Below are 55,484 nucleotides of genomic sequence, written 5' to 3'. Positions count from 1 at the left end.
TAATCGAAATCGAACGAAGAGGGAGAATCACGGGCCCGACCCTTGGGTCGTTCGCTAAGAAGAGTGCTCCGAGGAGCCTTCCCATTGAGGAAGGCATTTTTGTCTGTAGACATTATGGAATAATGTGTTATGATTAATTAAATAAAATCGAAGGAGGCAGAAATGAGAGAAAGCGTGGAGAAGGCGTTGGAAAAGATCCGGCCGGCCCTGCAGGCGGATGGGGGAGATATTGAATTGATCGATGTGGTCGACGGGGTGGTCAAGGTGAGATTAACGGGCGCCTGCGGAGGATGCCCGATGTCCCAGATGACCTTGAAGATGGGAGTCGAAAGGGCGCTGAAGCAACAGGTCCCTGAGGTCAAAAGCGTCGAAACCGCATAACCCTCCCTCTCCCCGAAACGATCGAGGTAAAGAAAGAGAAGACGCTTCTTATCGTTTTCGAGAAGGCATTCCTTGAAAGGGGATCGGTACGGCCCACCCGACACCTACGATGGCAGGGCAATCTATTTCCTGTCCCGATCTTCCTCTGGCATTTTAAACCCAATCGTTTAGAGCGGTTCGATCCTCGTCCTTGCCGAGACCGCTATCTTCCGTTCATCCCCCTTTAAAAAAGGAACCAAGCCCGAATTTCCTACTCTTGAAAAAAAGAGAGGCCTCTTCTATCATTGGAGAAAAATTGGAGGAGGGATGGGAAGATGAGAAGATGGAGAGGATGGATCTTCAGGGGGTTAGCCCTCACCCTTTTTTTAGGGCTTTTCGGGTGCGGCGATCTCTACTCTTACAGGATGCGCCAGGAGAGGGAGCCCGAAAAACAGCCGGCCCTTGCGACCTCCTATCGATTTGACGATATCCCCCTGCCTCCGGGGATGACCCTCAGTCGAAAAGAGTCTTTCGTCTATGAGACCCGGGCCACCCGGACTGGACTTCTGGTCTATGAGGGCAAAGGGGAGATGGAGCGGCTTGCCAATTTCTTCAAGGAACAGATGCCCAACTACCAGTGGAGAATGGTGAGCAATTTTGAATTCCACAACGTGATGCTCACCTTTATCAAGGAGGGGTGGAGCAGTATCATCTATATCCAGCCTCAACCCGACGAGACGAAGCGGATCGAAATTCGTGTTGGGCCCATTGATCTCAAGTTTCTCCCTGCAGCCAAATAGGCGATTCTCCCTTCGCCCCCCATTCAATCCCGTGTACAGGTGATGGAAACTTTTGAAGGAGATCGGCCGGAAGGACTCCAGGATCCCAAATACGAAAAGGTGGAAAGGACCCTCTTCGTTTTGGCGCCCGCCAAGGTCAATCTAAGGCTCGAGGTTTTGAGGAAGAGGCCAGATGGATACCATGAGATCAGGACCATCTTTCAGAAGATCAGCCTCTTCGATTCCCTTCGGTTCTCCCTCAGGCCAGGCAGGGGGATCCGGATCACGACCGACCATCCCACCCTCCCAACGGGAGAACGAAACTTGGTTTACCGTGCGGTGAAGGCCTTTCTGAAAGAGACCCGTCACAGCCTGAGCGTCGAGATTCATATAAAAAAGGGGATTCCCATCGGGGCAGGGCTCGGAGGGGGAAGCAGCGATGCGGCAGCCGGACTGGATGCGTTAAATAGACTCTTGAAGACCCCGATATCCCGGAAGAGATTGATGGAGATGGGGAGGGAGATAGGAGCCGATGTCCCTTTCTTCTTATTTAACGGATCGGCGATCGGCAGGGGAGTCGGCGATAGATTGAGAAAAATTGAACTACCTCGTTATTTCTATGTCCTCATCTATCCCAATTTCGAGGTCTCGACAAGGTGGGCCTACGAAAATTTCATATTGACAAAAAGAAGAAATCATTTTAATCTTCAGTGGTTATTAAGGTCGAAAAAGAGGATCCCAAAGCTCCTTCGGAACGACTTAGAAGGGGTCGTCTCTCAGAGATATCCCGAGATCAGCCTCATGAAAGAGATGCTTCTGGCCGAGGGGGCGAAGGGTGCGCTGATGAGCGGCAGCGGGCCGACCGTCTTCGGCCTGTTTAATGAGGAGGGGGAGGCCCAAGAGGCCTTCGAAGGATTGAGTAGACGGGTCAGGGCCAGAGGATGGAGGATATTCATGGCCCGTGGTCTCCCTTAGCCTTTTGCATGGGGGGCGATTTCCTGCCCCGAAGAAGGATCGCGGTTCTTCACCTCTTTCTTAAAAGGTTTTCGAATCACCAGGAAAAAAACGACTGGGGTGTCGTCAAGCGGTAAGACACAGGTCTTTGGAACCTGCATTCGGAGGTTCGAATCCTCCCACCCCAGCCATTTTTCTGTCGATTGAAGGGATGGGGGAGGTCCATTCCCCCTCCCTGTTTCATCCCATCCGGAGCCAAAGGTGAGGAGGAGGCTTGTTTTAGAAAAGGACCAAAATCTGACCTGGTTGAGGATTTTCACTGGAAACTCAAACCCTCCCTTGGTGGAGGAGATCACCCAGGCCCTTGGGACGAAGATGGGGAGGTCCCAGGTCAAGAACTTCAGCGATGGCGAGATCCACGTGGAGATCGAGGAGAGCGTCCGGGGGATGGACGTCTTCGTCATCCAGTCGATCTGCCACCCGGTGAATAACAATCTGATGGAACTCCTCATCTTGATCGACGCCCTGAAGAGGGCCTCTGCCGAGAGAATCACGGCGGTCATGCCCTACTATGGTTATGCCCGTCAGGACCGAAAGGTCTCCCCCCGAGCCCCCATCTCGGCCAAGCTCATCGCGGACCTCATCACCACCGCGGGAGCCTCTCGCATCCTGACGATCGATCTCCACGCCGGTCAGATCCAGGGCTTTTTCAATATCCCGGTGGACCATCTCTTTGCGGCCCCAGTCCTCTTGGAATATTTGAAAAGGATGAAGAACGATCTGGTGATCGTCTCTCCGGATGCCGGGGGCGTCGAACGGGCCCGAGCCTATGCGAAGCGGTTAGAATCCGCCCTGGCCATCATCGATAAGAGGAGAGAGGGGCCCAATATTTCCCAGGTGATGAATATCATCGGCGATGTCCAGGGGATGACGGCCATCCTCGTGGATGACATGGTGGACACGGGCGGGACCCTGGTCCGGGCCGCTTATGCCCTGATGGAGAAAGGAGCCAAAAAGGTCTATGCCTGCTGTACCCACCCCGTCCTTTCAGGAAGGGCGGTGGAGCTGATCAACGAATCCCCAATTTCGGAGTTGATCGTGACGAATACGATTCCATTGAGGGAGGAGGCCAAGGCCTGTCAGAAGATCAAGGTCCTATCGGTTTCGGGCCTCCTGGCGGATGCCATCCGGAGGATCTACGAAGACGAATCGGTCAGCTCCCTCTTTGTATAAATCTCGACGTCGAACGACCCAACGATAAGACGCGTAAGGGAAAGGATGAGACATGACGGAACGGCCACTTTTGAAAGCGGAGCTTAGAGAAGGCACGGGAAAAGGCCCGGCCAGAAAGGTGAGGGCGAAAGGCATGGTCCCTGCCATCTTCTACGGCCCAAAAACTCAGAGCCTTCCTCTGATCGTCGATCCGAGGGCCCTGTCCATTGCCCTTCAAACAGAGGCGGGCGGAAATGTCCTGATCGACCTCGAAATCCAAAACGGGGAGGAACGGTCTCGGAGGGTCGTGATGGTCAAAGACCTCCAATACGATCACTTCGGCCGGAAATTGCTCCATGTCGATTTTTACGAGGTGGCGATGGATGTGATGATCACCGTGGAGGTTCCCATCCATCTCGTGGGCCGGCCCGAAGGGACGAAGATGGGGGGAGTCTTGGAGCAGGTTCGGAGGACCCTTGAGATTCAGTGCCTACCCGGAGATATCCCAAAGGACATCGAGATTGACGTAAGCCCGTTGAAGATCGGCGATTCGATCCACGTCCGGGATGTTCAGCTGGCCAAGGGGAGGATCCTCTCGGACCCCAACCTCACGATCGCGACGGTGGTTCCGCCCGTCACCGAGGAGAAGAAGGCGGAAGAGGGGGTTCCGGAGGCTGGGGCCGCTGCAGAGGTAAAGGAAAAGGAGGCCAAGGAGAAGAAAGAGTAGTCGGCGGTGAAGCTGATTGTGGGATTGGGGAACCCGGGTGTTCAATATGAAGGAAGTCGACACAACATCGGATTCTTCATCGTCGACCGACTCGCCGCATTAGCCCATATTCCCATCACCACAAAGCGATTCCAAGCCCTCATCGGAAAGGGGAAGATCGACTCTCAGGAGATCCTCCTTCTCAAGCCTATGACCTTTATGAACCGCAGCGGGGAAGCGGTCAAACGGGCCATCCTCTTTTTTCACTTGGAACCCAAAGATTTGACGGTCGTCCATGACGATCTGGACCTCCCTTTCGGGAGGCTCCGATTTAAGAGGCAGGGCGGCGATGGAGGCCATCTCGGCGTTCGTTCCATCGTTGAAACGATCGGGACGGAACGCTTCTTGAGATTGAAAGTGGGCATTGGAAGGCCTCCCCCCCATCTGGATCCCGCCGACTACGTCCTCGGCCAGTTCGATGAGGCTGAGCGAGGCTCCTTAGAGAAGGTCATCGATCTGGCTGCCGAGGCCTTAAAGGTGATGGTTCTCGAGGGTCTTCAAACGGCGATGAACCGGTACCATAAAATCAGAACAGAGGAGGGTTGATTATGGGCTGGATTGGAGTCGCTTCACTCACGGGGATTGTCGCTTTGCTCTTTGTTCTCTTGACCGCCCGGAGGGTCATGAGGCAGGACCCTGGGAACGAAAGGATGGTGGCCATTTCCGAGGCGGTCCACGAGGGGGCCATGGCCTTCCTGAAAAGGGAGTATAAGGCGATCAGCCTCTTCGCCCTGATCGTCGCCGTCCTCCTGGCCATCGGTTTGAAAGGTCAGGGATGGCATTTCTCGCTCCTGACGGCGATCTCCTATCTCCTCGGAGCGGCCTGCTCCCTGGTCGCAGGCTACGTTGGGTTGAGCATCGCCACCCGGGCCAATACCCGGACCGCGCAGGGCGCCACGAAAGGATATAATTACGCCCTCTCGATCGCCTTTCCTGGCGGAGCCGTGATGGGGCTCACCGTCGTGGGGTTGGGCCTCCTGGTCTTCTCTCTCCTTTTCCTCCTTCTCGGCCAACTGGCTTCGGGAGGGCTGGTGGAGAGGATGACCGAGGCGGCCAATATCATCGCCGGCTTCAGCATGGGTGCCAGTTCCGTGGCCCTCTTTGCAAGGGTAGGGGGCGGCATCTATACGAAGGCAGCCGATGTCGGTGCGGACCTGGTCGGAAAGGTCGAAGCCGGGATCCCCGAGGATGACCCCCGAAACCCTGCTGTGATCGCTGACAACGTCGGCGACAATGTGGGCGATGTGGCCGGGATGGGCGCAGATCTGTATGAGTCTTATATCGGCTCCCTTCTTTCCGGGGTGATCATCGCTGTCTCCACCCTCGAAACCCCCGAACTCAAGATCAAGGGGGTGATCCTCTCCTTCCTTCTCTACGCCATCGGGGTCATCGCCTCCATCCTCGGGGTCTACTTCGTCCGAACCGATGAGAAGTCCGACCCGAGAAAGGCCCTCAACAACGGGACCCTGGCCAGTTCGGTCCTCTATTCGATCGGGGCCCTTGTCCTGGTCTGGGTGATGTTCGATGGGGACCTCTCCTACTTCCTGGCCACCTTTTCAGGCATCGTCTCCGGGATGGTGATCGGCTACACCGCCTATTACTATACCTCAGGGAGGTCGGTCCAGGGCCTGGCCAAGGCGAGCGTCACGGGATCGGCCACGACGATCATCCACGGGTTTGCCCTGAGCTGCCGGAGCACGGTCGTCCCTCTCGTGATCATCGGGTTGGCCATCATCATCTCCTTCAAGCTCGGTGGCTTCTTCGGAATCGCCCTGGCCGCCATCGGGATGTTGGCCATCACCGGCATGGTCGTTTCCGTGGACGCCTATGGACCCATCGCCGACAACTCCGGTGGCATCGCGGAGATGGCCCATATGGGGAAGGAGATCCGGAAGATCACCGATTCCCTCGATGCGGCGGGCAATACGACGGCGGCCATCGGGAAGGGCTTCGCCATCGGTTCCGCTGCGTTGACCGCCTTGGCCCTCTTTCTCTCCTACACGCAGGTGATGGGGCTTTCGGCCATCGACATCATGAGCGCGACAGGAGGCTATAAGATTGTGGCAGGCGTCTTCATCGGGGCCATCATCCCGTATTACTTCGCGGGGGCGACGATGATGGCCGTGGGAAGGGCCGCCTTCCGGGTGGTGGAGGAGGTCCGAAGACAGTTCAGGGAGATCAAGGGGTTGATGGAGGGCACGGCCCGGGCCGAATACGCCCGATGCGTGGATATTACGACCGCAGGGGCCCTCAAAGAGATGGTGGCCCCTGGGATATCGGCCGTCGTCATTCCGATCGTGCTGGGAAGCCTTCTGGGCCCGGAGGCCTTGGCCGGGATGTTGTTAGGGTCACTGGCGACCGGAGTCCCCCTCGCCCTTCAGATGGCCAACGCAGGCGGGGCCTGGGATAATGCGAAGAAGTGGATCGAAGAAGGAAACCTCGGCGGCAAAGGTTCGGACACCCATAAGGCCGCGGTGGTGGGGGATACGGTGGGCGATCCCTTCAAGGACACCTCCGGACCTTCGCTGAACATCCTCCTGAAGCTCATGACCGTGGTGTCGCTGGTCTTCGGCCCGATGATCCTCGCCATCCACCACTGGATCGTCTCCCTCTTCTGACTTTCCTCCGGACGGAAGGGGAGGTCCCCTTCCGTCCGGGACCTATTCTCCCTTTCCGATCTCCAGAAGGATCTTTCCGCGATGGAAGATCCGGATGCTGCCCGTCTCCTCTGAGATGACGATGGCAAGGGCCTCGGTCAATCGCGTGATCCCGGCCGCGGCCCGGTGGCGGCTTCCCAAACCAAGGGGGATCTCGAGGTCCTCCCCTGAGGCGTCGAGGTGCCGACCCGCGGCAAGGATCACCCCGTCTTCGCGAAAGATGAACGCCCCATCGATGGTGGCGAACTCTTTAACCGTCTCCTTCAAGCGGTGATCGAGCACATTTCTCTCTTCCTCAGGGTAACCCTGAAAGGGATTGATCACCATCGGGTGAGAGAACTTGAGGGTCTCCTCGTGTTTGCCCAGGACGAAGATGGTCCCGATCGGTTTCCGGCCCTCCTTGCCCTCGTTCGATATTTCGAGGGCGAGGTTCAAGATCGCCTCGAAGACCTCCGGCCGGACGATTTCGGAGATGATCGGTAGGTCGGGGGAGGAGAGGATCTCGAACTCCTTTCCGAGGTCGAGGATCAGGAGGTTGTCAAGGGCTTTGGACTTGGGCATGCCGGAGAGGCAAACCCACCTGTCTCCTTTTTGGACGAGCCCTTTGGAGAGGGCCTGGATGATTGCCATTTTGATCTGATTGGTCCGGCCCAGAGGGAAATTCGGGATCCGGAGCACGTTTTTGAAGAAGGCGCAGGCCTCCTGGAAGGAGTTTTCGTCCTGGATCGCCAGCATGAGGTCGACCTTCCTCTCCTGTCCGATCTTGGCGAGGCCTTCGTAGTCCTCGATCAGGTCTCCGTAGAGCAGGATGCCTTTCGATTTGGTCTTGTTCACCGCCGTGCAGGCGATCTCCACCATCAGTCGGTTCTGCTGTTTCACGTGATCCTCCCTCTTTTTTGCTTCCCCCGATGAGAACCCTTTATTTTCCCGCCCAATTATTATACAAATATTGCTGGAGAATGCCACAGGAAAGTTCCCTTCGATCGTCGGGGGTAGCGCGGAGAGAGGCGGATGGGATTTCGTTGCGGGATCGTGGGGCTCCCCAATGCCGGCAAGTCGACCATCTTCAACAGTCTGACCGCGGCCAGGGCGGAGGTGGCCAGTTACCGCTTCTGTACCATCCAACCCAACTTGGGCATCGTTCCCGTCCCCGACCCGAGGCTGGAAGAGCTCGCTCGGAGGATCCGGCCCAAAAAGGTGACCCCGACGACGCTCGAATTCTTCGATATTGCCGGCCTGGTCAAAGGGGCCAGCAAGGGCGAAGGGCTCGGGAATCAGTTTCTCGATCACATCCGGAACGTGGATGCCATCGCCCATACGGTCCGGTGCTTTGAAAATTCCCAGGTCCTCCATGATTTCGGATCCCTCGATCCGGTCAGGGATATCGAGGTGGTGAACACGGAGCTGATCCTGGCCGATCTCCAAACCCTTGAGAAGAGGATGGCCAAGGTGGAGAAGCTCCACCGGATCGGAGGGAAGGAGTCCGGCCTGGCCTTGGAGGTCTACCGGGAGGTCCATGCCCTCCTGAACGGGGGACAGATGGCAAGACGGCTCTCCGTGACCGAGGAGAAGAGGGCGATCCTCGAGGACCTCCACCTGCTCACCTCGAAGCCTGTCTTCTATGTGGCCAATGTGGACCCGAAAGAGCTCAGAGGGGAGGGGCCCCACCTCAAACGCCTGATGGAATGGGCCGAGGAGAGAGGAGAGAGGGTGGTCGTCATCTGCGGGGACCTCGAGGCCGAGCTCGCCGAGTTGAGGGAGGACGAACGGGAGGACTTCCGGAAGGAACTCGGATTGGAAGGGTCGAGCCTGGAAAGGTTGATCCGGGTAGGTTATGACATTCTCGATCTGGTGACCTTTTATACGACCGTCCATTCCGAGCTCAGGGCATGGACGGTTCCGAAGGGGACCCCAGCGCCCAAAGCCGCAGGAAAGATCCACACCGACATGGAACGGGGATTTATCCGGGCGGAGGTCATTTCCTACGACCATTTCATTGCTTGTGGATCGGAACATCAGGCCAGGGAGAAGGGCCTGGTCCGGTCTGAGGGGAAGGAGTATCGAATCCAGGATGGGGACATCGTCCATTTTCGGTTCCATCCCTGATCCTTTTCTCCAGGGGCATCCTTTATGAGGTGGATCCGCTTCCTCTACTTTATGATTCCGGTCCTCGGTTCTGTTCTTAAAGATCTCTTCCTCCGTCCCCAATCGGGGAAGGAGAACCGCCTCCACTATCTCCTGGGCCAGGCCGATGCCTATGATCGAGCGGGCCTGACAGACCGCTCGATCCGGATCTATGAACGTCTCCTCAAGAAATCCCCTGATTCCATCCCAATCTATATGAACCTCGGCGGCGCCTATCTGCGGAAGGGACGGTTTGACAAGGCGATCCCCTTTTACGAACAGGTGGTCCGGTTGAACCCGAGGCATTATCAGGGCCACTATTGGCTGGCGGTGTGCTACTACCGAATGGAAAGGTATTTCGCCGCCATCCATACCCTCGAGGAGGTCCTCGAATTCCTTCCCACCTTCAAGGATGCCCTCAATCTCCTCGGGGAGTGTTATGAAAGGATCGGGGAGGGAGCGAAGGCGGAGCACTATTATTTAAAAGCGATCAGCGCAGAGGCCCAGGGACGGGTCATCCAGGCGGGGCTGCTCCACCCGCCGGGTCAGGACAAGAAAAGGGCGGAGAGGATCCGGCACTGAAAGGATGGCTTTCCTCTAAGGTTCTTCGAAGGGAGGCTTCCGGAGTCGCTTCTTTTCAGCCAACCTCCTCTTCGCTTCAAGGCGCTTCTCCTTAGCCCTCCGAGGGACCGGGGTGGGCACCCGTTCGCCGGCCGGCTGCTCCCGTTTGAGCAGACGTTGCCTTAAACGCTCCCAGGCCCGCTTCAGGTTTTGAGATCGGAGGCGGAAATCCGAGGCCTTGACGGTGATACCGGAGGGAAGATGTCTCAGTCGGATGGCGGTCTCGGTCTTATTCCTCCGCTGGCCTCCAGGGCCCCGGGATCGGTAGGATTCGACGATCACCTGCCTTTTTAAGGCGTCCAGATCGGCCTGAACCGCCCTCTTCAACGTATCGACCCTATGCCCCTCTTTCTTTGGCATCGGCGTGGTGTTTGATCACCTTGGCGTCGACCATGAAGATGACGTCCTCGGCGATGTTGGTGGCGTGGTCCGCGATCCGCTCCAGACAGCGGGCCACGATCATGAGGTGGACCGCCCGGGTGATGGTTTTGGGGTCGGACATCATGTAGGTGAGGAGCTCTCGCACGACCTGGTCGTTCAGCCCGTCCACCAGATCGTCCCTTTCACAGACCGAGCGGGCCAGCTTCACGTCACGGTTGACAAAGGCATCCAGGACGTCCTTCACCATCGACTGGGCGATCTCCGCCATCCGGGGAAGGTCGATGTAGGGTTTGAGCTGGGGCTCCTGGTTGAGGGAGAGGGCGCGCTCCGCAATGTTGACCGCCTGATCGCCCATCCGTTCGAGGTCGGTGGTGATCTTCATCGCCGAGGTGATGAAGCGGAGGTCGACCGCCATGGGCTGCCTCAGGGCGAGGAGTTTCAAGCACATATCGTCGATCACCAGTTCCATCTCGTTGATCTGTTTTTCCCGTTCGAAGATCTGGTGGGCGAGGTCCGAGTCCCGCTTGACGAGGGATTGGACCGCATCGTGGATGGTGACCTCGACCAGGGTGGCCATCTTGAGCAGCTGCTGCTTCAGTTCCTGGAGTTCTTTCTGGAATTGGGTTTCGGTGATCATACGCTCTCCCTCTTAGGCCTCGTCTAACCGAACCGACCGGTGATATAGTCCTCGGTCAATTTTTGGGAAGGGTGGGTGAAGATCTTCTCGGTCTTATCGTATTCGATGATCTCCCCCAAATACATGAAGGCGGTGTAATCGGAGACCCGTGCCGCTTGTTGCATGTTATGGGTGACGATGATGATGGTGACGTCTTTCTTGAGCTGGATGATCAGCTCCTCGATCTTGGAGGTGGCGGTCGGGTCGAGGGCGGAGGTCGGTTCGTCAAAGAGGAGGATCTCCGGATCCGTCGCCAAAGCCCGGGCGATGCAAAGCCTCTGCTGCTGCCCCCCGGAGAGGTTGAAGGCCAGGTCGTGAACCCGGTCCTTGACCTCCTCCCAAAGGGCGGCCTGCTTCAGGGCCTTGACGACCTTCTCTTCGAGATAGGATTTCCGGTTCTCCCCTCGGACCCTCAACCCATAGGCGACATTTTCGAAGATCGTCTTGGGAAAGGGATTCGGCTTCTGAAAGACCATGCTGATCCGCATGCGCACCTCGATCGGGTCGATCTTCGGGCTGAGGATATTCAGCCGGTCCGGGTAAAGGAGGATCTCTCCCTCGTAGCGATTGTTCGGGTAGAGATCGTGCATCCGGTTGAAGCAACGGAGGTAGGTCGTCTTGCCGCAACCCGAGGGGCCGATCAGGGCGGTGATCTTCTTTTCGGCGATGGAGAGGTGGATGTTTTTGAGGGCCTGGAGGTGATTATAGAAAAAATTCAAGTTTTTTACCTCGGCCTTCAGCGGTTCGGATGTCATGGTGGCTTCCCCCCTGTTTTTCACCATTTGATTCGCTTGCGGAAGCGGTGCCTCAAATAAATGGCCAATCCATTCATGGCCAGCGTCATGAGAAGGAGGATGATCCCGGCGGCCGCTGCATTGAGGTGAAACTCCTTCTGCGGCCGGGACACCCAGTTGAACATCTGGATGGGCATGACCGTGAAGGGGTCGAATAGCCATTTGAAGGAGAGAAACGGGAAGTCTGACGTGACTGGAGAGGAAGGTAAGAAGGCGATGAAGGTGAGGGCGCCCACGGTGATGATGGGAGCGGTCTCCCCGATGGCCCGGGAGAGGCCGATGATGATCCCCGTGAGGATCCCTCCCATGGAGTAAGGGAGGATGTGATCCTTGACGGTCTGCCATTTCGTGGCGCCTAAAGCATAGGAGGCCTCCCGGATGGAGTTGGGGATCGCCCGGATCGACTCCCGGGTGGCGATCACCACCAACGGCAGAATCAGAAGGCCCAGGGTCAATCCGCCGGTCAGAATGCTCTCCCCAAATTTTAAAAAATAGACGAAGAGTCCCAACGCCAAGAGGCCGTAGATGATCGAAGGGACGCCCGCAAGGTTATTCATGTTGATCTCGATCAGGTGGGTGAACCAGTTCTTTCGGCCATATTCTTCGAGATAGATGCCCGTGGCGATCCCCAGAGGGACGGCCGTGGCCGCCGTCACGACCATCACCAGGGTGGTGCCGACCCAGGCCGAGAGGATCCCCGCCTTCTCGGGGAATCGCGAGGGGTAGGAGGTGAAAAAAGACCAGCTCAGTCTCGGGAGGCCATCGAGGAAGAGATCGATGATCAACGTGAAGAGGAGGACAAAACCGATCAGGGTGCAGAGGAGCCCGACGATCGCGAAGACATAGTCCCGGAATTTATTATAGGCGATTGTTCTCCGGATCTGTTCGACGTCCTGGGTTTGAGGGGTCATCCTGATCTGACCTCAGTAGGCTTCCCGGATCCTTCTTCGGAACCAGAAGCCCAAAATGTTGAGGAAAAGGGTCATGAAAAAGAGCGTGATCCCCGCCGCGAAGATCGTCTTGTATTCGAGCGTCCCGTGGGGAACGTCTCCGAGGCTGACGCCGACGATGTAAGCCGTGAGGGTCTGGATGGGTTCGAGGGGGTTGAACGTCAAATTGGGCATCATGCCTGCGGCGATGGCCACGACCATGGTCTCCCCGATCGCCCTCGAGATGCCGATGATGAACGCGGCCGCGATCCCCGAAAAGGCGGAAGGGATGACGACACGGAAGGCGGTCTGAAATTTGGTTGCGCCCATCGCATAGGAACCTTCCCGGATATGCATGGGGACGGCCTTCATGGCGTCTTCGCTTACGGAGCTTACGTAAGGGATGATCATGATCCCCATGATGATGCCGGGGCTGAGGGCATTGAACCCAGAGAGGTTGGGGATGAACTCTTGGAGAATGGGCGTGAGGAAGAGCAGGGCAAAATACCCGTAGACGACCGTTGGGACGGCCGCAAGGATTTCGAGGATGGGCTTGGCGATCTCCCGGACCCTGAATGGAGCGTATTCGCTTAGGTAGACGGCCACGATCAGGCCGATGGGCAAGGCCACGGAGACCGCGATGGAGGTGACCAGCAGGGTCCCCGTCACAAGGGGGAGGATGCCGAATTTGGGCTGGGCGAAGAGCGGGGTCCACTGTTTGCCGGTGAGAAATTCACGGAGGGATACGTCCCTGAAAAAACCCGCGGCTTCGTAGATGAGGATGAAGACGATGCCCAGGGTGACAAAAATGGAGGAGAGGGCACAGAGGAGCAGACTACTCTCAATGGCCCTCTCCTTGATCTTTCGGATCGGGTTTCTGGTCGCCACGAAGCTATTTTTTCTCCTCGAGCTTCAGCAGTTCTTCGATCTTCATCCCGATCTTGGGTTCTCCACCGAAAACGGTCCCGGTCACCTTCCTGGCGAAGCGCTCTTCGGCCAGTTTATAGGCCCTCTCGGGGAGAGGAATATATTTGACCTGTTTGACCAGCTTGGAGGCGTTCCTGAGGTAAAACTCGATAAACTCCTTTACCTCAGGGCGTTCGGCGGACTTCTTGTTCACATAGATGAAGATCGGCCTCGAGAGGGGGGTGTAGGTTCCGTCCATGACCGTTTTTTCGGAGGGAAGGACAGGACCCCTTCCGCCGTCGATCGCCACGAGTTTCAACTTGTCCGGGTTCTCTGCGTAGTAGGCGTAGCCGAAAAACCCGAGGGCCCCCCGATCGGAGGCGATGCCCTGGACGAGGACGTTATCGTCCTCACTGGCGGTAAAGTCACCCCGGCTTGACCTCGATTTTCCGACGATGGCCTCCGTGAAATAGTCGAACGTTCCCGAATCGACCCCAGGTCCGTAGAGTTTCAAAGGAACGTCTGGCCAGGCGGGGTTGACTTGATTCCATTTCACGATCTTTCCCTCTGCCGCGGGCTCCCAGATCTTTTTCAGTTCGGCCACCGTCATCGAGGTGACCCAGGTGTTTTTCGGGTTGACCATCACGGCCAGACCATCATAGGCGATCGGCAATTCGATGAATTCAATGCCCGCCTCCTTGGCAGCCTCCATCTCCTTCTTGACGATGGGCCTGGAGGCGTTGGAGATGTCGGTTTCCCCTCGGGTGAACTTCTTAAATCCTCCGCCCGTGCCAGAAATCCCGACGGTCACCTTGATGGTTCCTTTTTTCATTTTTTGGAACTCTTCGGCCACGGCCTCGGTGATGGGATAGACCGTGCTCGACCCATCGATCTTGATGATCTTCTCCTGAGCAGAGGCCTGACCGGGATGACCTCCAATGGCCATCCATCCGATGACCAGCCCTAAGGCGATCCCCACTCCGAAAACCTTCAAAATCTTCATTGTTAAAGACCCTTTCATTTTTTACCTCCTTTTTAATTAGTCGTGTTTTGTTACAAATTTGTTACATTTCTGTTACAATCTTGCGACGCCCCTTCACCTCCTTCGTCGACGAAATCATTTTTCTCTTCCAGAAGCGACCCTGGATGCGTCAATATTAATAGGAGCTCATTACAACCATGTTACAACTCTGTTAAATTTGGGATTTCCGATTTGATAAATGGGAAGAGAGGCGTTACCTTCTATCTTGCTCTAAGCATCGTTTCCGCGGATATTTCTCAACCGGAGGCAAGGCGATGGGAGAACGGAAATTCCTCTGGGGAGTAGCCACCTCCGCCTTCCAGATCGAGGGCTCCCCTTTTGCTGATTGGGCGACCTGGGACGAGAGGCTTCGGGCACATCCGGACGTGACCCACCATTATCATTTATACAAAGAGGATTTAAAACTCCTCAAAGAGATCGGGGTCAACGCCTATCGGTTTTCGATCGAGTGGAGTCGAATCCAGCCTGCCCAGGATCGCTGGGATGATATGGCGCTCGGCAGGTACCTGGAGATCGTTCGAATCCTTCGAGAAGAGCAGATTGAGCCGGTTATCACCCTTCATCATTTCACCCACCCGAGGTGGTTTCTTGAAAAATTTCCTTGGCATCGAGAGGAATCCATCTTGAAATTTGCAGAATATGTGAAGCACATCGTCGAGGCTTTCGGGGAGGTTCGTTACTGGATCACCTTCAACGAACCCAATGTCCTCTTACTGGGTGGTTACCTGGATGGGTGTATGCCTCCCGGGGTCAAGGACCAGACTTCCTATGTTCATGCCAACGTAAACCTCCTTCTTGCCCATGCAGAGGCCTACGACATTCTCCACGGGAGGAACGCCCAGGCCGAGGTCGGATTGGCTCAAAACATGGCGGTCTTCGCTCCGTACCGCTCATGGAGTCCTCTCGATCGATTCTTGGCCAGGGTGGCCCACCGCTATTACAACCTCTCTTTATTGGAGGCCATACGGATTGGCCGTTTAAGGCTTCGTTTCCCGATTTTCAAAAAGATTGAGGTTGATCTTCCCCTTCGCGGGAAATTGGATTTCATCGGGGTGAATTACTATACGCGCATCCACCTCCAATTCAACCCCTTTTGTCGCATGGGGGTGGCCCTCCGATACGAGGATAGAGAGGGAAATGGGTTAACCGATATGGGCTGGGAGATCTATCCGCGAGGCCTCGAACAAGTCCTGAGGGAGGCTTCGACCTTTGGGCTTCCGGTGATGATCACCGAAAATGGCATCGCGACCGCTGACCGAAGGAAGAAGGATTGGTACATCAAAAGCCATCTCGATATCTTAGAGGGTTGCCTGAAAAAGGGGATGGATATCCGGGGTTATTTTTATTGGTCCCTCATGGACCATTATGAATGGCTAAAGGGTATGGATGCCCGGTTCGGGCTTTACCGGGTCGATTTCGAAACCCTCGAACGAAAGGCGACCCCGGTTGCTAAATTCTACTCTTTTCTGATTAAGAGGAGATCTGGTACCTTCCTCCTATAATTTTACAAGAAGAGGGTGAGGACAGCTAAAGGTGATCCCTGCAAGGCGCTATCTGCGAAAGCCCCGAAGATGGCCTTCCATGCCCATTGCCCCGCCTGCGTGGCCGCGTTTTGGATGTATTGTTCGTTCGTGATTGCTTTGGCTTTATCAAAGTAGCCAAACCGGGTTAAAACAGAGGTGAGGGTTTCAGGTTCAACCACATTCGGGTCATAGTGTATCACGAGGCTTCCCGTCACCGGATTGATGGCCGTGGAAAGGACTCCGTGGATGGACTCGATCATCGCCTTGGCCTCGGATGCCTTCTTCTCGTTCCCCTTAAAGAGTGGGGTTCTGATCCTTAATCTGCCCGGTACCTGATGGAGGTAATACCCCATATTCCGCCTCCCCTTTCATCATCTTCCGATAGGTTTTACATACAGGATAAAAAGAGCATCGAAATCGCCACGAGCGGTCGTCTTCCTTGTAGAGGTGCATCTTCCTCCCACAGATGGAGCAGGTGGGGCGGGGGATGCTTTTTTTAACCGTGGTCTTTTGAGTGAATTGCACCCCGCAGAGTACACAACGATACCTTTGTTCCCCTGTTTTCAACCTCCCAAATTTATAGATGACGTTGGCATCACATCTTGGGCATCGAAGCCCTATAATTTTGAAGGATTCCACGAATGGTAAATATCTCGGCTTTGTTACAATTTGGTGAAGGAGGCCTTAAATTTTGGTTAAATTTTTTAAGTCACCCGTTTCAGCAAGCTGAATGAGAGGAGGGCCACGAGTAAAAAGTTTTCAAGGATATCAATGAATTAATTGCTTGACCGAAAGGAGGAAACTAATGAAAGAGGCCATGGCAATTCACTATCCATGGGTGTAAAATTACCGGTAAAACCATCTCGTTAGGGGGTGTTTTCATGAGCCTTTTTAATAATGGATTGAGAGGAAATATATTGGGGGGGTTAGCCATCGGGATAGGTGCGGCACTTCTCGCTCCGATTGTGGTTCCGGTACTGGCGACGATCGTCAAACCTCTGGCCAAGGGGGCTATCAAAGGAGGATTCCTTCTCTACGAGAAAGGGAGGGAGATCGTGGCAGAGACCCAAGAGGTGGTCGAAGACTTGGTCGCAGAGGTCAAATCGGAGTTGGCCCATGCCCACAAGAGCGAGATGATGGCAGTCCCGGAGGTGAAGGAAGAGGGGGGATTGAAAAGCTAATTTTATCTCAGGGAGAGGAGCATGGAAGAGGGATTACCCATCGCCTTCGTACGGCATCGGTCTCCAGGGAGATTGAGATTGCATATTCCTTCCAGAAAAAGGGATGCCCCCTTTTTTCAGGAGAGGATCACCCCGCCCTTCTCTCAACTCTCAGGCGTGGAACGCATCGAGACCAATCCTCTCACCGGAAGCATTCTGCTGCTTCACCACTTGGATATCGATTCTCTTGCCCAATTTGCCAGAGATAAGGGCCTGTTTGCGCTTCAACTCAAGAAAGAGGCAGCTTCTTTTCACCAAGCCGCCATTCGGGCCTTCAGCACCCTCGAAGGTCGGACTTCGGAGCTCACGGGCGGGGCCGTCAATCTGGGGGCCCTGGCCTCCATCGCACTCATTGCGGCAGGAACCTACCAGATCCTAAAGGGTAATGTCTCGGCCATTCCTTGGTATACCGCTTTCTGGTATGGCCTTAACCTCTTTCTCAAGTCGAAACCAGAGGGAGGAGCTTCCGAAGGAGAATGAGGCATTCCTACGGCCTTGAGGAATCCTCCATCCCTTCCCAGGGTTGCAAGCCCTTGCCCTAAAAGCACGGGTTTCAATCCTCTTTGGAATCCTTTTGGCTCAACTTTGATCAAAGGAGGGTGAGATCGTGGATACGACAGAAAAGAAGGTCGGGGAATCAAGTGTAGATATAGGCAAAGCCGGCACGGCGGTGAAGGAGGGGATCATCGGAAGCCTCAAAGGGATCAGCGAGATTGAGGCGGAGATCGTCACACTGGTGCGGTCGACAGTTTCCAACACCCTAAAAGCCACCGGGACCGCCGCTGAAGAGAGCCTGGCCCTCACCAAAGATGTGGTGAAAGGCGCGATTCAGGCGACGGAAGAGGTTGGGACGGGTTTGATGTTGAGCGCCAAGAATGTGGCCAAGGGCGTGGTCATGGGGGTGAGCGATGTCGGCGGGGATGTCGTCACCGTGGCGGGCCAGACGATTCGAGGAGCGGTCAAGGGAGCGGCGGAGATCGGCGCGGATGTCTCCCTCGTGGCCCGGCGGACTGTCGATGGCCTGATCGAGGCGACCAAGGAGATCGGTGGGAACGTAGAGGAGGTGGCCAAGGTCGCGGTCGAGGGTGCCGTGGAAGCCGCGGGCCATATCAGCAACACCGCCCTCCGGGCTGTCAAGGAGGTCATGCTCGGTGTGGTGGAGGGTGTGAAGGATGTGCTTCAGGCCGCCCTTCCCAAGCCGAGGGAGACCGGGGCATCGACCCCCTCAACCACCCCCCCAAGCACGGGTTCTGGTTTAGAAGAGAGACCTATCCGGAAAGGTCGAACCAGGACAGAACCGTGATATGGGGTTGACTCAAATCGTTCACGCGGCGGTAGAGGGCAGGGTAAGGATTAAGATCACCGGCCTTTACCGCTCTGAGCCTCTCAAAAGATTCCTTGAACTCCGGTTAGCCGCCCTACGGGAAGTCCGCCTTTTCTCCATCAACCTTCTGACCGGAAAGGTCCTTATCCTTTTCGACCCTGGGACCTCCACCCCAACCCTCCTGACCCAGGTCGAGAGGATCGTCTCCGACTTTTATCGCCAAAGCCCAAACAAACCTTCCTCCTCCCCTTGCCAGGAGGGAGAGCGGGAGGTTCGATCCCCTGAATCCCTCCTCTCCCCTCCAAACCTTTCCACTCCGAGAGCTTTGCGAAAATCGATTCGACGGGCCACCGAGCAGGAGAGCAGACCCTGGCATTGCCTTTCTGCCCAGTCGGTCATCGAGCACTTTGGCACGGATCGGACCAGCGGTTTATCCTGCGAGAGGGTTCAGGAGAGGTTAAAAAAATTTGGCCCAAATCTCCTCCCAGAGTCCGTCCCTCGATCGAAGTGGAGGATCTTCATCGAACAGTTCAAATCCTTGCCGGTGGCCTTGCTTGGAGTGGCCACGGTGATTTCGCTGGCCACCGGCGGCTTGGTGGAAGCCCTGGTGATCCTGAGCGTCGTGGCCATCAATGCCACCATAGGATGCTGGACCGAGAGTCAGACGGAAAGGATCATCCATTCCCTCAAGAGCCTCGTCCGGCCTTCCGCCCTGGTGAAACGGGACGGGCTGCTTCAAGAGGTCGGCGTCGGAGAGATCGTCCCGGGCGATCTCCTCGTACTGCGACCCGGAACCTACGTGGCCGCAGACGCCCGATTGATCGAAACCTCCCATCTCAGCGTAGATGAATCGGCCCTCACCGGCGAGAGCTTGCCCGTGGGGAAAGAGACCGAGCCCTTGGGCGATCCCGGCCTCCCGCTTGCAGACCGACACAACATGGTCTACCGGGGGACTCTGGTGACCGGGGGACAAGGCCTGGCTGTGGTTGTGGCCACGGGAAGATATACGGAAATCGGCCAGATTCAGATGCTGATCGGAGCCTCGAAGCCTCCCCAAACCCCTATGGAACGACAACTTCAAAGGGTCGGGTCGCAGCTTGTCTATCTCAGCACGGCGATCTGCATCGCCATCTTTCTCATCGGCCTTCTCCGGGGATACGGGTTGTTGCCGATGCTGAAACTCTCCATCTCGCTGGCGGTTGCGGCCGTTCCCGAAGGGCTTCCGGCTGTGGCCACCACCACGCTGGCGCTGGGAGTCCGCAACATGCAGAGGCATCGCGCCCTGATCCGGCATCTTGAGGCCGTGGAGACCCTGGGATCGGTCCAAACGATCTGTCTCGACAAGACCGGGACGCTCACGCTCAATCGGATGTCCATCAAAGCCGTTCACGTGAACGGCAAGACCTACGAAGTTTCTCAGGATCGCCTGATGGAAAACGGGAAGACGATTCATCCCTACCAATCCGATGAACTCTTGAGATTGGTCCACCTCTCTGTCTTGTGCAATGAAAGCGAGGTGTTCGAAAAGAACGGGGAGGTTCTGGTTTCCGGCTCCGCTACCGAAAACGCCCTTCTCTCTTTGGCCCTCGCCGTCGGAGTCAATATCCAGGAGTTGAGGGCTCGATATCCCCTGGTGAGCATTCAACACCGCTCGGAAAATCGGAATTTCATGATGACCCTTCACCGGACCCCAGACCCCAATCTGGCCCTTCTCGCCTTGAAAGGCAACCCCCTTGAGGTCTTGTCCCTCTGTAGCCGTTGTCTCATCAACGGGGAGGAGGTCCCCCTGTCTGAAGAAGACCGTCTGGCCATCGAGTGGGAGAATCAACGGATGGCAGGCGAGGCCTTGAGGGTTCTGGGTTTCGCTTTTGGCCTTGGCAAGGCAAACGAAAACCCCTCCTCGCTGATGAACCCAGAGGAGGCGGACTCGCTCACCGATGGGTTGGTCTGGGTCGGGCTGATCGGCATGGGAGACCCGGTGCGGCCCGGCGTGAAGGAGCTGATCGCGGCCTTCCATCGCACGGGCATCGATACGATCATGATCACGGGCGATCAGACCCCCACCGCCTATGCCATCGGCAAGGAACTGAATTTGGGCCGGGACGGGCCGTTGGAGATCCTTGACTCGACGCACCTAAACCAAATGGACCCCGACGTCCTGAAGGCCTTGTGTGAAAAGGTTCATGTCTTTTCGAGGGTCACGCCCGCCCATAAGCTCCAGATCGTCCACGCCCTCCAGAGCGCCGGACGGGTGGTTGCCATGACAGGGGACGGGATCAACGATGGTCCCGCCTTGAAGGCCGCCGACATCGGGGTGGCCATGGGCAAGACCGGAACCGATGTGGCCCGGGAAGTGGCGGATGTCGTGCTGGAGGATGACAATCTCCAGACCATGGTGGTGGCAATCGGACAAGGAAGGACGATTTACAACAATATCCAGAAAACGGTCCGTTATCTCCTGGCGACCAATCTCAGCGAGATCATGGTGATGAGCGCAGCGACCCTTGGAGGGGCGGGGCCACCCTTAAACGTGATCCAGCTCCTCTGGATCAACCTGATCTCGGACATCTTCCCCGGCCTGGGGTTGGCCCTCGATCCCCCTGAACCGGACGTCTTTATTCAGCCTCCCCGTGATCCGAGGGAGCCGATCCTCCGGAGGGGCGATTTCAAACGGATCGGGGTCTCTGCGGCCCTTTTGTCTGCGGGCGCCCTGGGAGCATATGGATATGGATGGGCGCGCTACGGGGTCGGCCCCCGAGCCAGCACCCTGGCCTTCATGAGCCTGTGCATCGGCCAGATCCTTCACGCCCTCAGTTGTCGGTCGGATCAGAAGCCTTTGCTGGGCCTGGGTTCGGCGGACCGAGGACTTTCGCCGAATCGATTTCTCAACGTGGCGGTGGGAGGCAGCCTGGCCCTCCAGGTCGCCATTCCCTTCTTACCGGGGTTGAGGAGGCTGTTGGGCGTCACCCCCATTGGTTTCATCGACGCCTGGATGATCGGGTTCAGCGCCCTTTGGCCCCTGGTGATCCAAGAAAGGCTCAAACCGGGTTAGGATTTTTGGAAAGACGGTTAACCATCGCGAAGGAGGAAGGCTTCGGGTGGACCCAGGGAGGGATGAGCGGATATGAAGAAGGATTTCATGTTTACCTCGGAGTCGGTCACGGAAGGACATCCCGACAAATTATGCGATCAGATCAGCGATGCCATCCTGGATCGTTTCCTCCAGCAGGATCCTTATTCAAGGGTGATCGTAGAGTGTGCGGTATCGACCGCCATCATCTTTATTGCGGCCCGATTCGACAGCGCGGCGAGGCTCGATTTCCCCAATATCGCCAGGCAGGTCGTCCACCAGATTGGCTACGATCATCAAACCTTCAATGCCCAGACCTGTAGCATCCTCACCAGCCTGAAGGAACTTCCCCACGATGGGGCCTATGCCTTCGACGAACAGGGCCTTTCGGATGAGGAGATGGATCGCATCACGGTGAAGAACCAGGTCACCGTCTTCGGGTTTGCCTGTAATCAAACCCCCTCCCTGATGCCCCTGCCGATCTGGCTGGCCCATAAGCTGGCCCGGAGATTGGCCGCCGTGAGGCATCAGAAGATCCTCCCCTATCTGGCGCCGGATGGAAAGACCCAGGTCGGGATAGAATATCGACAGGGACGCCCGTTCAGGCTTCACAGCATCACGGTGATCGCTGCCCAGAAGTCCTCTCCGGATCAAGGAGGGCCTGACCTATCCTCTTTGGCCCAAGACATCCAGGAGGAGGTGATCTTTCCCGTCTTCCAGGACGAGGAGATCAAACCCGACGAGAAGACGAGGATCTTCGTCAATCCGGACGGGCCCTTTTATGTCGGAGGCCCGGCGGTCCATTCTGGGTTGACGGGCAGGAAGAATGCGATCGATACCTATGGGGAATTCTCGAGACACAGCGGGGCCGCCCTGAGCGGTAAAGATCCGACTCGAATCGACCGGGTTGGAGCTTATGCGGCCCGTTACGCGGCCAAGAACGTGGTGGCCGCTGGCCTGGCCGAAGAATGTGAACTTCAATTGAGCTATTCGATCGGGCTTTCGAGACCCGTCAGCATCCATGTCGAGACGTTTGGAACGGGAAAGGTCTCCAACGAAGAGATCGTCCGCCGGTTGAACCGGCATTTCGATTTCCGGTTGGCGGGGATCTTGCGCCAATTCAAGCTCCGGTATTTGCCCGGCCTCCTCAAAGGGGGCTTCTATCGGAAGCTGGCGGCTTATGGCCATGTGGGAAGAATGGACATCGGCCTTCCCTGGGAGCTGACCGATAAAGCCGGCATGCTCGCCGAGGGTTGATTTGACAAGGAGATGACCATGACTGCCGAAACGCTTTATGAGGATGACCTCGAAAAGAAGCAGCACCTGGACGCCATGCAGAGCTTGGCCAGGGACCTCAAAGGAGTTCCGGAGGAGGTTTTTCAGATCTATGAGGCCGTCCTGAGGGAGTATAAAAAGAAGGCAAGGATCAAGCTCTATCTCTCCATCCTCGTTTCGAAGCGGGTCAAAGAGCTTCTCGATAAGGGGGCTTTTTTGAGTTAGCCCAAACGGGCCGAGGCTTCCCTCGGTCCTCTGGCTCGCGGGATCAAGGCAGGGAAGAGATCCCCTCGAGAAGGGGTCTCGGTTTTCGGCCTCCGTACCGGCGAGCAGGGCGGCCTGTCCCTTGGGTCAAACGATTCCTCAAGATGACCGGATCGATGATCTCTCCGCAGAAGAGACAACGATAACCCTGAAAAACATCGTGAAGGCCATAAAATACTTCGGACACCATGATTCCCCCACAACGTTGACACCTCATCGCTTGCTCCTTGAAAGAGGAAATTTTAGCCCTTAAGAGCGTAACTCCTAAACGTGGCAAGAAGTTTAGGATTGAATGAAGATTCAGTGAAGGGAATCTCTCTCGGCGTCATAAAATTATAACCCTTTTGTAACCCTCCTGACATCTCCCTCTCATACTATTTTGCCGATACCGGGCCACCCCAGATCCAAGGAGCCAAAATCTCCTATGAGCCCTCGATCCCTCTGGCAGGGAGGACGAATGCCCCTGCTTGTTTTATCGGTCTTATTCGACCTGTTCTCGACCTTTTCCACTGGGCACGCGGTCTGTTTAAAGGAGTGGTTAGGTCAAGCCGAGGAGATCCTTGAGCGGACCGAGTCCTATACCGCGATCTTCCATAAGCAGGAGCGGATCAAGGATTGGTTAAAGTCAAAGGAGACCGTCCGGTTCAAATTCAAGAAGCCTTTCAAGGTTTACATGCAGTGGATCGAGGGACCCGGGAAAGGAAGGGAGATCTATTATGTCGAGGGCTGGAACAAGAACCGAATCCTCGTTCGCGAGCCAGGGACCTTCGGCACGGTGACCCTCCACCTCAACCCCCTCGGCCGTCTTGCCATGCAGGGAAGCCGACACCCCATCACCGATGCCGGTCTGGGTTTTCTCGTAAGGCTTTTCGGAGAGAACCTCAGAAGGGGCTGGGCCTCCGGGCAGGTGGCTTATGAACTCCTGAAAGAAGAGCAGGTTTATGGCCGAAGGGCTTTGGTTATTGACCTACGCTTTCCAAGAGATCCCCGCTATGGCTATTATTGCTATCGGACCCTCATGGCCATCGATACCCAGACGAAGGTTCCCATCCGAGTAGTGGCCTTCGACTGGGAAGAGAGGCTCATGGGTGACTATGGCTATGAGCAGCTCGTTCTCGATGCCGGTCTGACCGATGATGAGTTCCGGCCGTGACCTCCGCTCCAGCCTATCGGCCGACTTTGTATCCCCTCTAATTCATTTAAAAATATCCCTCTCCCTTCACACAAAATCTATCATTTTTTAATCATTCTGTAACAATGTTCACGCAAAATAGGGTCAGATGCTGCTCTGCGACTTCCATATCCATACGAGGTATTCGGACGGTTCGATTGAATTGAGAAGGGTGATCGACCTTTTCGGTCAGGCCGGGTTCGATGTCATTGCCATCACAGATCATGTGTTCAACGGAAAGAGCGCCTATGGGAAACTTGCCCATCGCTTCAGGTTCTCTGTCCGAGAGGAGAATTTCGACGCCTATCTCGAGCACATCCGGGAAGAGGCGAAACGGGCATGGGATCGCTATGGATTGCTCGTCCTTCCGGGCGTCGAGATCACCAAGAGCTCCTTCTCCTCCGATCAGGCGGCCCATGTCCTGCTGATCGATCTCAAATCGTTCATTTCCGCCGAATGGGAATTCGAAAGGATCTTTCTTGAGGCCAAAAGGCAGGACGCCCTCATCATCGCCTGCCACCCCCATCACTCCTCGGAATTGCTGGCCCTGGACACCCTCTACCTCTGGCACCACCGAAAAAGGTACGCCCCTTATATCGACGCCTGGGAGATCGCCAACCGGGACGATGTCTTCAACGTCATCAGCCTGAAGAAATTCCCATATATCGCGGGCAGCGATTTTCACCGGCCGAGGCATCTCTATTCCTGGAAGACGATGCTCGACTGCGAGAAGGACGTCCAGGCGGTCAAGCAATGCATCCGATCCAATCGGGGAGTGGCCATCACCCTTTTTCGCAACGGCACTCCCTGGTGAGGCCGAAGGAGAGGCGATGGAGTTCTTCTGGATCATCTGTGGATTTACCTTTCTCGGGATCGCGGGATTTGGCCTCCAGATCCTCGCCGTTCGTTCCTATGTCCCAAGACCGCAACGACCGGGACAAGGGTCAGAGGAGCCTCCTTTTGCTCCTCCCATCTCGATCCTCAAGCCCTTGAACGGTCTGGATGACCACCTCTTCGATAATCTGGCCAGCTTTTGCGAGCAGGATTACGCCCAATTTGAAATTCTCTTTTCCCTCCAGGATCCCAACGATCCGGCCCGTCGGGTGGTCCAAAAGATCAAGGAGAAATTCCCGGACCGGGAGATCTCCATCACCATCGAGGCCTGTGAGGAGGGGTGGAACCCGAAAGTGAACAACATGCTTCCCGCCTATCGAAAGGCCCGCTACCCTTATCTGCTGATCAGCGACAGCAATGTGATGGTCGACCGGGACTATCTCAAGAGCATCGTCCAGCCCATGAAGGACCCCCAGACGGGTCTGGTGACCAACCTGATCAAAGGGGTCGGCGCCAAGACCCTCGGCTCCCTTTTCGAAAACCTTCATCTGAATTCTTTCATTCTCGGAAACGTCTGTTTTTTACAGAAGTATTTGAAAATCCCCTGCGTCATCGGCAAATCGATGCTCCTGCGGAAATCCGACCTTGAAGCCCTGGGTGGGTTGAGCGCCTTCAAGGATATCCTGGCCGAGGACCATTTCATCGGGATGAAGATCAAGGAACGGGGGCAGAAAGTGGTCCTCTCCAACCACCTGATCAGCAACGTAAACGAGTACTGGGGATTGAGACGCTTCATGAACCGACACTTGAGATGGGGGAAGATGCGTTGGAAGATCCTGGGTTACAAATATCTCTCGGAGCTGATCGGGAACCCCGTCCTCCTCTCCATGGCCGCGCTCCTCCTGGACGGTCCCTCAAAAAGGGCCTTTTTGGTGATCGGGCTGACGAGCCTCCTTAAGACCTTGGGAGACTATCACCTTGGAAGGAGGATCGGAGTTTCTCTCTCCCCCCTCGCCTACGGCCTCTCCCCCATCAAAGATCTTGTGATCGGGCTGATCTGGTTCCTCTCCATCGCCAATGACACGGTGGTCTGGCGGGGGAAACGGTTCGCGATCGGGCCCAATACGGTCTTATCCCCAAAATCGCCCAAAGGAATCCGGCCATGGAGATATCGTTTAGGGGGACGAATTGCGGTTGGAGGGTCATGAAAGGAAAGCAAAAAGGCCCCTTAAGATGGATCAGGGAGGTTTTATGAAGCAGGCTGTATTTCCCTCGCCCTTCAAGACAAAATTGACCTACTGGCTGGCCAAGTGGGAGGAGACCATCACCTTCCTCACCCTTCTCTTCGGGGTTTTGGCCATCGGCTCGGGCATCGCCTGGTTATTCCTGCAAGAGAGGCCGCTTCTTTACGGCCTGATGGGTTTCAGTGCCATCTACTTTGCAGGAAGGAGGGCGTGGAAGGCCCCGCAGACCCTTCTCTGAGGCTATGAGAACCTCAACCCGATGAGCCCTCCGAGGATCATCAACATAAAGAGGCCCTGGAGGAAGGACCAGGGCTCTTTGAGGAAGAGGACTCCGAAGAGGTGGCTTCCGAGGATGCCCATTCCCATCCAGATGGCATAGGAGAGGCTTAACGGCAGAGAGCGCAGGGCCAAGGAGAGGAAGTAGGCCGCCCCTGCGCCGCAAAGGGCATAGAAAAGGATGGGGAGAGGTCGGGTGAAGCCCTGGGTAAATTTGAGGCTGAGGATCCAACCGACCTCAAAAAGGCCTGACAGAAAGAGGAAGCCCCAGGCCCCGAGGGCGTGCCCTCCGTCCTTCGGGGTCATTGAAAAGCCACCTCGGATTCCTTTCTCTCGTGAACCCAGGCAGGGGGACGTCGAAGTTTCTTCATCACCTCCTGCTCACTCTCATAGACCCTTTTGATCCCATCCCCTAACGATCTTTCGATATCCCGGATATTGGAGACGAGCCGATGAAACCCGATGACCTCGACGGAGGCGGCCTGATCCGTTCCCCACATCGCCCGGTCAAGGGTGATGTGCCTTTCCACAAAGGAGGCCCCCATCGTCACCGCGGCCCAGGTCGGGGCAAGGCCGGTTTCGTGACCCGAATAACCGATGGGGTTGAGGGGATACTTCTCCTTGAGGGTCAGAATCATCCGGAGATTGAGCTCTTCCAGGCGGCAGGGGTAGGAGGAGGTCGAATGGGCGATGAGGAGGTTCTCTGTCCCGATCCACGCCACTGCCTCGTCGATCTCCTCCTGGGTGGACATCCCGGTGGAGAGGATCAACGGTTTTCCGGTCCGCCTCATCCGGAGGAGCAAGGATCGGTCCGTCAAACAGGCCGATGGGACCTTATGAAGGGGGGGATCGAACTGTTCGATGAAGTCGACCGCGACCTCATCCCAGCAGGAGGCAAACCAGAGGATCCCCCGGCTCCGACAGTATCGGTCGATCTCTTGGTACTCTTCCCAACCAAATTCCATCTTGTGTCGATAATCGATATAGGTCATGCGGCCCCAGGGGGTGTCGCGTTCGACGAACCACTGATGTTTCGGGACCGAGAGGACGGGAGTCCTCTTCTGAAATTTCACCGCGTCGCACCCAGCGAAGAGGGCGCCGTCGATCAGCTTTTTGGCCAGCTCGAGGGAGCCATTGTGGTTGATCCCGATCTCTGCGATGACGAAGACCGGCTCTCCCTCTCCGACCCACCGGTGACCCACCTTGACCTTTCGAACGCTCTGTTGACCTTGCATCTCGAAATAACCTCCTTTGCCTTTTTCGTCACAAAGGGGACGGGCTCGACCTCCCTACCAGGCTGTCCAACCTCCATCGACGACGAGATTGGCGCCGGTCATATAACCTGAGGCATCGCTGGCCAGGAAGATGATCGCCCCTTTGAGATCGTCCACCCTGGCCATCCGGCCCAAGGGTGTCCTGAGGGTATATTGTTGGATGAAGAAGTTATCCTGGCCGTTTTCCACCCCACCGGGCGTCAAGGCGTTAACCCTGACGCCGGTACGACCCCAGGTGGTTGCCAGGTAACGGGTGAAGGCGAGGATGGCCCCCTTGCTTGCGGCATAGGCAGGGGATTTAAAGAAGGTCTGTTTCCCCTCGGGAGATCGGTAGATCGATTGGTCCGGTCCCACCATGCCGTAGGTGGAGGCGATATTGATGATGCTTCCCTTCCCTTGCTTCACCATTTGTGCCCCAAGGATCTGGGAACAGAGGAAGACTCCCGTCACATTGACCTCCATCATCCTCCGCCACAGCGAGAGGGGATAATTCTCAAAGGCGGAGTCCTCACCTGTCAGGAGGGGCGATTCGAAGGCATCGTTGACCGCAGCGTTGTTGACCAGGATATCGATCCGACCGAATTCGAGGAGGATCCGGTCTAAGAGGGCCCGGAGGGCATCGGGGTCGGTGACATCTGTCCGAATGCCGATCGACGGGGTCGGAAGGGTCCTGGCAAGGGCGTCGCACCGGTCCTGGTGGAGGTCGCAAACGATCACGTGGGCCCCAAATTCCGAAAGGGCCCTGCAGTGCTCTCTTCCGAGGAGGCCGGTTCCTCCGGTGACGAGCGCCACCTTTCCCTCCAAGGAGAAGAGAGGGGGGATGGCCCTATTAACAAAGGTCCCTTCTCCGCCCCCGGCCGTGTGGAAGGTCGTTGGAGGATTGGCCGAGGGGGGATTTGGGGTCGGGTCGGGTTTCATCTTCGGTTTGGTGTGAAACTGGCTGGTCTTCCGAAATACCGGCTCGACCACCTCTCCCCTGAGAAGGTCCTTCACCCGTCCTCGGGATACGGCTTCCTTCAGGATGGGGAGGACCTCCTGATAGGCCAGAAGGATCTGATCGATGTCTTCATCGGTGTGGGAGAAGGAGACGTTATGAAATCCCGACCAAAGGATTCCCCTTTTGATCATCTCCTGTTGCACCAGGGATTTCATCTCCAGGGGATCTCCGGCCGAGGCATCGAAGATGACCAACGTCCGGCAATCGTATCCGATGCAACGGGTGTAATCCATCTTGAGGGACTGGGCCAACTGATTATACCCCTCTTTGAGCTTCCTTCCCTGACGGGCGAGAAACACGGGGACGTTTTTGGCCACCATCTCCATCAGGGTCGCCCGGGCAGCCGCCAGGGAGAGGGCCTCTCCGCCGAAGGTGGTATAGAAGAAGACCTCCCTCTCCAGAAGCCTCATGATCTCCTTTGCTCCCGTTAAGATCGAGAGGGGCATGCCGTTGGCGACTGCCTTTGAGTAACAGGCCAGGTCAGGGACGATCCCGAAATATTCCTGGGCGCCTCCCAGGGCCAACCGAAAGCCGGTCCACATCTCATCGAAGACGAGAAGGGCCCCCCTCCTCTTGCAGAGCTCGGCCACCCGGTGAAGGAATCGGTCCTTGGGGGGATCGAACATCACCGGTTCGAGGATCACACAGGCGATCTCCTCATCCAGGGCCTCCTCGAGCGTTTGGATCTCGTTGTAGTTGAAGGTATAGGTGAGCCCTTGAACGGGCCGGGGGACCCCCTTGTTTCGATCGGTCACGCTGATATACCAATCATGCCATCCGTGATATCCGCAACAGAGGACCTTGTCTCGGCCCGTATAGGCCCTGGCCAGACGGATGGCCGCACTGGTCACCTCCGCCCCGGTCTTGCCAAACCGGACCGATTCGGCATTGGGGATGAGGCTCCGGATCTGTTCCGCCACCTCCACCTCGAGAGGATGCATCAACGAGAAGGTGATCCCGTCCTCCAACTGTTTTTGGATGCTTCGATCGACCGCCTCATAGGCATAGCCTAAAGAGATCGGGCCGATCCCCATGTTGAGGTCGATGTATTCGTTTCCGTCCACATCCCAGACATGGCAGCCTCGGCCCCGGATGAGGTATTTGGGGGCCACCCCCCTTACGTACTGAGTGGGGCCCTTGGCAAGGGTTTGCGTCCCTCCGGGGATGAGGCCGAGGGCACGCTGATAGAGTCGGTCGGATTCTCGAATGTCGGGGTAATCGGGGTTGTGTCCGATCTTGTTGGGCATTTAAGCGCTCCTTAAGGCACGGAGGATTTTCTGGGCGATCTGTTCGGCTGCAAACCCCTCCTGATAGAGAAGATCGGGAAGCAGGCAGGGTTGAAACCATCTCTCCTCCAGGGCCAGGGGCAGCAACCGGCAGGATCGGCCGTGTTTCGCCAAAAGTTCGGAGAGGGCCGAGAAGAGCCCCCCGGTCAAGAAATGGTCCTCCAGGGTGACGATCATGGCAGTGTCTCGGGCGATCCTCAGGAAGGTTTCCTCGTCGAGGGGTTTGACGGTTCTCACATTGACCAACCCGACCGACCTCCCTTGGGCTTCGAGGAGCTCTTTGGCCTGCAAAGCCTGTTCTAAGAGCATGCCATAGACGAAGAGGGTGACCTCGGACCCCTCTGCGATGACCTCCGCCTTTCCAAGCTCGAAGGGGGTGTGGTCGAGGACTGGGCGATTGGGGTTGAATCGGACATAGCAGGGAGACGGATGGAAGAGGAGCACCTGAAGCCCGAGCCGCATGTCCTCTTCGTCGCCCGGGCAGAAGACGATCAGGTTGGGGATCGTGCGCATGAGGCCGACATCTTCCAGGGCTTGATGGGTCGGACCGTTGGCCTCGGAAAGAAAGCCCGGGATACCCCCCACGAGTTTTACCGGTAAGTTGGCCAATCCGACATCGGTCCGGATGAATTCATAGGCCCGGAGCGTCAAAAAGGAGGCCAATCCATGGGCGATGGGAATCCTGCCTCGGAGGGCAAGGCCTGCGGCCACGCCGACCAGGGCCTGTTCGGTGATGCCGGTATCGATGAAACGGCTCCCGAGCCTCTTCGGAAGGCCCCGGATGGCGGCCCGGTTCTCAGCCGTCAGCACCACGAAGCGTTCGTCGGTAAGGGTCCATTCCGTCAGGAAGGCCTCGTAGTTCATCGTTCGAGCTCCTCGAGAAATCCCTCCGCCTCTTCGGGGGTGAATTGGCAGAACCATCGATCGACTCTCTCTTCCAGACGGAGGACTCCCTTGCCCCGGACCGTTTCAGCAATCACCACATTGGGCATCCCCGGGTCGAAGGGGATTTCGGCAAAGACCCTCTCCATTTCGACGAAGTTGTGACCATCGATGGTCGTCTCTGAAAGCCCGAAGGCCTGGAACTTTTTCTCGAGGGGGTCCAGAGGGATCAACGCTTCGGTTCGGGCGTTGGCCTGGAATCCGTTTCGGTCCACCACCAAGATCAGGTTGTCGAGCCGGTAGGCTTGGGCAATCAGGCAGGCCTCCCAATTGGACCCCTCGTTCAACTCTCCGTCGCCCAGGAGCACGACGACCCGGTTCTTCTGACGCCTCAATTTGCAATCGATGGCCACACCCACGCCGACCGGCAGGAGGTGGCCCAACGAGCCTGAATGGAATTCGATCCCGGCAACGGCCCGGTTGGGGTGCCAATAGATCACGTCATGGGGTTTCAGATGATTCCCGAGACGTCGGGGATCCATCAGGCCGACCACCGCAAGGACCCCATAGAGAGCGGCCACGGCATGACCTTTCGACAAGAAGAAGTAGTCCCGGTTTGGATCGTCCAGAAGCTCCTTTGAAATCCTCAAGAATCGTGAATAGAGGTAGACCAAGAGGTCCACGCAGGAGAAGGCGGCCCCGACAAAACAGCCGCCCCTTGTCGCCATCTCCAGGACATATCGTCTCACCTGGTAGGACCGTTCCCGAAGCGATCGGATCTCCTCCTCGGTGAGGAGGGCTTTTCTTGAAGAGGGAGGGGAAGGAAACAACGATGCTTCCACCGATCAAGGACTCCTCTCTGTCCCTTTCCAGGGCAAGGGGGATGAATTTAAAGGCGCCTTTCCCGTCTCCCGGCTTGAACCGGTAGAGAGGGTCCTGAGACTTCCAAGATGGCGCCTCATCCACGTCTCCCCGTGATATTGGCGATTGAGGGAGCGTAATTGGGGTTGCCGATCCAGAAGCTCGAGAATTTCATAGAGGCTGAATTTTGGATTTTTAGGGTAGAGGGTTTCGAAGATCTCCCGGATCAGAAGATAGTCCTCTTCATAGTCGATCGTCCAGCGGTGGGTGGCCGAGTAATCGAGTTCGGTCTCCCAGAAGATGTTTCCGATCCGGAACCGTTCGGGTTGGTCCCACAGAAAGGGGGTCGTGTGTTCCCGCTCGAAATCCCTCTCGGCCTCTCTCCAAGCGGTCTCAAGGGCATTGAAGGACATGACCTCGACGTCGTTTCCATCCGGGTAACTCGGAGGGTGGAGATTGCTCACATAGTCGAAGGATCCTTCATGGCCGATATAGAAGTTCAGGACCCGATCGATGACGGCCGGGTCGATCAGGGGGCAATCGGAAGGGATCTTGGCCACGGCGTCGGCCTGAAGTTCGAGGGCAACCTGATAGTGGCGGTCCAAGAGGTCGGTGGGATGGCCTCGGAAGCATTCAAGCCCTTCCTGTTCGCAGATCCGTGAGATGACATCGTCCTCAGGAAGCCAGGTCGTGGCGACCACGACCCGGGGGCTCAGGGTCGATTGTCGGACCCGCTCCACCATCCGGACGAAGAGGGGTTTTCCGAGCAGGGGGAGCAGCACCTTTCCCGGGAACCGGGTCGAGCCAGAGCGCGTTTGGATCACGACGACCAAATTCATTGAAAGTCACCTTCCGGTCACTGGAGATAGGTTTTGCACACCTCCGCGATATTCTTGGCCGAGGCCCCTCCGTTTTGGATGGGCATCAACCGTTTGAGCAGGGAGAGATCGAAATAGGAATGGACCTCTTTTCCAAGAGCCAGGCCGATGTAGACCACCGAAGAGTATTGCGTCACCAAAACGTCACAATTGGCGATCATATGATTGGTGTTGCCCCTTGCGAAGATCAGGGCCCTCGGGGCCAGCTTCAGGATCTCCCGGGTGGCCCTTTCCACCTTCTCGTTCGGGTGCAGCTTGAAGATCAACTGCCTGCCGTCGGCGATTTCGAGGGCCCGGCGGATGAACCTTTTACGATTGTCATATTTAAAGGTCTCCCGGGCATCGGAGGTGGCGACCAGAACGTAATGCCGGTAAGGAAAGGGGTTGTTCAGGTATTGAGCTGCGTTATCGAAATTGGGGATGCCCGTGACCACGATCTTCTCCGGCGAGACCCCTTTCCGGATGAAGAGGTCCCGATATCCTTCGGAGGCCACGCAGAATCGTTCATACTGATGGGACAACCCATGGGCTGCGGTGCTTGCCAGATAACGAGGCAGTCTGAACCATTTGACCAGGTAGTAGAAGAGGTTTTCGGGATCGGTCATCCCCTCCTGAATCAGAATGATCTTTTTGCCCCGGATATTCTTTTGGATGATCAGGTCGGATCCGGTGAGGACCAGATCATAGGAGTTGGCTCTTCCACCCTCATCTATCGGCAGGTCCTGTCTTCGGAGGTATTCCAGGGTCATCCGACGCATCGGCCCTCCGAGGACGGAGAAGTCGGCCCACCCCTTCTTCGCGGCATATCCGACGAGCCCATCGGCATAGAAAGGAGTGAAAAAGCAATCGTACTCGTGGAGGTGTTGGGCGATCTGGTGCATCATGGTGGTCTGGTTGAGCGAGCCTCCGATGAGAAGGATTTTCTTTCTTGCCACCGCCCTTCCTCTCCCAAGGATTCTTTCGTCGTCTTTTTTCCTCATACTCGAAGATTGTTACCTGATCGTTAAGGAGGCGTTAAATTTCTGTTTCAAACACCGCCTTCGAAGGAAAAGGGAGCGTCACGAAAATTCCATTGAGATGTCATGAGAATGGCATATTCATCCTTTAAGGTAAGTGTAAAATCCAAAATTATTTCGAAGGAGGGTCCCATGGGTCCACGAAGGAGCTTGCGAAACAAGATCGGAGGCAGGATGGGGTTTGGAGGGTGGCTTTCGGTCCTCGCCCTCTTATTCGGGTTGCTCTTTGGGAGCGAAACGGGGGCGCAGACCAGCCCTAAGGTCCTGAGGTTGGCTTTAATTCCCGCCGAGGACATCGAAGAGATGATCAAAGCCTTTGCACCGGCCAAACAGTATCTCGAGAAGGAACTGGGAATGAAGATCGAGGAATTCAAGGCCACCGATTACACGGCGGTGGTGGAGGCGATGCGGGCCAAGAAGATCGAGGTGGCCTATTTTGGTCCCTTCTCCTACGTCCTGGCAGCCAAGCGAGCCAATGCCAGGGCCATCATCGGCGGAAGCGAGGGAGATGGAAAGCTGGCCACTTATCATAGCATCTTCATCACCCACAAAGACAGCGGACTGAAGACGATGGAGGATGTCAAAGCCCGCTCGAAGCAGCTGACGGTCTCCTTCGTTGATCCGGCCTCCACCTCGGGACATCTCATCCCGAGGGGAGGGTTGGAGGCCATGGGCATCCGGGTGGACAAGGATTTCAAGGAGATCATTTTCGCTGGCGGGCACGACGCCTCTGTGTTGGCCGTGAAGTCGAGGAAGGTCGATCTCGGGGCCACCTGGGAAGGAGGGCTCCAACGGGTGATCGACAAGGGTTTAGTCACTAAAGAGGAGGTCCCGGTCATATGGAAGTCCTCTCCGATCCCGCGTTCCCCTGTGGCGGTGAGGGGCGATCTGGAGGAGTCCCTCGTCCGGAAGATTCAGCAGGCCTTCCTCGACATGCCCCAGAAAGCCCCCGAGGCCTTCAAGCAATTCGAAGGCCGGTGGGAGAAGAACAAGAGCTACGTCCCCGTGACCGACAAGGATTACGACTATATTCGAGAGATCGCCATCAAATTGGGGAAGATTTAACTGGCCCCATCCTCGTGGCAAAATCCATGGATCGGGGATTCAAAGGAGGCCCGGATTATGCTCAGCTTGAGAAATGTCGCCAAGAAGCTTCCCGACGGGAGACTTCTTTTACGAGACATCAGCTTCGATGTTAAGAAAGGGGAATTCGTTGGGATCTTGGGAGAAAGCGGAGTGGGGAAGACCGTCCTCCTGCGGTGTATCAACGGGTTGACCCGACCCGATCGCGGCGAGGTGATCCTCAATGGGGATGGCGTTCCCCAGACGGTCAACAAGAAGAAAGGCAAGGAGCTGAGGGCCATCCGCCGAAAGATCGGGATGATTTTTCAGGGGTCGATTCTGGTCAAGAGGCTCACGGTTTTGGAGAACGTCCTGACGGGCGGGTTGGGGAGGATCAGCACTCTGCGAAGCCTTTTTTACGGGTTCACCGATGAGGAGGTCGATCTGGCCCTTCAGGCCTTGGATCGGGTGGGCATACGCCCTCTGGCGGGCCGGCGGGCAGAGACCCTGAGCGGAGGAGAGATGCAACGGGCCGCCATCGCCCGTGCCATCTTCCAGAACCCCAACCTCCTCCTGGCGGACGAACCGGTTTCGAATCTCGATCCAAAAAACACCGAACTGATCCTGGACCTTCTTAAGCCCCTGACCAGCCAGATGGCCATCATCGGGGTCTTTCACGCCCCCAAACTGGTGACGAAATATTGCACCCGGGTCATCGGGATCCGGGACGGCCTCGTCGTCTATGATGGCCCCCCCGATCTCCCGGATTCGATGCTCGATTACATTTACGGGGCGAAAGGCTCCTCCCTCATGTCCCCTCAAGGATCCGATTAGAGAAGGTGCAGAGGAGATGATCAAACAACTTTCAAAGTACCTTCTGCCGGTCAGCCTCCTTGCGCCCCTCGTCATGGTTGGGATGGTGATCTGTCGGGTCGATCCCCTCCTTCTCGTGAAAGGGATCCCCAGGGGAGTCGAGCTGATCCGACATATGTTTCCTCCGGACTGGGGGAAGATCCCCAGCCTTCTCCCCTCGGCCGTGGAGACGCTGCAGGTGGCCTTCGTGGGGACGGTCTTTGGGGCGACCCTCTCTTTTGTCATCGGCATCCTGGCCTCCCGGAACATGCACTCCTTGAAGGGACTGCGCGATCTGACCCGGGCCCTCCTTTCGGCGGAGAGGGCCTTGCCCGACCTCATCGTGATGCTCTTCTTCGTGGCCATCGTGGGTCTCGGGGCCTTCCCGGGGGTGATGGCCCTTGCGGCCAGCAGCATCGGGATGCTCGGAAAGCTCTTCGCCGATGCGATCGAAGAGGTCGATCCAAAGCCGGTGGAATCTCTCGAGGCCATCGGAGCCAGCAAGGCCCAGATCATTCACTTTGCGGTCCTCCCTCAGGTCCTGCCCTCCATGATCGCCAATACCCTGTATCGATTCGAGGTCAATATCCGGATGTCCATCTTGCTGGGCGTGGTGGGAGCAGGGGGGATCGGATATAACCTGGTTACGTCGATCCGATTGATGAAGTATCAGGAGGCGATGTCCGCCATCCTGATCATTCTGCTCCTGGTCGTCTTTTGCGAGAAGGGCGCGGAAGGGTTGCGAAAATTGATGATGGGCAAGGAGATCTTGAGGTAGGGAAGAGGGAACGAAGCATGGAATTTCTCCCCCTAAGGGCAACGGCAGAAAAGGTCGAAAGCCAGAGGAGGTCGAACCCGAGGGGCTATCGAAGATGGTCCTTGGGCTCCCTCCTACCGGCTCTCCTCCTTTTGCTCCTTTTCACCTATTGCCTGATCGATCTGAAGATCAGCCCGCAGCTCTTCATCGAAGGGATCCCCCACTTCTTCAACCTGGTGAGCGAGATGCTCCCTCCCAATTGGGAGGTTTTTTGGAGAGGGAAGATCTTGTGGTCCATCCTCGAGACCCTCTCCATGGCCTTTGTCGGCACGTTCTGGGGAGCCCTGGGGGCCTTCTTTTTGGGACTCTTGGGGGCCGCCAACGTGTCGCCTTCACCGATCGTCCGAGAGGTGGCCAAACGACTTTTGGCCTTGGAGAGGACCATCCCGCCCCTCATCTATATTCTCCTGCTCGTCGTGGTCATCGGTTTGGGTCCCTTTGCCGGGATGTTGGTCATTGCCCTGGGAACGATCGGGATGCTCGGGAAGCTCTTTGCCGAGGCGATCGAGGTCATCGACCCCAAGCCCCTCGAATCGATAGAATCGGGAGGGGCGACCAGGCTTCAGGTGATCCGCTATGCCGTTTTGCCGCAGGTGTTACCCTCCCTCATCGCCAACACGCTCTATCGGTTCGACATCAATCTGAGGGTGGCTCTCTTTCTCGGTGTGGTCGGTGGAGGGGGGATCGGTGTCGATCTCCAGATGGCCATGAGCCTCTTCCGATATGCGGATGCCCTGGCCATCACCCTGGTGACCCTTCTCTTGATCTGGATGGCCGAGCGGATCTCAGACTATCTGAGAAGGAGAGTGATCGGCCAGGAGGTTCTGCAATGAGATGGGCCCCTGTCTCCTTCCTCACGGAAGAACCGGGCTTATTCGGTGGAAAGACGGGAGACCCGGTGATCGAACCGAGCGCCAAGGTCCTCCGCTCCTGCCTCGGGAAATGGACTTATGTCGGAGAGAGAACCCGGATGGAAGAGACCGAGTTCGGGGATTATAGCTACGTCATGGAGGACTGTCAGATCATCTATGCCGAGATCGGAAAGTTCTGCTCCATTGCCAGTAACACCCGGATCAATCCCCCCAATCACCCGACGTGGCGGGCCACCACGCACCACTTCACCTACCGGAGCCGGTTCTACGAATTCGGAGAGGACGACGAGGCCATCTTTCAATGGCGAAGGGAGAACAGGGTGACGATCGGCCATGACGTCTGGATCGGCCACGGCGTCACCATTCTGCCAGGCCTTCGAATCGGGACCGGAGCGGTCGTCGGCGCCGGGTCGGTCGTGACGAAAGAGGTGGCTCCCTACACGATCGTGGCCGGAAACCCGGCCAAGCTGATTCGGCGGCGAGTGGCTGAGGACGTGGAGGCCTCCCTGATGAGGATCGCTTGGTGGAATTGGTCTCATGAGAAACTCAAAGGGTGTCTGAAGGACTTCCGTGAATTGGATGCCCCCCTTTTTTGCGAAAAATACGATCCTCTTTTCAGGAAGGCGTAGGGGGAGAGAGAAAGGATGGAGCCGTTGACCCGGAGAGAATGGATGTCCATCTTGGCGAAGGCCGACCCCAAAGAGCTGGAGGAGATCTGGGGGTTCTTGGGGGAGAGGCCCCATTACCGCTTTTTGAGGCCTCCCGAGACGGGGTTGGTGATGGTCCGGGCGAGGGCCGGGGGAACGGGAAAGCCCTTCAACCTCGGAGAGGTGACAGTGACCCGCTGCACGGTTCAGGTGAGGGAAGGGTTTCAGGGAACCGCTTATGTGATAGGCCGAAATCCACGACATGCGGAACTGGCCGCCCTCCTCGATGCCCTCTTGCAAGACCCTGCGCAGCATGAGGCATTGATGGACCTCGTGATCCGTAGGCTCCAGCAGGCGAACCGAAAGCGGGAGGCCAGGATGGCCCAGAAGATCTCGGAGACGAGAGTCGAGTTCTTCACACTGGTTCGAGGGGAGGACGACGGATGAAGCCACCCGCTTGGGGCCAACTCCTTCCGGGTTTTTCAAACCCGGTCTTCGAAAGCCAGGCCACTTTTCGACAGATTTTAAAAGCCCTCTCCTACCCAGGGAGGGTCGTTCCGATGCCAGCCGCCCAGGCCGCCCCCAACCCCCTTTACCCGACCACCGGGGCCGTCTGTCTCACCCTGCTCGATCTCGAGACGCCCCTTTGGGTCGATTATGGGAAGACGGCCGAGATGGTCGATTGGCTCCGGTTCCACTGTGGATGTCCCATCGTCGAGGCTCCCTCTCTTGCCAGTTTCGGGATTTTTACGAAGCCCGGGTCGGAGATCGATCTGGAACCGTTTTCCCCAGGAGAGGAGGAGTTTCCAGAAAGATCGGCCACCCTCCTCATTCAGGTCGAGGGCTTCATCTCCGGCACAGGAAGGACGTTTATCGGGCCGGGGATCCGGTCCCAAGAACGGATCGCGATCGAGGGATTGACCGAAGCCTTCTGGAAGGCTTGGGACCTCAATCACCACCGTTATCCCTTGGGCATCGATGTCCTCTTCCTCTCGAGGGAGGCGATCGTAGGGCTGCCCCGAACCACGAGGGTCATGGAGTCGTCATGTACGTAGCCACCAAAGGCGGAGAGAAGGCCATTTCAAACGCCCATCGTCTTCTGGCCGAGGTCCGGAGGGGCGATCCCTCGGTTCCGGAGTTGAGCATCGAGCAGGTGCGGCAGCAGCTCTATCTGGCGGTGGACCGGGTCATGGCGGAGGGCTCCCTCTATGACCCCGAATTGGCCGCCCTGGCCATCAAGCAGGCCGCCGGCGATCTGATCGAGGCCATCTTTTTACTTCGGGCGTATCGAACCACGCTGACGCGTTTTGGTGTCTCCTCTCCGATCGATACTTCCAGGATGAGGATCCGGAGGCGGATCTCCTCGGCCTTTAAGGATATCCCGGGGGGGCAGATCTTGGGACCGACCTACGATTATACGCATCGCTTGCTCGATTTTTCGCTCCTCGGACCCTCCAATCCCCCGGAAGAGACGAACTTGATCCCCATGGGTCTTTCTCAAAAGCAGGCCGACTTCCCAAGGGTGATCGATTTCCTCAACCAGGAAGGTTTGGTCCTGGCAGAGAAGAGTGATCCTGATGAAAAGGTTCAAGATCTCACCCTTCAGCCCCTGCAGATTCCGGCGCCACGGGACCTCAGGCTCCAGAACCTGGCCCGCGGGGACGAGGGATTCCTCCTCTCGATGGCCTATTCGACACAACGGGGTTTTGGATACAATCACCCTTTTATCGGAGAGATCCGGGTGGGAGAGGTGTCGGTGGAGGTCGTCCCGCCGGAATTAGGCTTCCCCATCGAGATCGGAGAGATTACAGTGACGGAGTGCCAGATGATCAACCAATTCAAAGGGACCTCGGAACAACCCCCCTGTTTGACCCGGGGCTATGGGCTCACCTTCGGCCACTGTGAGCGAAAGGCCATTGCCATATCGCTGCTCGATCGGGCCTTGCGGGGAAAGGAGTGGGGGGAACCCGTGGAGGCACCTGCCCAGGACGAGGAGTTTGTCCTGATGCACAGCGACAACGTCCAGGCCTCCGGTTTCGTCGAGCACCTCAAGCTACCCCACTACGTCGATTTCCAGGCCGAATTGAGCCTGATTCGAAAATTGAGGGAGGGGAGGAAATCCTCCGGAGGCAAGGAGTGAAAATGAAAAGGCCCCTGAGCCTGAGAAAACGGCTGAAGGCGGAAACTTCGATAGGTGCCCAGGGATACAATTATGCCTACCTCGACGAAGGCACGAAGCGAATGATCCGTCGGACTCTCCTTAAGGCCATTGCCATCCCCGGCCACCAAATCCCTTTCGGGAGCCGTGAAATGCCGCTCCCCCTCGGTTGGGGCACCGGTGGCATCCAGATCACCGCCTCGCTCATCGGACCCGAAGATGTCCTGAAGGTGATCGACCAAGGGTCAGACGATACGACCAATGCGGTCAGCATCAAGCAATTCTTTGTCAAAACGAGCGGGGTGAGGGTGACGGAGAGGACGACGGAAGCCACCTTGATCCAGACCCGACACCGAATCCCCGAGACACCTCTCCGGGAGGGGCAGATCCTCATCTATCAGGTGCCCATCCCAGAGCCCCTGAGGTTCCTCGAACCCAGGGAGCCAGAGACCCGAAAGATGCACGCCCTGGCCGATTACGGCTTGATGTATGTCAAACTCTACGAGGACATTTCCCTCCATGGCCGGATCGCCACCGCCTTCATGTATCCTGTTCTGGTCCATCAACGTTATATCGCCAGCCCCTCTCCCATCCCGAGATTCGATAACCCCAAGATGGACCACATGCCCGCCCTCCAACTCTTTGGCGCGGGCCGGGAAAAACGGATCTATGCCATCCCTCCCTATACCTCGGTCAAAAGCCTCGATTTCGAGGATCATCCCTTCGAGATCGAACGTTGGGAGGAGTGCTGCGCCCTCTGCGGATCGAGGGAGAGCTACTTGGACGAAATCATCTTAGATGACCATGGAAGCCGACTCTTCGTCTGTTCCGACACAGACTATTGCCAGGGCCGGAGGACCACCTCCCCACGGCCACCGGCCTTTTCTCCCAAGATCGTCGGAGCCCGATCGTCGGCCCTGAAAAAGGATTCCCCATGAGAGGCAGGGTCGTGCCCAAGGAACCCGATCCTATTTTGAGGGTGGTGAATCTTTCGAAATTATATGGTCCCCGTCTCGGATGCTGGAGGATCTCCTTCGACCTCTGGCCCGGAGAGGTCCTGGGGATCGTGGGGGAGTCGGGATCGGGCAAGACGACCCTCCTCCATGCCATCTCTCATCAAGTCGAACCCTCTGGAGGACAAATCCTCTACCGGATGGAGGGGGAGGGTTGGGTTGACCTCGGCCAGATCCCTGAATCCAAAAAGCGTCATCTGATGCGAACGGAATGGGGGATGGTGAGGCAGAATCCGAGGGAGGGCCTTCGCATGAAGGTCAGTGCTGGGGCCAATATCGGAGAGCGGTTGATGGCCCTGGGGGAGCGCCATTACGGGAGGATCAGGGAGGAAGTCCTCCGGTGGCTCGACCGGGTGGAGATCGACCCGACCCGAGCGACGGACCTTCCCGAGACCTTCTCGGGCGGAATGCTCCAGAGACTTCAGCTTGCAAGGACCCTGGTCACCTCCCCACGCCTCGTCCTCATGGACGAGCCGACCGGAGGGCTGGATGTCTCGGTCCAGGCCCGGCTCCTCGACCTGCTCCGGAGATTGGTGGCCGAGTTAAATCTCTCCCTGGTCCTCGTGACCCATGATCTTTCGGTGGCGAGGCTTCTGGCCCACCGCCTGTTGGTCATGAAGGATGGAGAGGTGGTGGAGGCCGGCCTGACCGATCAGGTTCTGGACGACCCTCACCATCCTTATACACAGCTTCTCGTCTCCTCGGTACTTCAAGCCTGAGGGGGAGGGGGCGGATCGGGATATGGATCTAAGATTACGGGCAGAGAGAGTCATCAAGACCTTCGTGCTCCACCTTCAGGGGGGGCTCAACCTCCCTGTGCTGAAGGGAGTCGACCTGGAGGTCGGCGCGGGCGAATGTGTGGCCCTCTGCGGCCCTTCGGGCATCGGGAAGAGCACCCTGCTTCGGATCCTCTATGGAAATTATCAGCCAAACGACGGGAAGGTCTGGGTCTACCATCGGGAGAACTGGGTGGACCTCTTTAGGGCTGAGCCCTGGCAGGTTTACGATATTCGAAAGCACACCCTCGGCTATGTGAGCCAATTCCTTCGCGTGATCCCGAGGGTTCCTGCTGTCGATGTCGTTGCCGAGCCGCTTTGGCGTGCCGGGGCGACAAAGGAGGAGGGCCGCCATCAGGCCATGGTTCTCCTAAGGCGTCTCAACCTTCCCGAACGACTTTGGAACGTTTCACCCACGACCTTCTCCGGAGGGGAACAGCAGAGGGTCAACCTGGCCAGGGGCTTCATCTTCCCTTATCCGATTCTCCTTCTCGACGAGCCGACCGCCTCACTGGACGAGACGAATCGCCGAATCGTCGTTCAATTCATCGAAGAGGCAAAGGCGAGGGGAGCGGCGATCGTAGGGGTCTTTCATGACCGGGAGGTGAGGGAGGCCGTCTCCACCCGGAGGGTGATGGTGGACGAGGGGATTTGGTCATGAGCCATGAAGTGATCCTGACCCGTGCGAGGATCGTGACACCGAAGGAGGTGTTTGAGGGGACCCTCCTGGTCCGCCGAGGCCTTATCGAGGCGGTGGATACGGGAAGGAGTCATCTGCCCCAGGCGATCGATTTGGAGGGCGATTTTCTTCTCCCGGGCCTGATCGAACTCCATACCGACCACCTCGAGACCCACGTGGTCCCACGGCCCGGGGTGAGATGGCCCCCCTTGGCGGCGATCCTTTCCCACGACGCGGCCGTGGTGACGGCAGGCATCACGACCGTCTTCGACGCCCTGGCCATCGGAGACCTCGTGGAGAACAGCACCCGAATGAGGGACCTCGACGAAATGATGTCGGCGGTTTTGGCCGCCCAGGAGCGGGGTTTCCTCAGGGCGGATCACCTGTTGCACCTTCGGTGCGAGGTCGGTTATCCCCATACCCTCGAGATCTTCGAGAGACTGGTTCCCCATCCCTTGGTGAAACTGGTCTCCTTGATGGATCATACCCCGGGACAACGACAGTTCACCAGCCTGGCGAAGATGGTCCAGTATTATCAGGGAAGGTATGGTCTGAGCGATGAGGAGATGAGGCGGTTGATCGAGACCCGGCAGTCGAATCAGAGACTCTATGCCTCCCGTCACAGAAAGGCCATCTTGGGGCTCTGCAAAGAGCGCCAGCTGCCGGTCGCAAGCCACGACGATACCACCTCCGAGCATGTCGCCGAGGCCGCCTCCGAGGGGATCGTCCTTTGTGAATTTCCCACGACGATCGAGGCCGCCAAGGCGGCCCGATCCTTCGGATTGAGGATTCTGATGGGCGCTCCCAACCTCATCCTCGGGGGATCCCATTCGGGCAATGTCTCTGCGAGGGAGTTAGGCAAAAGAGGGTTGCTCGACCTCCTCTCGTCGGATTATGTCCCCTCCAGTCTCCTTCACGGCGCCTATCTCCTCTATCAAGAGTTGGGCCTCTCCTTGCCCGAGGCTGTGGCGACCGTGACGCTCCATCCCGCCCAGGTATCGGACCTCAGGGACCGTGGGGCGATTGAGGAGGGAAAGCGGGCCGATCTCCTCCAGGTGAGATGGGAGCCCCCCATCCCGGTGATCAAGGGCGTATGGAAAAGGGGTTTGAAAATATTTTAGGTAAGGGTTTGAACGGGAGGTGGCCTTGTTCCAGATCGGTTGCAAGATCGATGAGGTTCGGATCGACGGAGACCTGGAGGCCCTGCGGAGGGACCTTCAGCACTTTGCCGACCTTGGGATGGAAGCGGTGGAGATTCCGGTCCACGGGGTCGATGCCATCAAAGGAGGCCTTCCGGATGAGCGGAGGTTTCGAGAGGTCCAACGGATTCTAAACGACTTCGATTTTTCCTACAGCGTCCATAGCCCCAACCCATTAAATTTGATGGACCAGTGGAATCCGGAGATCCACTATTCGGTCTTCAAGGCGAGCCTCGAATTTACCCTGTCCATCGGATCCCGTATTCTGGTCTACCACGCGGGCCGATTCGTTCCCGAAGAGACCTTCCCCGTTCGTAACGGCACCCCCCTCCCTAAGCAGGTGGCCGATCGTTTAATGGAGATCGAGAGGGAACGGATCTTACGGCTTTCGGAGGAATACCCCCAGATCGTGATCTGTATCGAAAACGCCAGGCCCTACCTCCATCATAGTCCCTATTGTTATGGCGAGAAGATGGAGTGGCTACTTGATCAGGTCACCCGGATCGGCAGGCCCAATGTCAGGATCAATCTGGATTTAGGCCATCTCTATATGGCCGCCCTCTTTTATCGCTTTGACCCGGTGGAGGCTGTCCGGGCCGCCGCCCCTCTTATCGCCCATACCCATGTCCACGATAATTACGGGGGGGCTATCTATTACCATGAGAAGATCCAAACCCATCAAATCCCCTTCGGACGGGGGGACGCCCACATGCCGGTGGGGTGGGGGGAGATCCCGATCGCCGACCTCTTGTCCGTTTACCTTCCCTCCTACGAGGGAATGTTCATCATGGAGCTTCGAAACCGATACTTCCGTCATCTCGGGGAGTCAAGAGAAAATTTAAGGGCCGTGATCGAGACCTGCTTGAAATCGGAGGCCTGAGGCATCCAAGCCCCTTCGGCCGATTTCGTCCCCACGCGGACCGCTTACCTCTTGCCCCTCACCATTTGACAGAACTCTTCGACGGCCCCACAGATGTCATCCCGGATCTTCCTCACCCTCTCCAATCTTTCCTCTTCTGTTCCGGTCAGTTCCGCGGGGTCGGGAAAGCTCCAGTGCAGGCGCTTGGTCACCCCTGGAAAGACCGGGCAACGGCCAGCACTGGCCTCATCGCAGACGGTGATGACATAAGCATAGAGTTTTCCTGCCTTGACCAGCTCGAAGACGCTCTTGGGCTTTTTATGGGAGATATCGATCCCGACCTCTCTCATCACCTCGATCGCCAATGGGTTGAGGGTCCCGGGTTCGAGGCCGGCGCTGTCGGCCTCAATCCAATCGCCACAGAGATGATTGGCCCATGCCTCGGCCATCTGGCTGCGGGCGCTGTTATGGGCACAGATAAAAAGAACCTTAATTTTTTCCATCTCCCGCTCCTTTCCTGAGGGGAAGACCCTTTTTAGGAATGTCCTAACCTCCTTATGTGACAATCAGGTGACCATTGGATGGCAATTTCGTTCCGAAGCACCTCCCAAGGAGACCTCCATCCCATCGGGTTTCAAATTGCGCTTCCCACGCCATCAAAATTTCATCGGAATGAAACATTTCTGTAAAGAGGATCGGGTATGAACGAACCGGAAAGGGGTGGGCGCATGAGAGGGGCTATCGAGCGCCATCCCCTTTTCCTTACCCTTTTGGGGCGCCTGAGATTGCTGAGGGTATGGATCAGCCTTCCCAGTTTGCTAAGACGCCTCCTTTCCCTTGCCCATGGATGGGTCTGTGGAAAACTAAACCGACCTTTTTCCCAAGAATGAGGAGTGCCTGGCGCAATGAATCCCATTCTGGTTGTCGAGGATGACCCGGATATTGCGCGATTGGTGGAATATCAGTTCAGACAAGCTGGGTTTCCCATCGCCACGGCCCCCGACGGGACGACCGCCCTTGAACAGGTCAAACGGTCCAAGCCACCCCTCATCATCTTAGACTTGATGCTCCCGGACATGGATGGGAAAGAGATCTGTCGGGCGATGAAGGCCAATCCCTCCACCCGTTCCATCCCGATCTTGATCCTTACCGCGAAGGCGGAAGAGGTGGATCGCATCGTCGGATTCGAATTGGGCGCCGACGATTACGTCACCAAACCCTTCAGTCCCAAAGAACTGGTCCTGAGGGTCAAGGCGATCCTGAATCGAAAGCAGACCCAGGAGGAGGGCGAAACACTTTTTGAGATCGGCGATCTGGTGATTGACGTGGAGAGGCACCGGGTCATGGTCGGCAAGAAACCCGTCCCGTTGACCCATACCGAATTTAAACTCCTGGTTGAGCTGGTCTCGAAGAGGGGAAGGGTGCTGACGAGGGAGGTGCTCCTCGATCGGGTCTGGGGATACACCTACGAAGGTTATGCAAGGACCGTGGATACCCATGTCCGGCGATTGAGAGACAAGCTTGGACCTGAGAGAGACCGTATCGAGACGGTCAGGGGGGTCGGATACCGGTTTCGAGAGCGGGACTCAGAGGAGGAGCCTCAATCGTTCTAAAATCTCTTCAGAGCCCTCCTCGTCTTCACGAAGGGGTGAGATGAGGGTCCGAGGGCGACGGACCGATGCTTTCGGGGGCCTCTTGTGGCGCCTCCCGGATGGGTAACAAGAGATAAAACGTGCTTCCCTTTCCCAGTTCGCTCTGAACCAGGATCTTTCCCCCATGTAACTCGATGACCTCTTTGGCGAAGGTCAGTCCGATGCCCCTTCCCTCTCCGTCCCGAACGTTCTTCCCCCGGTAGTAGGGTTCGAAGATCTTTCCCAGGTCCTCTTCCGGGATGCCCACCCCGTGGTCCTGAATCGTCAGCTCCATCACGCCCGAACCCCTTCGGTTCAAATAGTGACGGAGGGTCACTTCCACCTTCCCTCCCGGGTGCGAGTATCTTATGGCATTGGCAAGGAGGTTGACCAAGGCCCGAAGCATCAGGGGCTCGTGGAGGGAGAGTTTCAGATAGGGAGGGGGAGCGCAAAAGGCGATCTCCACCCCTTTTTCTTCAGCCATCATGTGGAGGAGGCGGATGGCTTCCTGGACGAGTGACCTTCCCTCGACCTCCCGGCAGAAGTCCTTCCAGTTGGATTCCCTCAGATTTTGGGACAGGAGGATCTCGTCGATCCAGCGGGTCAGGTGGAGGCTTCCGTCGAGGATGGACCGAAGGATCTGGGCCGTCTCCGGGTCCTCCGTGCGACGGAGCATTCGTTTAGCAGAACATCCGATCGACAGGAGAGGGGACTTCAAATCGTGGACCACCTGTTTCACCTGGGCCTCCTTCACCTCCAGAGCCGTCTGAAGGTTCTTTCTCTCCTCCTGCAATTGATCAAAGGATCGCTTCTTCCCTACCAGCTTTTCCGCGCGTAACATCAGCTCATTTAGGGAGAAGGGTTTGGAGAGGTAGTCATCGGCTCCCATTTCGAGCCCTTGGATCTTGTCCTCCTCCATCGCCCGCGCGGTCAGCATCAGGATCCCGATGCTCCGGGTGGGCCCGTGCTCGCTCTGGCGGATTAGCCGGCAGAGTTCCCACCCATCCAGATGGGGCATCATCAGATCGAGGATCAGAAGATCGGGAGGCTCGGAGGTGATCTTTTCCCAGGCCTCATACCCATCGAAGGCTTTGAGGACCTGATACCCCCTCCGCTCGAAATGATAGGCCAGCATTTCGACCAGATCCTTCTCGTCGTCCGCGATCAAGATTTTCCCGCGATTGGTTTGCGCCATTTGGCCTCCCCTGGTTTTGGAAGGAGTGGGCCTCTTCCCCAGGAAGGCCCTCCCTTGCCGTTGTGGATTTTCAAAGAAGAAGATCGCCACCTGCTTCGCCCCGATGGCCTTCTTGAGACTCTCCTTCTCTTTTTCTGCGAAAATGAGCGATTTCCAGGAGTAGAGGTGATGGGGTTTGTGAAAATCGGAGTTGGCCAGATAGGGGAATCGTTCCAATCCCACATCTCCAAACAGGTCTTCGCCGTTTCCGATCTCCCAGGCGTCGATCTGACCGGCATAGCGGTCTCGATGCGTCCAGAGGCGAAGGGGATGGCGATGAAGGGATTCGAGATCTCCGTTGAGAAAATAAGAGAGCTTCAGAGGGGGATGGGAGGCGATGGCCAGGCCACCCTGCTCGTGGATTTGACGGATGACCTCTTCTGCGGACTGATTCGGATTGACCCCCTCTCTTAAGTCGATCCCGAGGATGTGATAATCTTCGACTAAGTTGCAGATTTCTAAGCCCGGGAGGATCAGGAGGTCATAGGCCTCCCTCGCTTTCTTGGCCATCTCGTCGATCGATTTAAAATAGCGATTGAGGTCCTGAACCGATTTGCCCTCCTCGTAGATTTCGAGGCTCCTGGGGGACTGGGTGTCGAAGAGGTGATCGGTGATGGCGATGGCGTCGAACCCCGCTTCCCCGTAAAGTCGAATGACCCGGTCCAGAGGCAACTCGCCGTCGCTCCAGGTGGTGTGGATGTGGAGATCGCATCGAAGCCATCTGTTCATTAGGGTCAGCTTACCTCTTGATTGTTACAAAGGAGTGACGGGGACGTGAAATTCTCCTGAAGGGGGGCCTTCGCCTTTCTTGACCTCGGGGGGCGAAATCGGTTATGTTCCACCGCATCGGGGGGAAGAAACGAGGTGAGGGGAGATGGAGAGGAGGACCCAACTTTCGGTCATACTGAACAATGCTCCCGGAGAACTGGCCAAGATGTGCCAGATCTTGAAGGAGGCCCATATCAACATCTTGGCGATGAGCATCCAGAATGCGAAGGATTCGGTCAAAGAGCTTTTTAATATGAGGGAGAAGACGGGGCGACGCATTGCCCTGGCCGAGAGCTATCGGGGCATCTTGAAAGACTCTGCGGATTACTCGTTGATTCGAATCTTGGTGGATAAACCCGAAGTGGCCGAGAAGGTGCTCCTCGAGGCCAATCACCTCGTCCATCTGGATGAGGTTCTGGTTTTCCGGCTGCTCAACCGTCCGGGAATGCTCGGCCGGGTCGCCAGTCGCTTTGGAGAGGCCAAGGTCAACATAGACTATATTTACGGGTCGGCCATGGAAGAACAGCCCGAGGCCCTGTTCGTCGTCCACATCGCCGAATCGGATTTCGAACGGGTAAAGGATCTCTTTCAAAATCTCTGAGGGTCGCAGGGAAGGGTGAAGTGGAAGGTCGATCCTTTCTCCAGCTGACTCTCCGCCCAGACGGTGCCCCCGTGGGCCTGGACCAGATGTTTGACGATGGACAGGCCCAATCCTGTTCCCCCTAACTCCTTCGACCTCCCTTTATCGACTCGGTAGAAGCGTTCGAAGATCCTCGGAAGGTCCTCCTTGGGAATGCCGATCCCGTTGTCATGGATGGAGATCTGGAATTCCTTGCCTCCCCTCCGGGCCACCTCGATTCTGACTTCCCCCCCCTCCCGATTATATTTGATGGCATTATCGAGGAGGTTGATCAAAATCTGGGTCAGATACTTCCGGTCCGCCTGGACCACGACCTCCCCTAACCCCTCGGGTTTGACGAGAGAGATCTTCTTTTTACGGGCCGAGACCTCGATCGACTCCCAAGCCTCCTCCAGGGCCTCTGAGAGCGAAAGGGGTTCGGGGGCGAGGTGGAACTCTTTGGACTCGATCTTCGAAAGGGTGAGGAGGTCCTCCACGATCTGGGTCAACCGGTCGGTATGTTTTTTGATGACCTCGACAAAGGAGTAGGCCACCTCCTCCTTCAAGGCCCCCTCGAGGAGCGTTTCGGCATAACCTTTGATGGTCGTCAAAGGGGTGCGCAACTCATGGGAGACATTGGCCACGAAGTCCTGCCGAATTCGCTCCAGCTTCTTGAGCCGGCTGATATCGTGAAAGACGCCGATCGCCCCACCGCGTTTTCGGCCGGTTTTAGAGGGAGAGGGCGTCGAAGGGATGGGAACGACGGTGACCTCGAACCATTTCTCGGGGAAGGAAGGGAGGGCCAATTCGAAGGAGGTCGTCTTTCCTTCGGTGAGGGCCTGTCGGAAGGCCTCCGCCAACTCGACGTTTCGGATCACCTCCAAGGGGGTTTTATCGACCACCTCCGGGGGAAGCGGAAAGAACCTTTGCAAGGCTTCGTTCACCATCTGGATGCGGCCCTCCCCATCGACCACCAAGACCCCTTCGGTCATGCCTTTCAAGATGATTTGGAGATACTCCTTCTCCCTGAAGATTTCTTGAAGGAGGTCCGGTCCGGTTTTTTCGGATGGATCGCTCGGTCCCGAAGAGGGGGGGCGATTTTTTTGGGAAGGCATCAGGAAGAGGTAGGCCAGGGGGGTGAGCACGATCAAGCTGACCAAAGAAGACAGAGGGAAGGACATTCGGAGGAACGTGATCATCCCCCATTGGAGGAGGAGGAAGAGGAAAAAGGTCATGCCCACCCGGGCCAGCCCGCGTCCCTTGATCTGGATCCTCATTCTTCCTCTTCCCGAAACCGGTAACCCACGCCCCGAATGGTTTCAATCCAGTCGCCTGCCGGTCCGAGCTTCTCCCTCAATCGCCGAATGTGGGTGTCGACGGTGCGTGCGTAGCCTTCGTAGGTGTACCCCCATACCCGATCGAGGAGATATTGGCGGGTTTTGACCCGACCGCGATGGGAGGCCAATTCGAGAAGGAGTTTGAACTCGGTAGAGGTCAAAGGGATCGGCTTCCCCTTGAGGGAAACGACATGGCGTTCCACATCGATCAGCAGGTCTTCCACCTGGATGACCTTTTCGGCTTCCCCGGGTTCGGTCTTCCTTCTCAGGATCGCTTTGATCCGGAGGACCAACTCCCTCGGGCTGAAAGGTTTGGTGACGTAATCATCCGCCCCGATTTCGAAGCCCACGATGCGATCCACCTCCTCCGCCTTGGCGGTGAGCATGACGATGGGAATCGACCGGGTGGCGGGATCCGATTTCAAAGCACGGCAGAGATCTCTCCCATCCATGCCCGGAAGCATCAGGTCAAGGACGATGAGGGCAGGGCGAAGCCTTCTGGCCTGCTCCAGTCCGGAGGGACCGCTCTGGGTCTGGAGGACCTGGAACCCCGATTGGGTCAGATGGTATTCGATCAGATCGGCGATGTCCTTTTCATCCTCGATGATGAGAATAGGCTTGGTCAGATCTCTCCCCCCTTTTTCTCCAAGCTCAAAAAAATTCTACCCAGTCCCTCTGGGTTCCGTAGGTTTCGAGATACTCCTTGATGAGCTGTTCGGCGACGACAAAGCGCTGGACTTGGTTGGTTCCTTCATAGATTTGGGTGATCTTGGCATCCCGCATCGTCCTCTCGAGGTTGCTGTTTCTCAAGCAGCCATATCCCCCGAGGATCTGAACGGCATCGGTGGCGATCTTCATGGCCACGTCCGAGGCGAAGTATTTGCACATGGCCGAATACTTGGTCGCATGGGGTAGCCCGTGGTCAAGGTGATGAGCCGCCTTGTAGACGAGGGCTTTGGCCGATTCGATGAGGGTGGCCATTTCGGCCAGCATGAACTGCATGCCTTCGAGTTTAGCGATGGGTTTCCCAAATTGCCTCCGTCTCATGGCGAAGACGACGGCCACCTCCATGGCACTTTCCGCGATCCCCAGGGCCTGGGCCCCGATGGCCGGTCGAGAACGGTTGAGCGTCTCCATCGCGATCTTAAACCCTTCCCCCTCTTGGCCGATCCGATGCTCAGACGGGATGGAGACGTCCCGGAAGGTGATCGTGCAGGAGGGGATGCCCCTCATCCCGATCTTGTCATCCTTGGGGCTGAAGGACAATCCCTTTCGATCTTTCTCGATGTAAAAGGCCGAGATCCCTCGCCTCCCCCGGCTGGGGTCGGTTTTGGCGAAGACCACATACCGATCGGCTATCCCTCCGTTGGTGACAAAGCTCTTTTTTCCGTTGAGGAGATAACCCTCGCCCTGCCGGGTCGCCTTCATCTGGAGGGAGGCCACATCAGATCCCGCGTGGGGTTCGGTGAGGCAGAAGGCCATGATGAGGCGGTCCTTAACGATCTGAGAACAGAGAAGGCGCCGCTGCCTGTCATCGGAGGCGATCAGGACCGGTAGGGTCCCGACGCTCTGGACGATGATCAGAAGGGAGAGCGAGGCCGAAACCTTGGCCACCTCTTCGGCGAGGATGCAGAAGGAGGTGATATCCCCCTGTTGGCCCCCCATCTCCTTCGGAATCAGGAGTTGAAGATATCCTTCCTCAAAAAATCGATTTGCCATATCGAAGGGAAACTGGTCGCTCTCCTCGATCTCTCTCGCCCTATGTTTGACCTCCTCCGCCACGATCCTCCTCACGTCCTGCCGGAGGGATGTATATCGGTCCTGTGTTTCCATCGCTCCTCCTTCTTTAACGTTTGAATCTTATCACATAAGGGGCGAGGTTGGCAAAGAGAGGATCAGCAGGGGAGAGCGGTGGGATCTCTTCGATACTTTCGGGGGGCCACGTGCCAGACCAAGAGGAGGGAGGCGAGGGAGGCGAGGATCGCCAGGAGAAAAGAATAGAGATAGGTTTGGGTTCGGTCGAAAAGGAGTCCCGCCACCCAGGCCCCGGCCGCCGCACCGATCCCGATCATGCCCTCGAGCATCCCGTAGATCAACCCGAAACGTCTTCCCTTATAGAGATCGCCCGCAATGGACATGAACATCGGGGCCATGGACCCCCAACCCGCCGCGAAGAGGAGGGCAAAAAGATAGAGGAGGAAGGGAAGGGAGAGGGGCTGAAAAAGAATCAGAAAAAGGATGCCCAAAGCCAGGCAGATCACCCCAGAGGTGTAGGTCCTCTCTCGGCCCCACCGGTCGGAAATCCACCCCCAGAAGAATCGAAATCCAGCCGAGAGGGCTCCTATGGAGGCCAAAAGGGAGGCGGCCTCGATCCGGTCTATCCCAAGGTCGATCAAGTAACGCACATGGTGAACCATGACGATGTATACGCTAAAGATCGCCAAGGAGGGGAAGAGCAAGAAGGACCAAAATCTCAAGGACGGTATCAGCTCCTTGAGCCCTGGCTGGCCTTCGGGCCACCGTTCTCTTCGGGGCGTCGGGCAGGGAGGGGAGGACACCCCGTCGACATGAAGTCCGAGGTCTTCAGGTCTATGCCTCAAGAAAAGGGCGATCAAGGGAAGGGGAATGGCAAAGACGAGCAGGCCAAAGATCGAAAAAGCAAACGCCCACCCCCTGGCTTGGATCAGATATTGAAGGAGGGGGGCAAAGACGAGAGGGCCCAACCCGATGCCCAGGCTGGCAAGGCCATTGGCCGTTCCCCGTTTTTTTTCGAACCAGTGGGAAAGGAGGGCTGTAAAGGGAGAGATGCTGAGACAGGTGACCCCGACCCCTGCGATGATTCCGAAATAGAAATAGAAATCGAAGAGGGAGTCGATCTGGGTGCAGAGGAGGAGGCCCAATCCCATCAGCAGGACGCCGGGAAGGAGGACCCTTCGAGGTCCGATCCGGTCGACCAGGTAGCCCACCAGAGGAGCCATCACCATGTAAACCAGCATCCCGAGGGATTGGACCCCGGCGGTCTCGGCACGACTCCATTGAAAGTGGTCGATCAAGGCCACGAAGAAGAGAGAGAAGGAGGTCCGAAAAGCATACCAGAAGGCCATGGAGATCGAGGCCAGGGCGACGATGACCCATCCATAATAGAAGCGTCTCTGGTAGAGATCGACCCAAACTCCCATGAGCCTGCCCCCACCTTAAGAGATTTCGACTCCCATTGCAAGAACCGAAAAAAACTCCCTTGATTTTATTCGGAAGGATTGGTTAAGGAAAAGGTGGAGGGAAAGGATGTCGAAACGGAAGGGGAGGGGGTTGATCATTTTCGCCATCGTTTGCCTGGGCTTTTCCTGCGGGCCCTCCCGCCAGGCCACGCGGCATGATCGAGCCCTCAATGCCGAGGAGCATTTCCATCTGGCCTACAAGGCGGCCGAGCGGGGGAATTTGAATGAAGCCGTCGAGCAGTACCAGCACGTCCTGAAATTGAATCCCAACGATGCGAGGGCCCACCTCAACCTCGGCCTCCTCTATGGGAGGCAGGGCAAGTGGGACAAAGAGATCGCTCAGTATCAAAAGGCGATCCGTATCGACCCCGATTTGGCCGAGGCCTATTTCAATCTGGGGGTTGCCTATGGGGAGAAGGGAAAGCTCAACGAGGCGATCGCCCAATATCAGAAGGCCTTGCAGATCAACCCCCATTATGTGGAAGCCTTGACCAACCTTGGGACGATTTACTTTCGCAAGGGAAACCTGTCCGAGGCCCTTTCCGCCTACCTCCGGACGATCGAACTTAGGCCGGACTATGCCCGGGGCCACTTCAACCTCGGAAGCCTCTACCGCCAACAGGGAAGATGGGAAGAGGCCATCGCCTCTTATCAGAAGGCCCTGGCGATCGATCCGAAATATGCCCTCCCCCACTACCATTTGGCTGTCCTCTATTTCGAAAGGGGGGAGTTTAAACAGGCCATCGAACATGCCGACCTCGCGGGAAAGCTGGGGATCGTGGTCGACCCCGCCCTTCTGGAGCGGCTCAAACCCTACCGCTAAAGGACCCCACCATGGAGACGAGAGAAGCCATCCTCGATCTGCAGTATTCCGAGAAGATGAAATCGGGGTTGATCATCGGGATCAACCTCCTCGAACTCCTGGCCACGGTGAAGGACGAGGCCGAAGCATCCGGGGGCAGAAAGGTCCTGGTCTGGTATCTTGAAGGCCTTCTGAGAGAACTCCGGGTCGCCCAGAATGTGATGGGCCTCGATCATTACGTCGAGCTGGAGAGAAAATTGATGGAGATCATCGGAAGGATTCAACTCTCCCTCTTCGAAGACGTTCTGAGATCCTTCTCCGAGGCCCTCTCGCTGGCCACCACCTCCTGCCAGAGCGCCATGAACCATTTGATCGAGAAGCGGCTGATTTAGCCGTTTCACCCTGAAGAAGGGAGGGGAGAAGACATGAGAAAGCTCTTATTCATCCTCGCCGGGCTATCCTTCATGGGCATAGGCCCTCATTTCGTCCATTCCCAGCCCATCCCCCCTTTGGAAAGATTGAGGGAGATGTGGGAACCGAAGATCCATCGGAGCGATCTTCAGATCCTCCAGCTCGAGATGATCCCTGATCCGGTCTGGGAGGGGCAGAGGATTCGTTTCGAGGCGATTCTCTCCAATTTTTCACAGTATTCGGCCAGGCTGAGTTTCTTTGTGAAAGACCGGGATGAGGTGGTGACCTCGGCCCAGGATATCTGGGTCAAACCGGGACACAACCGGATCGTCTTCCCTTCGACCGGTTACCGGTTTTCCCGTTTCGAGCACTGCTTCACGGTCGAGGTCGATATCGAGCGGACGAGGAGGCCGGTCGATCTCCTGAGGGAGTTCTGTGCCCGCAGAACCTATGCGGGCTGGACCCTGAAGGAGGCGAAGATCGGACCCCTCTTCGTGGAAGATCTCGAGATGTTCCCCGACCCTGCCCGCCCTGGCCAGGAGATCCGGTTTCGGGTCAGATTGAGAAACGACGGCCCCCCCCTTCGGGCCGATCTCCGCCTCCAGGATCGAGATCAGACCCTCGCGGTTTTGAACGACGTCCACCTTCCGAACGGATATGCCGAATATTACTTTCCCTACACCCGATATACCTTTCAGAGGTTCGATCACTGCTTCACCGTCCTCGTCGATGTCGAACGGACCCCCTATCGGACAGAGGCCGCCAGAGAGTTCTGCGCCAGGCCCTTGGGTTGGACCCTAAGGCCTTGAGAGGTCGATTCGTTACGAGGGAGGGGCCTGGGGAGGCGCGGAGGTCCTTTTGGGGAGGATGACCGAGAAGATCGTCCCTTGGCCTGGTTCGCTCTGGAGCCTGATCTCGCCCTGGTGGAGGTGGA

At 57.0% G+C, this 55,484-nt stretch carries 61 protein-coding genes and 1 tRNA gene (1 of these 62 only partly in view); 39 read left to right on the top strand and 23 right to left on the bottom strand.

What is annotated here, in order from left to right:
- The first annotated feature begins 162 nt into the window (after window positions 1-162).
- The 8 genes from N3G78_00845 (at window position 163) to N3G78_00810 (ending at window position 6,689) form a co-directional block, all read left to right on the top strand.
- A complete protein-coding gene (locus N3G78_00845; GenBank protein MCX8116462.1) occupies window positions 163-381 on the top strand; it encodes a NifU family protein in 219 nt (72 codons plus the stop codon).
- Between the two features lie 314 nt (window positions 382-695).
- Complete coding sequence (locus N3G78_00840) at window positions 696-1,160, top strand: hypothetical protein (protein MCX8116461.1); 465 nt, start codon at window positions 696-698, stop codon at window positions 1,158-1,160.
- Window positions 1,161-1,202: 42 nt separating this feature from the next.
- A complete protein-coding gene (gene ispE / locus N3G78_00835) occupies window positions 1,203-2,114 on the top strand; it encodes a 4-(cytidine 5'-diphospho)-2-C-methyl-D-erythritol kinase (protein ID MCX8116460.1) in 912 nt (303 codons plus the stop codon).
- A 95-nt stretch (window positions 2,115-2,209) separates the two neighbouring features.
- Window positions 2,210-2,284: transfer RNA gene (locus tag N3G78_00830), tRNA-Gln, on the top strand.
- 106 nt (window positions 2,285-2,390) lie between these two features.
- Window positions 2,391-3,326, top strand: coding sequence for a ribose-phosphate pyrophosphokinase (locus N3G78_00825; protein ID MCX8116459.1), 936 nt, complete (start codon window positions 2,391-2,393; stop codon window positions 3,324-3,326).
- Window positions 3,327-3,378: 52 nt separating this feature from the next.
- Entirely contained in the window at window positions 3,379-4,032 is a 654-nt protein-coding gene (locus N3G78_00820) for a 50S ribosomal protein L25/general stress protein Ctc (protein ID MCX8116458.1), read from the top strand.
- Between the two features lie 6 nt (window positions 4,033-4,038).
- Window positions 4,039-4,617 (top strand): aminoacyl-tRNA hydrolase, encoded by a 579-nt coding sequence (gene pth, locus N3G78_00815; GenBank protein MCX8116457.1) that lies wholly within the window; start codon window positions 4,039-4,041, stop codon window positions 4,615-4,617.
- A gap of 2 nt (window positions 4,618-4,619) precedes the next feature.
- Entirely contained in the window at window positions 4,620-6,689 is a 2,070-nt protein-coding gene (locus N3G78_00810; GenBank protein MCX8116456.1) for a sodium-translocating pyrophosphatase, read from the top strand.
- A gap of 42 nt (window positions 6,690-6,731) precedes the next feature.
- On the opposite strand, the gene N3G78_00805 is transcribed toward N3G78_00810, so the two are convergent.
- Window positions 6,732-7,607: a diadenylate cyclase gene (locus N3G78_00805; protein ID MCX8116455.1), complete on the bottom strand. Its 876-nt coding sequence runs from the start codon at window positions 7,605-7,607 to the stop codon at window positions 6,732-6,734.
- A 132-nt stretch (window positions 7,608-7,739) separates the two neighbouring features.
- On the opposite strand from N3G78_00805, the gene ychF reads away from it, so the two are divergent.
- Window positions 7,740-8,834, top strand: a complete 1,095-nt coding sequence (ychF, locus tag N3G78_00800) for a redox-regulated ATPase YchF (protein MCX8116454.1) — start codon at window positions 7,740-7,742, stop codon at window positions 8,832-8,834.
- A gap of 24 nt (window positions 8,835-8,858) precedes the next feature.
- Window positions 8,859-9,434: a tetratricopeptide repeat protein gene (locus N3G78_00795; GenBank protein ID MCX8116453.1), complete on the top strand. Its 576-nt coding sequence runs from the start codon at window positions 8,859-8,861 to the stop codon at window positions 9,432-9,434.
- 15 nt (window positions 9,435-9,449) lie between these two features.
- Here N3G78_00795 and N3G78_00790 read toward each other — a convergent pair whose 3' ends face one another.
- The 6 genes from N3G78_00790 to N3G78_00765 are packed head-to-tail and all read right to left on the bottom strand — an operon-like array spanning window position 9,450 to window position 14,162.
- A complete protein-coding gene (locus tag N3G78_00790; protein MCX8116452.1) occupies window positions 9,450-9,833 on the bottom strand; it encodes a peptide chain release factor-like protein in 384 nt (127 codons plus the stop codon).
- Window positions 9,811-10,491 carry a phosphate signaling complex protein PhoU gene (phoU, locus tag N3G78_00785; GenBank protein ID MCX8116451.1) on the bottom strand — a complete coding sequence of 227 codons (681 nt, stop codon included), beginning with the start codon at window positions 10,489-10,491 and terminating at the stop codon, window positions 9,811-9,813. Before phoU ends, N3G78_00790 begins: the two co-directional genes overlap by 23 nt.
- 23 nt (window positions 10,492-10,514) lie before the next feature.
- A complete protein-coding gene (gene pstB / locus N3G78_00780) occupies window positions 10,515-11,312 on the bottom strand; it encodes a phosphate ABC transporter ATP-binding protein PstB (GenBank protein MCX8116450.1) in 798 nt (265 codons plus the stop codon).
- Entirely contained in the window at window positions 11,306-12,235 is a 930-nt protein-coding gene (pstA, locus tag N3G78_00775) for a phosphate ABC transporter permease PstA (GenBank protein ID MCX8116449.1), read from the bottom strand. Before pstA ends, pstB begins: the two co-directional genes overlap by 7 nt.
- A 12-nt stretch (window positions 12,236-12,247) precedes the next feature.
- Window positions 12,248-13,141, bottom strand: a complete 894-nt coding sequence (gene pstC / locus N3G78_00770) for a phosphate ABC transporter permease subunit PstC (protein ID MCX8116448.1) — start codon at window positions 13,139-13,141, stop codon at window positions 12,248-12,250.
- Between the two features lie 4 nt (window positions 13,142-13,145).
- Window positions 13,146-14,162 carry a PstS family phosphate ABC transporter substrate-binding protein gene (locus tag N3G78_00765; protein MCX8116447.1) on the bottom strand — a complete coding sequence of 339 codons (1,017 nt, stop codon included), beginning with the start codon at window positions 14,160-14,162 and terminating at the stop codon, window positions 13,146-13,148.
- A gap of 293 nt (window positions 14,163-14,455) precedes the next feature.
- On the opposite strand from N3G78_00765, the gene N3G78_00760 reads away from it, so the two are divergent.
- Window positions 14,456-15,703 carry a family 1 glycosylhydrolase gene (locus N3G78_00760; protein MCX8116446.1) on the top strand — a complete coding sequence of 416 codons (1,248 nt, stop codon included), beginning with the start codon at window positions 14,456-14,458 and terminating at the stop codon, window positions 15,701-15,703.
- Window positions 15,704-15,705: 2 nt separating this feature from the next.
- Here N3G78_00760 and N3G78_00755 read toward each other — a convergent pair whose 3' ends face one another.
- On the bottom strand, window positions 15,706-16,077 hold the full coding sequence (locus tag N3G78_00755; GenBank protein MCX8116445.1) for a hypothetical protein: 372 nt from the start codon (window positions 16,075-16,077) through the stop codon (window positions 15,706-15,708).
- A 528-nt stretch (window positions 16,078-16,605) separates the two neighbouring features.
- Here N3G78_00755 and N3G78_00750 point away from each other — a divergent pair.
- The 6 genes from N3G78_00750 to N3G78_00725 all read left to right on the top strand — a co-directional run bounded on the left by N3G78_00750 (window position 16,606) and on the right by N3G78_00725 (window position 22,838).
- Window positions 16,606-16,905 (top strand): DUF5132 domain-containing protein, encoded by a 300-nt coding sequence (locus N3G78_00750; protein MCX8116444.1) that lies wholly within the window; start codon window positions 16,606-16,608, stop codon window positions 16,903-16,905.
- A gap of 21 nt (window positions 16,906-16,926) precedes the next feature.
- Window positions 16,927-17,424, top strand: coding sequence for a hypothetical protein (locus N3G78_00745; GenBank protein ID MCX8116443.1), 498 nt, complete (start codon window positions 16,927-16,929; stop codon window positions 17,422-17,424).
- Window positions 17,425-17,551: 127 nt separating this feature from the next.
- Entirely contained in the window at window positions 17,552-18,247 is a 696-nt protein-coding gene (locus N3G78_00740; protein ID MCX8116442.1) for a hypothetical protein, read from the top strand.
- A 1-nt stretch (window position 18,248) separates the two neighbouring features.
- Window positions 18,249-21,320, top strand: a complete 3,072-nt coding sequence (locus tag N3G78_00735; protein MCX8116441.1) for a cation-transporting P-type ATPase — start codon at window positions 18,249-18,251, stop codon at window positions 21,318-21,320.
- Window positions 21,321-21,392: 72 nt separating this feature from the next.
- Entirely contained in the window at window positions 21,393-22,595 is a 1,203-nt protein-coding gene (gene metK, locus N3G78_00730) for a methionine adenosyltransferase (GenBank protein MCX8116440.1), read from the top strand.
- Window positions 22,596-22,613: 18 nt separating this feature from the next.
- Window positions 22,614-22,838 (top strand): DUF3562 domain-containing protein, encoded by a 225-nt coding sequence (locus N3G78_00725; GenBank protein MCX8116439.1) that lies wholly within the window; start codon window positions 22,614-22,616, stop codon window positions 22,836-22,838.
- 43 nt (window positions 22,839-22,881) lie between these two features.
- Here N3G78_00725 and N3G78_00720 read toward each other — a convergent pair whose 3' ends face one another.
- Window positions 22,882-23,094 carry a hypothetical protein gene (locus N3G78_00720; GenBank protein MCX8116438.1) on the bottom strand — a complete coding sequence of 71 codons (213 nt, stop codon included), beginning with the start codon at window positions 23,092-23,094 and terminating at the stop codon, window positions 22,882-22,884.
- Between the two features lie 240 nt (window positions 23,095-23,334).
- Here N3G78_00720 and N3G78_00715 point away from each other — a divergent pair, with 240 nt between their 5' ends.
- From N3G78_00715 to N3G78_00700, 4 genes are all read left to right on the top strand, one after another.
- Window positions 23,335-24,030, top strand: coding sequence for a DUF1571 domain-containing protein (locus N3G78_00715; protein ID MCX8116437.1), 696 nt, complete (start codon window positions 23,335-23,337; stop codon window positions 24,028-24,030).
- Between the two features lie 127 nt (window positions 24,031-24,157).
- Window positions 24,158-24,862, top strand: coding sequence for a PHP domain-containing protein (locus N3G78_00710; protein MCX8116436.1), 705 nt, complete (start codon window positions 24,158-24,160; stop codon window positions 24,860-24,862).
- Between the two features lie 16 nt (window positions 24,863-24,878).
- A complete protein-coding gene (locus tag N3G78_00705; protein MCX8116435.1) occupies window positions 24,879-26,090 on the top strand; it encodes a glycosyltransferase in 1,212 nt (403 codons plus the stop codon).
- Window positions 26,091-26,133: 43 nt separating this feature from the next.
- A complete protein-coding gene (locus tag N3G78_00700; protein MCX8116434.1) occupies window positions 26,134-26,364 on the top strand; it encodes a hypothetical protein in 231 nt (76 codons plus the stop codon).
- A 2-nt stretch (window positions 26,365-26,366) separates the two neighbouring features.
- Here the strand turns inward: N3G78_00700 and N3G78_00695 are convergent, their stop codons facing one another.
- Genes N3G78_00695 through N3G78_00665 form a run of 7 tightly spaced genes read right to left on the bottom strand, consistent with a single transcriptional unit; the run spans window position 26,367 to window position 33,515 of the window.
- The gene (locus N3G78_00695; protein MCX8116433.1) at window positions 26,367-26,708 is read right to left on the bottom strand and encodes a multidrug efflux SMR transporter; all 342 of its coding nucleotides are present in this window, start codon (window positions 26,706-26,708) and stop codon (window positions 26,367-26,369) included.
- Entirely contained in the window at window positions 26,705-27,637 is a 933-nt protein-coding gene (locus N3G78_00690; protein ID MCX8116432.1) for an N-acetylneuraminate synthase family protein, read from the bottom strand. Before N3G78_00690 ends, N3G78_00695 begins: the two co-directional genes overlap by 4 nt.
- Window positions 27,638-27,691: 54 nt before the next feature.
- Window positions 27,692-29,920 carry an SDR family oxidoreductase gene (locus N3G78_00685; protein ID MCX8116431.1) on the bottom strand — a complete coding sequence of 743 codons (2,229 nt, stop codon included), beginning with the start codon at window positions 29,918-29,920 and terminating at the stop codon, window positions 27,692-27,694.
- The gene (locus tag N3G78_00680) at window positions 29,921-30,823 is read right to left on the bottom strand and encodes a transketolase (GenBank protein ID MCX8116430.1); all 903 of its coding nucleotides are present in this window, start codon (window positions 30,821-30,823) and stop codon (window positions 29,921-29,923) included. It lies immediately after the preceding gene.
- Window positions 30,820-31,683, bottom strand: a complete 864-nt coding sequence (locus tag N3G78_00675; protein MCX8116429.1) for a thiamine pyrophosphate-dependent enzyme — start codon at window positions 31,681-31,683, stop codon at window positions 30,820-30,822. Before N3G78_00675 ends, N3G78_00680 begins: the two co-directional genes overlap by 4 nt.
- 3 nt (window positions 31,684-31,686) lie before the next feature.
- Entirely contained in the window at window positions 31,687-32,541 is an 855-nt protein-coding gene (locus N3G78_00670) for a glycosyltransferase family protein (GenBank protein MCX8116428.1), read from the bottom strand.
- Window positions 32,542-32,558: 17 nt separating this feature from the next.
- The gene (locus N3G78_00665; GenBank protein ID MCX8116427.1) at window positions 32,559-33,515 is read right to left on the bottom strand and encodes a hypothetical protein; all 957 of its coding nucleotides are present in this window, start codon (window positions 33,513-33,515) and stop codon (window positions 32,559-32,561) included.
- Window positions 33,516-33,728: 213 nt separating this feature from the next.
- Here N3G78_00665 and phnD point away from each other — a divergent pair, with 213 nt between their 5' ends.
- The 13 genes from phnD to N3G78_00600 are packed head-to-tail and all read left to right on the top strand — an operon-like array spanning window position 33,729 to window position 44,551.
- Window positions 33,729-34,661: a phosphonate ABC transporter substrate-binding protein gene (phnD, locus tag N3G78_00660; GenBank protein ID MCX8116426.1), complete on the top strand. Its 933-nt coding sequence runs from the start codon at window positions 33,729-33,731 to the stop codon at window positions 34,659-34,661.
- Window positions 34,662-34,718: 57 nt separating this feature from the next.
- Window positions 34,719-35,492: a phosphonate ABC transporter ATP-binding protein gene (locus N3G78_00655; protein ID MCX8116425.1), complete on the top strand. Its 774-nt coding sequence runs from the start codon at window positions 34,719-34,721 to the stop codon at window positions 35,490-35,492.
- 16 nt (window positions 35,493-35,508) lie between these two features.
- Complete coding sequence (gene phnE / locus N3G78_00650) at window positions 35,509-36,288, top strand: phosphonate ABC transporter, permease protein PhnE (GenBank protein ID MCX8116424.1); 780 nt, start codon at window positions 35,509-35,511, stop codon at window positions 36,286-36,288.
- 17 nt (window positions 36,289-36,305) lie between these two features.
- Window positions 36,306-37,160, top strand: a complete 855-nt coding sequence (phnE, locus tag N3G78_00645; GenBank protein MCX8116423.1) for a phosphonate ABC transporter, permease protein PhnE — start codon at window positions 36,306-36,308, stop codon at window positions 37,158-37,160.
- On the top strand, window positions 37,157-37,828 hold the full coding sequence (locus N3G78_00640) for a chloramphenicol acetyltransferase (GenBank protein MCX8116422.1): 672 nt from the start codon (window positions 37,157-37,159) through the stop codon (window positions 37,826-37,828). Before phnE (N3G78_00645) ends, N3G78_00640 begins: the two co-directional genes overlap by 4 nt.
- A 15-nt stretch (window positions 37,829-37,843) precedes the next feature.
- Window positions 37,844-38,293: a phosphonate C-P lyase system protein PhnG gene (gene phnG, locus N3G78_00635; protein ID MCX8116421.1), complete on the top strand. Its 450-nt coding sequence runs from the start codon at window positions 37,844-37,846 to the stop codon at window positions 38,291-38,293.
- Window positions 38,290-38,901 carry a phosphonate C-P lyase system protein PhnH gene (phnH, locus tag N3G78_00630; protein MCX8116420.1) on the top strand — a complete coding sequence of 204 codons (612 nt, stop codon included), beginning with the start codon at window positions 38,290-38,292 and terminating at the stop codon, window positions 38,899-38,901. The genes phnG and phnH overlap by 4 nt, the downstream gene beginning before the upstream one ends.
- Window positions 38,892-39,986 (top strand): carbon-phosphorus lyase complex subunit PhnI, encoded by a 1,095-nt coding sequence (locus tag N3G78_00625; GenBank protein ID MCX8116419.1) that lies wholly within the window; start codon window positions 38,892-38,894, stop codon window positions 39,984-39,986. The genes phnH and N3G78_00625 overlap by 10 nt, the downstream gene beginning before the upstream one ends.
- Before the next feature lie 2 nt (window positions 39,987-39,988).
- Window positions 39,989-40,942, top strand: coding sequence for an alpha-D-ribose 1-methylphosphonate 5-phosphate C-P-lyase PhnJ (locus N3G78_00620; protein ID MCX8116418.1), 954 nt, complete (start codon window positions 39,989-39,991; stop codon window positions 40,940-40,942).
- On the top strand, window positions 40,939-41,736 hold the full coding sequence (phnK, locus tag N3G78_00615; protein ID MCX8116417.1) for a phosphonate C-P lyase system protein PhnK: 798 nt from the start codon (window positions 40,939-40,941) through the stop codon (window positions 41,734-41,736). The genes N3G78_00620 and phnK overlap by 4 nt, the downstream gene beginning before the upstream one ends.
- Window positions 41,737-41,758: 22 nt before the next feature.
- Complete coding sequence (gene phnL / locus N3G78_00610; protein ID MCX8116416.1) at window positions 41,759-42,454, top strand: phosphonate C-P lyase system protein PhnL; 696 nt, start codon at window positions 41,759-41,761, stop codon at window positions 42,452-42,454.
- Entirely contained in the window at window positions 42,451-43,593 is a 1,143-nt protein-coding gene (locus N3G78_00605; protein MCX8116415.1) for an alpha-D-ribose 1-methylphosphonate 5-triphosphate diphosphatase, read from the top strand. The genes phnL and N3G78_00605 overlap by 4 nt, the downstream gene beginning before the upstream one ends.
- A gap of 25 nt (window positions 43,594-43,618) precedes the next feature.
- Entirely contained in the window at window positions 43,619-44,551 is a 933-nt protein-coding gene (locus N3G78_00600) for a sugar phosphate isomerase/epimerase (GenBank protein MCX8116414.1), read from the top strand.
- A 44-nt stretch (window positions 44,552-44,595) separates the two neighbouring features.
- Here the strand turns inward: N3G78_00600 and N3G78_00595 are convergent, their stop codons facing one another.
- Complete coding sequence (locus tag N3G78_00595) at window positions 44,596-45,033, bottom strand: arsenate reductase ArsC (GenBank protein ID MCX8116413.1); 438 nt, start codon at window positions 45,031-45,033, stop codon at window positions 44,596-44,598.
- Window positions 45,034-45,435: 402 nt separating this feature from the next.
- Between N3G78_00595 and N3G78_00590 the strand changes: the two genes are divergently transcribed.
- Complete coding sequence (locus N3G78_00590; protein ID MCX8116412.1) at window positions 45,436-46,143, top strand: response regulator transcription factor; 708 nt, start codon at window positions 45,436-45,438, stop codon at window positions 46,141-46,143.
- Window positions 46,144-46,168: 25 nt separating this feature from the next.
- On the opposite strand, the gene N3G78_00585 is transcribed toward N3G78_00590, so the two are convergent.
- Window positions 46,169-48,124, bottom strand: coding sequence for a response regulator (locus tag N3G78_00585; protein MCX8116411.1), 1,956 nt, complete (start codon window positions 48,122-48,124; stop codon window positions 46,169-46,171).
- A 145-nt stretch (window positions 48,125-48,269) separates the two neighbouring features.
- Here N3G78_00585 and N3G78_00580 point away from each other — a divergent pair, with 145 nt between their 5' ends.
- A complete protein-coding gene (locus N3G78_00580; GenBank protein ID MCX8116410.1) occupies window positions 48,270-48,764 on the top strand; it encodes an ACT domain-containing protein in 495 nt (164 codons plus the stop codon).
- Here N3G78_00580 and N3G78_00575 read toward each other — a convergent pair.
- The 4 genes from N3G78_00575 to N3G78_00560 form a co-directional block, all read right to left on the bottom strand.
- Window positions 48,752-50,059, bottom strand: a complete 1,308-nt coding sequence (locus tag N3G78_00575) for a cell wall metabolism sensor histidine kinase WalK (GenBank protein ID MCX8116409.1) — start codon at window positions 50,057-50,059, stop codon at window positions 48,752-48,754. The genes N3G78_00580 and N3G78_00575 overlap by 13 nt on opposite strands.
- Window positions 50,056-50,745 (bottom strand): response regulator transcription factor, encoded by a 690-nt coding sequence (locus tag N3G78_00570; protein MCX8116408.1) that lies wholly within the window; start codon window positions 50,743-50,745, stop codon window positions 50,056-50,058. The genes N3G78_00575 and N3G78_00570 overlap by 4 nt, the downstream gene beginning before the upstream one ends.
- 25 nt (window positions 50,746-50,770) lie before the next feature.
- Window positions 50,771-51,952: an acyl-CoA dehydrogenase family protein gene (locus N3G78_00565; GenBank protein MCX8116407.1), complete on the bottom strand. Its 1,182-nt coding sequence runs from the start codon at window positions 51,950-51,952 to the stop codon at window positions 50,771-50,773.
- Between the two features lie 62 nt (window positions 51,953-52,014).
- On the bottom strand, window positions 52,015-53,298 hold the full coding sequence (locus N3G78_00560) for an MFS transporter (GenBank protein ID MCX8116406.1): 1,284 nt from the start codon (window positions 53,296-53,298) through the stop codon (window positions 52,015-52,017).
- Window positions 53,299-53,404: 106 nt separating this feature from the next.
- Between N3G78_00560 and N3G78_00555 the strand changes: the two genes are divergently transcribed.
- The 3 genes from N3G78_00555 to N3G78_00545 are packed head-to-tail and all read left to right on the top strand — an operon-like array spanning window position 53,405 to window position 55,359.
- Window positions 53,405-54,160, top strand: a complete 756-nt coding sequence (locus N3G78_00555; protein MCX8116405.1) for a tetratricopeptide repeat protein — start codon at window positions 53,405-53,407, stop codon at window positions 54,158-54,160.
- 11 nt (window positions 54,161-54,171) lie between these two features.
- Window positions 54,172-54,531: a hypothetical protein gene (locus tag N3G78_00550; GenBank protein MCX8116404.1), complete on the top strand. Its 360-nt coding sequence runs from the start codon at window positions 54,172-54,174 to the stop codon at window positions 54,529-54,531.
- 33 nt (window positions 54,532-54,564) lie between these two features.
- Window positions 54,565-55,359, top strand: a complete 795-nt coding sequence (locus N3G78_00545; protein ID MCX8116403.1) for a hypothetical protein — start codon at window positions 54,565-54,567, stop codon at window positions 55,357-55,359.
- Window positions 55,360-55,371: 12 nt separating this feature from the next.
- Here the strand turns inward: N3G78_00545 and N3G78_00540 are convergent, their stop codons facing one another.
- Window positions 55,372-55,484: the 3' end of an ATP-binding protein gene (locus tag N3G78_00540; protein MCX8116402.1), read on the bottom strand. 1,027 nt of this gene lie beyond the right edge of the window; the window shows 113 of its 1,140 coding nt (coding positions 1,028-1,140); its start codon lies off the right edge, out of view; it ends in the stop codon at window positions 55,372-55,374.

This window comes from Thermodesulfobacteriota bacterium (assembly GCA_026415035.1).
In the GTDB taxonomy this organism is placed as follows: Bacteria; Desulfobacterota; BSN033; order BSN033; family UBA1163; genus RBG-16-49-23.
Note: the sequence above shows the minus strand (reverse complement) of the source record. Positions and strands in the feature narration are given on the sequence as shown.

Bases quoted from the DNA above. Each gene is read 5' to 3' on its own strand.
- N3G78_00845 (MCX8116462.1), top strand. From the start codon at position 163: ATGAGAGAAAGCGTGGAGAAGGCGTTGGAAAAGATCCGGCCGGCCCTG.
- N3G78_00840 (MCX8116461.1), top strand. From the start codon at position 696: ATGAGAAGATGGAGAGGATGGATCTTCAGGGGGTTAGCCCTCACCCTT.
- ispE (MCX8116460.1), top strand. From the start codon at position 1,203: ATGGAAACTTTTGAAGGAGATCGGCCGGAAGGACTCCAGGATCCCAAA.
- N3G78_00820 (MCX8116458.1), top strand. From the start codon at position 3,379: ATGACGGAACGGCCACTTTTGAAAGCGGAGCTTAGAGAAGGCACGGGA.
- N3G78_00810 (MCX8116456.1), top strand. From the start codon at position 4,620: ATGGGCTGGATTGGAGTCGCTTCACTCACGGGGATTGTCGCTTTGCTC.
- ychF (MCX8116454.1), top strand. From the start codon at position 7,740: ATGGGATTTCGTTGCGGGATCGTGGGGCTCCCCAATGCCGGCAAGTCG.
- N3G78_00795 (MCX8116453.1), top strand. From the start codon at position 8,859: ATGAGGTGGATCCGCTTCCTCTACTTTATGATTCCGGTCCTCGGTTCT.
- N3G78_00790 (MCX8116452.1), bottom strand. From the start codon at position 9,833: ATGCCAAAGAAAGAGGGGCATAGGGTCGATACGTTGAAGAGGGCGGTT.
- phoU (MCX8116451.1), bottom strand. From the start codon at position 10,491: ATGATCACCGAAACCCAATTCCAGAAAGAACTCCAGGAACTGAAGCAG.
- pstB (MCX8116450.1), bottom strand. From the start codon at position 11,312: ATGGTGAAAAACAGGGGGGAAGCCACCATGACATCCGAACCGCTGAAG.
- pstA (MCX8116449.1), bottom strand. From the start codon at position 12,235: ATGACCCCTCAAACCCAGGACGTCGAACAGATCCGGAGAACAATCGCC.
- N3G78_00765 (MCX8116447.1), bottom strand. From the start codon at position 14,162: ATGAAGATTTTGAAGGTTTTCGGAGTGGGGATCGCCTTAGGGCTGGTC.
- N3G78_00760 (MCX8116446.1), top strand. From the start codon at position 14,456: ATGGGAGAACGGAAATTCCTCTGGGGAGTAGCCACCTCCGCCTTCCAG.
- N3G78_00755 (MCX8116445.1), bottom strand. From the start codon at position 16,077: ATGGGGTATTACCTCCATCAGGTACCGGGCAGATTAAGGATCAGAACC.
- N3G78_00750 (MCX8116444.1), top strand. From the start codon at position 16,606: ATGAGCCTTTTTAATAATGGATTGAGAGGAAATATATTGGGGGGGTTA.
- N3G78_00745 (MCX8116443.1), top strand. From the start codon at position 16,927: ATGGAAGAGGGATTACCCATCGCCTTCGTACGGCATCGGTCTCCAGGG.
- N3G78_00735 (MCX8116441.1), top strand. From the start codon at position 18,249: ATGGGGTTGACTCAAATCGTTCACGCGGCGGTAGAGGGCAGGGTAAGG.
- metK (MCX8116440.1), top strand. From the start codon at position 21,393: ATGAAGAAGGATTTCATGTTTACCTCGGAGTCGGTCACGGAAGGACAT.
- N3G78_00725 (MCX8116439.1), top strand. From the start codon at position 22,614: ATGACTGCCGAAACGCTTTATGAGGATGACCTCGAAAAGAAGCAGCAC.
- N3G78_00720 (MCX8116438.1), bottom strand. From the start codon at position 23,094: ATGAGGTGTCAACGTTGTGGGGGAATCATGGTGTCCGAAGTATTTTAT.
- N3G78_00715 (MCX8116437.1), top strand. From the start codon at position 23,335: ATGCCCCTGCTTGTTTTATCGGTCTTATTCGACCTGTTCTCGACCTTT.
- N3G78_00710 (MCX8116436.1), top strand. From the start codon at position 24,158: ATGCTGCTCTGCGACTTCCATATCCATACGAGGTATTCGGACGGTTCG.
- N3G78_00705 (MCX8116435.1), top strand. From the start codon at position 24,879: ATGGAGTTCTTCTGGATCATCTGTGGATTTACCTTTCTCGGGATCGCG.
- N3G78_00700 (MCX8116434.1), top strand. From the start codon at position 26,134: ATGAAGCAGGCTGTATTTCCCTCGCCCTTCAAGACAAAATTGACCTAC.
- N3G78_00695 (MCX8116433.1), bottom strand. From the start codon at position 26,708: ATGACCCCGAAGGACGGAGGGCACGCCCTCGGGGCCTGGGGCTTCCTC.
- N3G78_00690 (MCX8116432.1), bottom strand. From the start codon at position 27,637: ATGCAAGGTCAACAGAGCGTTCGAAAGGTCAAGGTGGGTCACCGGTGG.
- N3G78_00685 (MCX8116431.1), bottom strand. From the start codon at position 29,920: ATGCCCAACAAGATCGGACACAACCCCGATTACCCCGACATTCGAGAA.
- N3G78_00680 (MCX8116430.1), bottom strand. From the start codon at position 30,823: ATGAACTACGAGGCCTTCCTGACGGAATGGACCCTTACCGACGAACGC.
- N3G78_00670 (MCX8116428.1), bottom strand. From the start codon at position 32,541: ATGAATTTGGTCGTCGTGATCCAAACGCGCTCTGGCTCGACCCGGTTC.
- phnD (MCX8116426.1), top strand. From the start codon at position 33,729: ATGGGTCCACGAAGGAGCTTGCGAAACAAGATCGGAGGCAGGATGGGG.
- N3G78_00655 (MCX8116425.1), top strand. From the start codon at position 34,719: ATGCTCAGCTTGAGAAATGTCGCCAAGAAGCTTCCCGACGGGAGACTT.
- phnE (MCX8116424.1), top strand. From the start codon at position 35,509: ATGATCAAACAACTTTCAAAGTACCTTCTGCCGGTCAGCCTCCTTGCG.
- phnE (MCX8116423.1), top strand. From the start codon at position 36,306: ATGGAATTTCTCCCCCTAAGGGCAACGGCAGAAAAGGTCGAAAGCCAG.
- N3G78_00640 (MCX8116422.1), top strand. From the start codon at position 37,157: ATGAGATGGGCCCCTGTCTCCTTCCTCACGGAAGAACCGGGCTTATTC.
- phnG (MCX8116421.1), top strand. From the start codon at position 37,844: ATGGAGCCGTTGACCCGGAGAGAATGGATGTCCATCTTGGCGAAGGCC.
- phnH (MCX8116420.1), top strand. From the start codon at position 38,290: ATGAAGCCACCCGCTTGGGGCCAACTCCTTCCGGGTTTTTCAAACCCG.
- N3G78_00625 (MCX8116419.1), top strand. From the start codon at position 38,892: ATGTACGTAGCCACCAAAGGCGGAGAGAAGGCCATTTCAAACGCCCAT.
- N3G78_00620 (MCX8116418.1), top strand. From the start codon at position 39,989: ATGAAAAGGCCCCTGAGCCTGAGAAAACGGCTGAAGGCGGAAACTTCG.
- phnK (MCX8116417.1), top strand. From the start codon at position 40,939: ATGAGAGGCAGGGTCGTGCCCAAGGAACCCGATCCTATTTTGAGGGTG.
- phnL (MCX8116416.1), top strand. From the start codon at position 41,759: ATGGATCTAAGATTACGGGCAGAGAGAGTCATCAAGACCTTCGTGCTC.
- N3G78_00605 (MCX8116415.1), top strand. From the start codon at position 42,451: ATGAGCCATGAAGTGATCCTGACCCGTGCGAGGATCGTGACACCGAAG.
- N3G78_00595 (MCX8116413.1), bottom strand. From the start codon at position 45,033: ATGGAAAAAATTAAGGTTCTTTTTATCTGTGCCCATAACAGCGCCCGC.
- N3G78_00590 (MCX8116412.1), top strand. From the start codon at position 45,436: ATGAATCCCATTCTGGTTGTCGAGGATGACCCGGATATTGCGCGATTG.
- N3G78_00585 (MCX8116411.1), bottom strand. From the start codon at position 48,124: ATGAACAGATGGCTTCGATGCGATCTCCACATCCACACCACCTGGAGC.
- N3G78_00580 (MCX8116410.1), top strand. From the start codon at position 48,270: ATGGAGAGGAGGACCCAACTTTCGGTCATACTGAACAATGCTCCCGGA.
- N3G78_00575 (MCX8116409.1), bottom strand. From the start codon at position 50,059: ATGAGGATCCAGATCAAGGGACGCGGGCTGGCCCGGGTGGGCATGACC.
- N3G78_00565 (MCX8116407.1), bottom strand. From the start codon at position 51,952: ATGGAAACACAGGACCGATATACATCCCTCCGGCAGGACGTGAGGAGG.
- N3G78_00560 (MCX8116406.1), bottom strand. From the start codon at position 53,298: ATGGGAGTTTGGGTCGATCTCTACCAGAGACGCTTCTATTATGGATGG.
- N3G78_00555 (MCX8116405.1), top strand. From the start codon at position 53,405: ATGTCGAAACGGAAGGGGAGGGGGTTGATCATTTTCGCCATCGTTTGC.
- N3G78_00550 (MCX8116404.1), top strand. From the start codon at position 54,172: ATGGAGACGAGAGAAGCCATCCTCGATCTGCAGTATTCCGAGAAGATG.
- N3G78_00545 (MCX8116403.1), top strand. From the start codon at position 54,565: ATGAGAAAGCTCTTATTCATCCTCGCCGGGCTATCCTTCATGGGCATA.